Source organism: Methanomassiliicoccaceae archaeon (assembly GCA_034928305.1).
Taxonomy (GTDB): domain Archaea; phylum Thermoplasmatota; class Thermoplasmata; order Methanomassiliicoccales; family Methanomethylophilaceae; genus VadinCA11.
In genome coordinates this window covers 1-57,671 of record JAYFOZ010000001.1, presented here as the reverse complement: position 1 = coordinate 57,671, position 57,671 = coordinate 1, and the positions used below count along the sequence as shown (strand labels likewise).

The 57,671-nt window shown below is 54.8% G+C and carries 58 protein-coding genes, 4 tRNA genes and 1 pseudogene (1 of these 63 running past the window's edge); 41 read left to right on the top strand and 22 right to left on the bottom strand.

Annotated features, from left to right (window positions below):
• From radB to VB016_00280, 8 genes are all read left to right on the top strand, one after another.
• Window positions 1-621: the 3' portion of a DNA repair and recombination protein RadB gene (radB, locus tag VB016_00315; GenBank protein ID MEA4976990.1), read on the top strand. 39 nt of this gene lie to the left of the window's left edge; the window shows 621 of its 660 coding nt (coding positions 40-660); its start codon lies off the left edge, out of view; the stop codon is at window positions 619-621.
• Window positions 622-723: 102 nt separating this feature from the next.
• Complete coding sequence (locus VB016_00310; protein MEA4976989.1) at window positions 724-1,146, top strand: Lrp/AsnC family transcriptional regulator; 423 nt, start codon at window positions 724-726, stop codon at window positions 1,144-1,146.
• A complete protein-coding gene (gene dapA, locus VB016_00305) occupies window positions 1,147-2,016 on the top strand; it encodes a 4-hydroxy-tetrahydrodipicolinate synthase (GenBank protein ID MEA4976988.1) in 870 nt (289 codons plus the stop codon).
• A gap of 4 nt (window positions 2,017-2,020) precedes the next feature.
• Window positions 2,021-2,800, top strand: a complete 780-nt coding sequence (gene dapB / locus VB016_00300; GenBank protein ID MEA4976987.1) for a 4-hydroxy-tetrahydrodipicolinate reductase — start codon at window positions 2,021-2,023, stop codon at window positions 2,798-2,800.
• Complete coding sequence (locus tag VB016_00295) at window positions 2,794-4,158, top strand: aspartate kinase (GenBank protein MEA4976986.1); 1,365 nt, start codon at window positions 2,794-2,796, stop codon at window positions 4,156-4,158. The genes dapB and VB016_00295 overlap by 7 nt, the downstream gene beginning before the upstream one ends.
• The gene (gene lysA, locus VB016_00290; protein ID MEA4976985.1) at window positions 4,145-5,401 is read left to right on the top strand and encodes a diaminopimelate decarboxylase; all 1,257 of its coding nucleotides are present in this window, start codon (window positions 4,145-4,147) and stop codon (window positions 5,399-5,401) included. The genes VB016_00295 and lysA overlap by 14 nt, the downstream gene beginning before the upstream one ends.
• Window positions 5,398-6,231, top strand: coding sequence for a diaminopimelate epimerase (gene dapF / locus VB016_00285; protein MEA4976984.1), 834 nt, complete (start codon window positions 5,398-5,400; stop codon window positions 6,229-6,231). The genes lysA and dapF overlap by 4 nt, the downstream gene beginning before the upstream one ends.
• Entirely contained in the window at window positions 6,228-7,385 is a 1,158-nt protein-coding gene (locus tag VB016_00280) for an aminotransferase class I/II-fold pyridoxal phosphate-dependent enzyme (protein ID MEA4976983.1), read from the top strand. The genes dapF and VB016_00280 overlap by 4 nt, the downstream gene beginning before the upstream one ends.
• Here the strand turns inward: VB016_00280 and VB016_00275 are convergent, their stop codons facing one another.
• Window positions 7,386-8,600, bottom strand: a complete 1,215-nt coding sequence (locus VB016_00275) for a phosphoglycerate kinase (GenBank protein ID MEA4976982.1) — start codon at window positions 8,598-8,600, stop codon at window positions 7,386-7,388. It abuts the gene before it with no gap.
• Between the two features lie 27 nt (window positions 8,601-8,627).
• Window positions 8,628-9,647, bottom strand: coding sequence for a type II glyceraldehyde-3-phosphate dehydrogenase (locus VB016_00270; protein MEA4976981.1), 1,020 nt, complete (start codon window positions 9,645-9,647; stop codon window positions 8,628-8,630).
• Between the two features lie 121 nt (window positions 9,648-9,768).
• Between VB016_00270 and ilvB the strand changes: the two genes are divergently transcribed.
• From ilvB to VB016_00255, 3 genes are all read left to right on the top strand, one after another.
• Complete coding sequence (gene ilvB, locus VB016_00265) at window positions 9,769-11,442, top strand: biosynthetic-type acetolactate synthase large subunit (GenBank protein MEA4976980.1); 1,674 nt, start codon at window positions 9,769-9,771, stop codon at window positions 11,440-11,442.
• Window positions 11,443-11,519: 77 nt separating this feature from the next.
• Window positions 11,520-12,512, top strand: a complete 993-nt coding sequence (ilvC, locus tag VB016_00260; protein MEA4976979.1) for a ketol-acid reductoisomerase — start codon at window positions 11,520-11,522, stop codon at window positions 12,510-12,512.
• A 29-nt stretch (window positions 12,513-12,541) separates the two neighbouring features.
• Window positions 12,542-12,910, top strand: coding sequence for a cyclophilin-like fold protein (locus VB016_00255; protein ID MEA4976978.1), 369 nt, complete (start codon window positions 12,542-12,544; stop codon window positions 12,908-12,910).
• Here VB016_00255 and VB016_00250 read toward each other — a convergent pair whose 3' ends face one another.
• Together VB016_00250 and VB016_00245 are read right to left on the bottom strand one after the other, a co-directional pair.
• Window positions 12,911-13,993, bottom strand: coding sequence for a Xaa-Pro peptidase family protein (locus VB016_00250; GenBank protein ID MEA4976977.1), 1,083 nt, complete (start codon window positions 13,991-13,993; stop codon window positions 12,911-12,913).
• 35 nt (window positions 13,994-14,028) lie between these two features.
• Window positions 14,029-14,835, bottom strand: coding sequence for an aspartate dehydrogenase (locus VB016_00245; GenBank protein MEA4976976.1), 807 nt, complete (start codon window positions 14,833-14,835; stop codon window positions 14,029-14,031).
• A 179-nt stretch (window positions 14,836-15,014) separates the two neighbouring features.
• Here VB016_00245 and VB016_00240 point away from each other — a divergent pair, with 179 nt between their 5' ends.
• The 3 genes from VB016_00240 to VB016_00230 are packed head-to-tail and all read left to right on the top strand — an operon-like array spanning window position 15,015 to window position 17,412.
• Window positions 15,015-15,422, top strand: a complete 408-nt coding sequence (locus tag VB016_00240) for an archease (protein MEA4976975.1) — start codon at window positions 15,015-15,017, stop codon at window positions 15,420-15,422.
• 30 nt (window positions 15,423-15,452) lie between these two features.
• Window positions 15,453-16,274: a formyltransferase family protein gene (locus tag VB016_00235; GenBank protein MEA4976974.1), complete on the top strand. Its 822-nt coding sequence runs from the start codon at window positions 15,453-15,455 to the stop codon at window positions 16,272-16,274.
• 4 nt (window positions 16,275-16,278) lie between these two features.
• Window positions 16,279-17,412, top strand: a complete 1,134-nt coding sequence (locus tag VB016_00230; protein MEA4976973.1) for a hypothetical protein — start codon at window positions 16,279-16,281, stop codon at window positions 17,410-17,412.
• 23 nt (window positions 17,413-17,435) lie between these two features.
• Here VB016_00230 and VB016_00225 read toward each other — a convergent pair.
• Window positions 17,436-17,511 (bottom strand) — tRNA-Glu (locus VB016_00225).
• A 119-nt stretch (window positions 17,512-17,630) separates the two neighbouring features.
• Between VB016_00225 and eif1A the strand changes: the two genes are divergently transcribed.
• The 10 genes from eif1A to VB016_00175 are packed head-to-tail and all read left to right on the top strand — an operon-like array spanning window position 17,631 to window position 26,197.
• Window positions 17,631-17,963 carry a translation initiation factor eIF-1A gene (gene eif1A / locus VB016_00220; GenBank protein MEA4976972.1) on the top strand — a complete coding sequence of 111 codons (333 nt, stop codon included), beginning with the start codon at window positions 17,631-17,633 and terminating at the stop codon, window positions 17,961-17,963.
• Between the two features lie 13 nt (window positions 17,964-17,976).
• Entirely contained in the window at window positions 17,977-18,777 is an 801-nt protein-coding gene (locus VB016_00215) for a serine protein kinase RIO (GenBank protein ID MEA4976971.1), read from the top strand.
• Window positions 18,774-19,316 (top strand): KH domain-containing protein, encoded by a 543-nt coding sequence (locus VB016_00210; GenBank protein ID MEA4976970.1) that lies wholly within the window; start codon window positions 18,774-18,776, stop codon window positions 19,314-19,316. The genes VB016_00215 and VB016_00210 overlap by 4 nt, the downstream gene beginning before the upstream one ends.
• 9 nt (window positions 19,317-19,325) lie before the next feature.
• Window positions 19,326-20,561: a tRNA pseudouridine(54/55) synthase Pus10 gene (locus tag VB016_00205; protein MEA4976969.1), complete on the top strand. Its 1,236-nt coding sequence runs from the start codon at window positions 19,326-19,328 to the stop codon at window positions 20,559-20,561.
• Between the two features lies 1 nt (window position 20,562).
• Window positions 20,563-20,856, top strand: a complete 294-nt coding sequence (locus VB016_00200; GenBank protein ID MEA4976968.1) for a 50S ribosomal protein L21e — start codon at window positions 20,563-20,565, stop codon at window positions 20,854-20,856.
• Between the two features lie 25 nt (window positions 20,857-20,881).
• On the top strand, window positions 20,882-21,199 hold the full coding sequence (locus VB016_00195; protein MEA4976967.1) for an RNA polymerase Rpb4 family protein: 318 nt from the start codon (window positions 20,882-20,884) through the stop codon (window positions 21,197-21,199).
• A gap of 24 nt (window positions 21,200-21,223) precedes the next feature.
• Window positions 21,224-21,772, top strand: coding sequence for a DUF655 domain-containing protein (locus VB016_00190; GenBank protein ID MEA4976966.1), 549 nt, complete (start codon window positions 21,224-21,226; stop codon window positions 21,770-21,772).
• The gene (rsmA, locus tag VB016_00185) at window positions 21,769-22,557 is read left to right on the top strand and encodes a 16S rRNA (adenine(1518)-N(6)/adenine(1519)-N(6))-dimethyltransferase RsmA (GenBank protein ID MEA4976965.1); all 789 of its coding nucleotides are present in this window, start codon (window positions 21,769-21,771) and stop codon (window positions 22,555-22,557) included. Before VB016_00190 ends, rsmA begins: the two co-directional genes overlap by 4 nt.
• Window positions 22,558-22,593: 36 nt before the next feature.
• Window positions 22,594-23,781: a redox-regulated ATPase YchF gene (locus VB016_00180; GenBank protein MEA4976964.1), complete on the top strand. Its 1,188-nt coding sequence runs from the start codon at window positions 22,594-22,596 to the stop codon at window positions 23,779-23,781.
• Between the two features lie 4 nt (window positions 23,782-23,785).
• Window positions 23,786-26,197: a DNA polymerase domain-containing protein gene (locus tag VB016_00175; GenBank protein MEA4976963.1), complete on the top strand. Its 2,412-nt coding sequence runs from the start codon at window positions 23,786-23,788 to the stop codon at window positions 26,195-26,197.
• 25 nt (window positions 26,198-26,222) lie between these two features.
• Here VB016_00175 and VB016_00170 read toward each other — a convergent pair whose 3' ends face one another.
• Window positions 26,223-26,543, bottom strand: a complete 321-nt coding sequence (locus VB016_00170) for a zinc-ribbon domain-containing protein (protein MEA4976962.1) — start codon at window positions 26,541-26,543, stop codon at window positions 26,223-26,225.
• 148 nt (window positions 26,544-26,691) lie between these two features.
• Here VB016_00170 and VB016_00165 point away from each other — a divergent pair, with 148 nt between their 5' ends.
• Window positions 26,692-27,351: a 50S ribosomal protein L15e gene (locus tag VB016_00165; protein ID MEA4976961.1), complete on the top strand. Its 660-nt coding sequence runs from the start codon at window positions 26,692-26,694 to the stop codon at window positions 27,349-27,351.
• Window positions 27,352-27,382: 31 nt separating this feature from the next.
• Here VB016_00165 and VB016_00160 read toward each other — a convergent pair whose 3' ends face one another.
• Window positions 27,383-28,234, bottom strand: coding sequence for a THUMP domain-containing protein (locus tag VB016_00160; protein MEA4976960.1), 852 nt, complete (start codon window positions 28,232-28,234; stop codon window positions 27,383-27,385).
• 72 nt (window positions 28,235-28,306) lie between these two features.
• On the opposite strand from VB016_00160, the gene VB016_00155 reads away from it, so the two are divergent.
• Window positions 28,307-29,128, top strand: coding sequence for a sulfite exporter TauE/SafE family protein (locus tag VB016_00155; protein ID MEA4976959.1), 822 nt, complete (start codon window positions 28,307-28,309; stop codon window positions 29,126-29,128).
• A complete protein-coding gene (locus VB016_00150; GenBank protein MEA4976958.1) occupies window positions 29,125-29,394 on the top strand; it encodes a DUF1634 domain-containing protein in 270 nt (89 codons plus the stop codon). Before VB016_00155 ends, VB016_00150 begins: the two co-directional genes overlap by 4 nt.
• A gap of 659 nt (window positions 29,395-30,053) precedes the next feature.
• On the opposite strand, the gene VB016_00145 is transcribed toward VB016_00150, so the two are convergent.
• Window positions 30,054-30,141: transfer RNA gene (locus VB016_00145), tRNA-Leu, on the bottom strand.
• A 68-nt stretch (window positions 30,142-30,209) separates the two neighbouring features.
• The gene (locus VB016_00140) at window positions 30,210-30,428 is read right to left on the bottom strand and encodes a hypothetical protein (protein ID MEA4976957.1); all 219 of its coding nucleotides are present in this window, start codon (window positions 30,426-30,428) and stop codon (window positions 30,210-30,212) included.
• Window positions 30,429-30,600: 172 nt separating this feature from the next.
• Between VB016_00140 and VB016_00135 the strand changes: the two genes are divergently transcribed.
• Window positions 30,601-31,929 (top strand): hypothetical protein, encoded by a 1,329-nt coding sequence (locus tag VB016_00135; GenBank protein MEA4976956.1) that lies wholly within the window; start codon window positions 30,601-30,603, stop codon window positions 31,927-31,929.
• On the opposite strand, the gene VB016_00130 is transcribed toward VB016_00135, so the two are convergent.
• On the bottom strand, window positions 31,916-32,296 hold the full coding sequence (locus VB016_00130) for a Mov34/MPN/PAD-1 family protein (GenBank protein ID MEA4976955.1): 381 nt from the start codon (window positions 32,294-32,296) through the stop codon (window positions 31,916-31,918). The two genes, VB016_00135 and VB016_00130, sit on opposite strands and share 14 nt — an antisense overlap.
• Window positions 32,293-33,900, bottom strand: a complete 1,608-nt coding sequence (locus VB016_00125; GenBank protein MEA4976954.1) for an inositol monophosphatase family protein — start codon at window positions 33,898-33,900, stop codon at window positions 32,293-32,295. The genes VB016_00130 and VB016_00125 overlap by 4 nt, the downstream gene beginning before the upstream one ends.
• Window positions 33,901-33,983: 83 nt before the next feature.
• On the opposite strand from VB016_00125, the gene VB016_00120 reads away from it, so the two are divergent.
• The 4 genes from VB016_00120 to VB016_00105 all read left to right on the top strand — a co-directional run bounded on the left by VB016_00120 (window position 33,984) and on the right by VB016_00105 (window position 36,904).
• The gene (locus tag VB016_00120) at window positions 33,984-34,643 is read left to right on the top strand and encodes a fibrillarin-like rRNA/tRNA 2'-O-methyltransferase (protein ID MEA4976953.1); all 660 of its coding nucleotides are present in this window, start codon (window positions 33,984-33,986) and stop codon (window positions 34,641-34,643) included.
• Window positions 34,640-35,002: an NUDIX hydrolase gene (locus VB016_00115; protein ID MEA4976952.1), complete on the top strand. Its 363-nt coding sequence runs from the start codon at window positions 34,640-34,642 to the stop codon at window positions 35,000-35,002. Before VB016_00120 ends, VB016_00115 begins: the two co-directional genes overlap by 4 nt.
• Window positions 35,003-35,106: 104 nt before the next feature.
• Window positions 35,107-35,562 (top strand): 30S ribosomal protein S15, encoded by a 456-nt coding sequence (locus VB016_00110; protein MEA4976951.1) that lies wholly within the window; start codon window positions 35,107-35,109, stop codon window positions 35,560-35,562.
• A gap of 7 nt (window positions 35,563-35,569) precedes the next feature.
• Window positions 35,570-36,904, top strand: coding sequence for a DHH family phosphoesterase (locus VB016_00105; GenBank protein MEA4976950.1), 1,335 nt, complete (start codon window positions 35,570-35,572; stop codon window positions 36,902-36,904).
• Here VB016_00105 and VB016_00100 read toward each other — a convergent pair.
• Both VB016_00100 and VB016_00095 read right to left on the bottom strand, forming a co-directional pair.
• Complete coding sequence (locus VB016_00100) at window positions 36,891-37,877, bottom strand: bifunctional N(6)-L-threonylcarbamoyladenine synthase/serine/threonine protein kinase (protein ID MEA4976949.1); 987 nt, start codon at window positions 37,875-37,877, stop codon at window positions 36,891-36,893. The genes VB016_00105 and VB016_00100 overlap by 14 nt on opposite strands.
• Window positions 37,874-38,116: a hypothetical protein gene (locus VB016_00095; GenBank protein ID MEA4976948.1), complete on the bottom strand. Its 243-nt coding sequence runs from the start codon at window positions 38,114-38,116 to the stop codon at window positions 37,874-37,876. Before VB016_00095 ends, VB016_00100 begins: the two co-directional genes overlap by 4 nt.
• 125 nt (window positions 38,117-38,241) lie before the next feature.
• On the opposite strand from VB016_00095, the gene VB016_00090 reads away from it, so the two are divergent.
• Window positions 38,242-38,317, top strand: a tRNA-Val gene (locus tag VB016_00090).
• Between the two features lie 55 nt (window positions 38,318-38,372).
• A complete protein-coding gene (locus VB016_00085) occupies window positions 38,373-39,809 on the top strand; it encodes an alanine/glycine:cation symporter family protein (GenBank protein ID MEA4976947.1) in 1,437 nt (478 codons plus the stop codon).
• Here VB016_00085 and proB read toward each other — a convergent pair whose 3' ends face one another.
• Window positions 39,810-40,928, bottom strand: coding sequence for a glutamate 5-kinase (proB, locus tag VB016_00080; protein ID MEA4976946.1), 1,119 nt, complete (start codon window positions 40,926-40,928; stop codon window positions 39,810-39,812). It lies immediately after the preceding gene.
• Window positions 40,925-42,247, bottom strand: a complete 1,323-nt coding sequence (locus tag VB016_00075) for a glutamate-5-semialdehyde dehydrogenase (GenBank protein ID MEA4976945.1) — start codon at window positions 42,245-42,247, stop codon at window positions 40,925-40,927. The genes proB and VB016_00075 overlap by 4 nt, the downstream gene beginning before the upstream one ends.
• 103 nt (window positions 42,248-42,350) lie before the next feature.
• Here VB016_00075 and VB016_00070 point away from each other — a divergent pair.
• Window positions 42,351-42,437 (top strand) — tRNA-Ser (locus VB016_00070).
• 7 nt (window positions 42,438-42,444) lie between these two features.
• On the opposite strand, the gene dnaJ is transcribed toward VB016_00070, so the two are convergent.
• The 5 genes from dnaJ to VB016_00045 form a co-directional block, all read right to left on the bottom strand.
• Entirely contained in the window at window positions 42,445-43,581 is a 1,137-nt protein-coding gene (dnaJ, locus tag VB016_00065) for a molecular chaperone DnaJ (protein MEA4976944.1), read from the bottom strand.
• Between the two features lie 14 nt (window positions 43,582-43,595).
• Window positions 43,596-45,458, bottom strand: coding sequence for a molecular chaperone DnaK (dnaK, locus tag VB016_00060; protein ID MEA4976943.1), 1,863 nt, complete (start codon window positions 45,456-45,458; stop codon window positions 43,596-43,598).
• A gap of 5 nt (window positions 45,459-45,463) precedes the next feature.
• The gene (locus VB016_00055; protein ID MEA4976942.1) at window positions 45,464-46,039 is read right to left on the bottom strand and encodes a nucleotide exchange factor GrpE; all 576 of its coding nucleotides are present in this window, start codon (window positions 46,037-46,039) and stop codon (window positions 45,464-45,466) included.
• A gap of 65 nt (window positions 46,040-46,104) precedes the next feature.
• Window positions 46,105-47,736, bottom strand: coding sequence for a thermosome subunit beta (gene thsB / locus VB016_00050; GenBank protein ID MEA4976941.1), 1,632 nt, complete (start codon window positions 47,734-47,736; stop codon window positions 46,105-46,107).
• 116 nt (window positions 47,737-47,852) lie between these two features.
• Window positions 47,853-50,036, bottom strand: coding sequence for a glutamine synthetase III (locus VB016_00045; GenBank protein MEA4976940.1), 2,184 nt, complete (start codon window positions 50,034-50,036; stop codon window positions 47,853-47,855).
• A 252-nt stretch (window positions 50,037-50,288) separates the two neighbouring features.
• On the opposite strand from VB016_00045, the gene VB016_00040 reads away from it, so the two are divergent.
• The 6 genes from VB016_00040 (at window position 50,289) to VB016_00015 (ending at window position 55,814) form a co-directional block, all read left to right on the top strand.
• Window positions 50,289-51,212 (top strand): hypothetical protein, encoded by a 924-nt coding sequence (locus VB016_00040; protein ID MEA4976939.1) that lies wholly within the window; start codon window positions 50,289-50,291, stop codon window positions 51,210-51,212.
• A 4-nt stretch (window positions 51,213-51,216) separates the two neighbouring features.
• Window positions 51,217-52,755, top strand: coding sequence for a hypothetical protein (locus VB016_00035; GenBank protein ID MEA4976938.1), 1,539 nt, complete (start codon window positions 51,217-51,219; stop codon window positions 52,753-52,755).
• Window positions 52,756-52,778: 23 nt separating this feature from the next.
• The gene (locus VB016_00030; protein ID MEA4976937.1) at window positions 52,779-53,150 is read left to right on the top strand and encodes a hypothetical protein; all 372 of its coding nucleotides are present in this window, start codon (window positions 52,779-52,781) and stop codon (window positions 53,148-53,150) included.
• A gap of 6 nt (window positions 53,151-53,156) precedes the next feature.
• The gene (locus VB016_00025) at window positions 53,157-53,699 is read left to right on the top strand and encodes a hypothetical protein (GenBank protein ID MEA4976936.1); all 543 of its coding nucleotides are present in this window, start codon (window positions 53,157-53,159) and stop codon (window positions 53,697-53,699) included.
• Between the two features lie 5 nt (window positions 53,700-53,704).
• Entirely contained in the window at window positions 53,705-54,823 is a 1,119-nt protein-coding gene (locus VB016_00020; GenBank protein MEA4976935.1) for an SPFH domain-containing protein, read from the top strand.
• Between the two features lie 466 nt (window positions 54,824-55,289).
• Window positions 55,290-55,814 carry an adenine phosphoribosyltransferase gene (locus VB016_00015; protein MEA4976934.1) on the top strand — a complete coding sequence of 175 codons (525 nt, stop codon included), beginning with the start codon at window positions 55,290-55,292 and terminating at the stop codon, window positions 55,812-55,814.
• A gap of 86 nt (window positions 55,815-55,900) precedes the next feature.
• Here the strand turns inward: VB016_00015 and mtbB are convergent.
• Window positions 55,901-57,313: pseudogene (gene mtbB, locus VB016_00010) on the bottom strand ([dimethylamine--corrinoid protein] Co-methyltransferase).
• A 6-nt stretch (window positions 57,314-57,319) separates the two neighbouring features.
• Window positions 57,320-57,671 (bottom strand): cobalamin-dependent protein (locus VB016_00005; GenBank protein MEA4976933.1); only part of this gene is annotated, 352 nt, incomplete at its 5' end.

Sequence of the window (57,671 nt, the reverse complement as noted above, 5' to 3'; positions counted from 1 at the left end):
CTTCTGGGAGGCGGAATAGAATCCGGCAGCCTGACGCTCGTCTACGGCGTGGCAGGCACGGGTAAGACCAATATCTGCCTGCAGATGGCCTACAACGTCCTCAAGGAAGGCAAGAAAGTAGCGCTGATCGATACCGAAGGGATATCTTACGACCGCGTATCCCAGATATTCGGCGGCGAGGAGCTCCTGAAGGGCCTGCTGGTCTTCCAGGTCCACAGCTTCGATGAGCAGAGCGACAGAGTGACCAAGATATCGCGCATGGCCGAGGCCCGCGGGGCGCTGGGACTTATCATAGTCGACTCGCTCACCGGCTTCTACCGTCTGAACCACGACGACCCTCTGGTTAGGAACGACTTCATCAGACAGACCGAGCTTCTCACGGAGACGGCACGGAAATCGGATGTGCCTGTGATCGTGACGTCCCAGGTGTATTCCAACATGATGAACGGGGGGATCGAGTTCCTGGGAGGCCACACGCTGCGGCACAACGCGAAAACCATAATCAGATTGGAGCCCCGGGGGAGCGGGGTCAGGTCCGCGGTCATCGTTAAACACCGCAGTCTTCCCGAGGGCCGTTGCGCTACGTACCGCATCGGCGAGAACGGCATCACCGACATCTGAGATTCTTATGATTTTCGTTATATTATCGGCGGATTCCGACTATTTAAATAGTTAAATTATGCTTAGCGCAATACCGTTACGAAATCAGTAAGGTGTAGCTTTATGGTAGATAATCTTGACAAGCGCATAATCGAAATGCTCAAGAAGGACTCGAGATGTCCTTTCGTGGAAATCGCCAGTCAGCTCGGCGTATCAGAGGGGACCATCAGAAGCAGGGTCCACAGAATGACCGAGGAGGGGCTGATCCGCGGATTCACGATCAAGACCAGCTCAAGGAACGTGAAGGCACTTGTCGAGATACGCATAAGTGTGAACACGGACACCGAGAAGATCGCGAGGGAGCTTGCGGGATACGAGGGCGTCACCGAAGTTTTCGAGGTGACCGGGGACCAGGACATCATCGCTATCGTGGACGTCGAATCTTCTTCGCAGCTTAACGATATAATCGAGAGGGTACGCCGCTATGACAACACCCTCAGCACGAGGACCAGGCTCATTCTGAGAGAGCACTTCGGAGGCACCTGAATGTTTGCCGGAATTTCGACAGCCCTTGTCACCCCGTTCAAGAACGACGGCACCATCGACGAGGAGGCCTTCAGGAGGCTGATCGATTTCCAGGAGGAGAACGGGATCGATGTTATCGTCCCTTGCGGCTCCACGGGAGAATCGGCGACGCTGAGCTCCGACGAGCACATAAGGGTTATCGAGATCGCGGTCGACCAGGCGAAGAAGGCAAAGGTCCTGGCCGGGGCGGGAAGCAACTCCACTGCCGAAGCGATAACATTAAGCCGGCACGCGGAGGACATCGGGGCGGACGGCATTCTTTCCATCTCTCCATATTACAACAAGCCGACCCAGGAAGGCATTTATCTTCATTACAGGGCGATAGCGGAGTCCGTCGACATACCTATCGTCGTCTACAACGTGCCCGGAAGGACGGGTTCCAACATAACTTCCGAAACCATGCTCCGCATGGCTGAGATCCCGGGGATCGATGCCGTGAAGGAGGCCAGCGGAAACATGGCGCAGGTCCAGAGGATCCTCGCCGGCAGACCTAAGGGATTCGAGGTCCTGAGCGGGGACGACGGCCTCACCATGCCTTTCATGAGCTTGGGTGCGGACGGCGTCATTTCGGTGGCGGCGAACTGCTGCCCCGGCCTGATGGGCAAGATGGTACATTACATGGAATCGCACCTCACAGCCGAAGCACTGGGCATAAACAACGTGCTTCTGCCGCTGTTCGGTGCCCTTTTCGTCGAGTCCAACCCCATACCCATTAAATTCGCTATGAAGAGATTGGGATTCGGGAACGGGATACCCCGTTTGCCCCTGACGCCCCTGAGCGGGAACGGCCAGGCCGTCCTGGTCCCCGTCCTCGAAGAACTTGGATTGTGATCTTATGACGGACGTAGTCGTTGGCGGGGCCACCGGAAGGATAGGAAGCATCGTGTGCAGACTTATATCCGAGTCCGACGACATGAAGCTGGTCGGCGCGGTCGTGTCGGCCGGAGGCGAGAATGTCGGCAGAGATGTCTTCGGCATCGATGCCGTCGGTCCCGACGGGCTTGCGGAGCTGCTTCGCGACGCCGACGTGTATGTGGACCTTACCTCTCCCGAGGTCGCGGAGAAGGTGGTCGCCGGTATCCCGGAAACTAACACAAATCTGATATTGGGCACCACGGCGGTATCCAAGGCCACGTTGGAACTTTTGGCCTTGAACACCGAAAAATTCGGGACGTCATCGCTTGTCACAGCTAACTTCGCCACAGGCGTTAACGTGTTCTGGAAGGCCTGCGAGATGCTCGCCGGACACCTTCCGGACTATGATATAGAAGTCATCGAGGCGCACCACGACAAAAAGAAGGACGCCCCGTCTGGCACCGCGGCAGAGGCCGTGAGAAGGCTCCGGGCCGCTTCCGGAGTCACCGATACGGTATACGGGAGAGAGGGCATGACCGGCCCCCGCGGAAGGGAGATCGGCGTGCATTCTATACGCGCCGGAGATATAGTGGGGGACCATACGGTCCTCTTCGCGAAGAACTCGGAGGTGATCGAGCTTACGCACAGGGCAGGTTCCCGCGATGTGTTCGCCCTCGGTTGCATCGAGTCTATAAGATGGATAGCAGGAAAGAAGGACGGAAGGGTTCACAGTATGGATGAGGTGCTGGGAATATGTTGACTGTAATGAAGTTCGGGGGCACCAGCGTTGGATCGCCCGAGTCGTTGAAGAGGGTAGCTGAAATAATAGTGTCCACCGAGGGGCAGAAAGTCGTCGTGGTGTCCGCGATGTCGGGAGTGACCAACTTCCTTGTGGACGCGGCGGGAAGCGATCGCTTCGACTGCGCAGATGTGGTCAGTACATTCTCCGAGAAGCACCTGTTGGTCGCCGAGAAGCTTTTCGAGGGCGAGCACATGAAAGAATTCATGAAGGAGTACAACGTCAAAATCGCCTCCTTCGAGAAAACGCTGCGCGACGATAGGAAGGACCCGTTCTACATGGACGCCGTCACTTCCTCGGGAGAACGGTTCTCTTCTCTGATACTGTCGCATGTCCTGAAGTCCATGGGACAGAAGTCTGTGGCGCTCACGTCCGCGGCCGCCGGCATACATTCCGCAGGGGTGCCGCTGAGCGGTTACGCGGACCTGAAGCGCACGGATGCGGACATCAATATGAAGGTCAGGCCCTTGTTGGAACGGGGGATCATCCCGATCATAACCGGATTCTACGGGATGAACGACATGGGCAAGCCTCTTACTTTCGGGCGTGGCGGCTCCGATTATTCGGGAGCGGTCGTAGCCAACGCGCTCACGGCCGACGAACTTCAGATATGGACGGACGTGGACGGATTCATGTCCGCAGACCCCAGGATCGTGCCGGACACCCTGCGCATAGAGGAGATGAATTACGGCGAGGCCGCGGAGCTGGCATATTTCGGCGCGAAGGTGTTGCACCCCAGGACGATCGAGCCTGCGAGACAGAGGCACATACCCGTCAGGGTGAAGAACACTTTCAAGCCCGAAAGCCCGGGAACCTTGATCCACCACCTAAGGGGGCCGAAGAACGGTCTGCTGATGAGCGTGGCCGCCAAGACGGACCTTTCCATAATCACGATAAGCTCGGCCGAGATAGCCTACCGGCCCGCCATGGTCGCGAGGATAATCGAGAAGATCGCAGAAAAGAACGTCATAATCTACTCTATATCGACATCCCTTTCGACTGTAGCGTTCCTGTTGCACAACAACGATGTTCAGCAAACGCTCAACCAACTGAACACGCTTGTCGAGACCGATATCGAAAAGATAAATGTTAAGAGCGACGTGGCGCTTGTGTGCTGCGTAGGCGACGACCTGTTGGACAAGTGCGGGGTCTCCGGCGACATCTTCGGTGCCGTGAAGGATGTTGGCACCAATGTGGAGATGATCTCCGAGGGGGCGTCCGATTCGTCCCTGAACTTCGTAGTGCCTATGGAGATGGTCGTAAGCACCATCAGGGCGCTCCACGCCAAGTTCGTGAGGGGAAAAGATGGAAAACTATGAATCTAAAGGCGGCAGAATGCTGTTCGCCGGAATGTACGTTTCAGATATTGCGAGGGAGTTCGGCACTCCCGTTTACGTCACGGACGAGCAGAAGCTAAGAAAGAACTACAGGAACATCCACGGAGCATTCTCCAAAGAGATGGACGCCCGCATACACTACGCCTGCAAGGCCAACAGCAACCTTGCGATCCTGAGAATACTGGAACAGGAAGGTTCCGGCATAGACGCGGTATCGGCGGGAGAGGTCCTGACATGCCTTAAGGCCGGTTTCACGGCCGATCGCATAATGTTCACCGGGGTCAACGTCAGCAACGAGGAGCTGAAGACCATATCCGATCTGGGCGTGATGATAAACATAGACTCGGAATCGGAGCTCGAAAGACTGGCGGACATACACCCCGGGGCAAAGATATCAGTAAGGGTCAATCCTAACGTGGGGTCCGGCCACAGCGACAAGGTCATAACCGGAAAGAAGGGGACGAAGTTCGGCATCCCGGCGGACAGAGCTCTCAACGTATACTCGCGGGCCAACGACCTCGGGTTCGACATCCGCGGGATACACGCCCATATCGGCTCCGGCGGACAGGACATCGCGCCGTTCTTGGACGAGACCGAAATACTGGCCAATATCACAAACTCGCTGAGCGAGATCGGCATCGAACTCGAGTTCATAGACATCGGGGGCGGCATAGGCGTGCCCTACAGGATGAACGAGGAACCTATGAACCTGGAGGAGCTGGCCGCCGAGGTCACCGACATGATCAAGATGGAGACCGATGTAAAGACGATAATACTGGAGCCTGGAAGGTACATAGTTGCGGATACCACGCTCCTGCTGACCAAGTGCGTCGACATCAAGGACCTGGGCTTCAAGAAATACATGGGCGTTGACGCGGGAATGAACACGCTGGTCCGCCCCGCCATGTACGACTCCTACCACCATGTCGCAGTAGCGGACAAGTTCGGCAAGGCCTGCACCGCAAAGTACGACGTGGTCGGCCCCATATGCGAGTCCGGGGACTATCTGGCACATGAACGCGTGCTTCCCGACCCGCAAGAGGGGGACATCCTTGCAGTCTACGATGCGGGAGCTTACGGATTCTCCATGTCCAGCAATTACAACTCGAGGCCTCTCTGCAGAGAGGTCCTTGTGAACGATGGGAAGGCGGAGCTTATACGTGAAGCGGAGACAGTCGACGACCTTTGGAGGCTTCAAAGAATCCCTGCGAGGCTCAAAAAATGATATTCTGGAAGTATCACGGCCTCGGTAACGACTTCGTGCTCGTGGACGGGACCGACGGAAGCATCGAGATAGACAGAGAATGGTGCAAGAAGGTATGCAGACGGAATTTCAGCATCGGCGCTGACGGCGTGCTTTACGTGCTTCCGGGAGAAGATACCGACATCACTATGCGTATCATAAACGCCGACGGTAGTGAAGCCGAGATGTGCGGAAACGGGATAAGATGCGTTGCCAAATACGCATATGACTACGGCCTCGTAAAGAGCCAGATGTTCTGCATCCACACCCTTGCGGGCGACAAGGAGGCCCATGTGACCCTGGGCGAAGATGGAAAGGTCTCCACGGTCGCCATAGATATGGGCGCGCCCATACTCAACGGCAGATCGATACCCATCAACCATGACGGCAGGTTCATAGACGAGCCATTCATGATCGGAAGCGTCAGGATCAGAGGAACGGCCGTTTCTATGGGCAATCCCCATTTTGTGACATTTACCGATCTTCCCGACGAGACCATCAACAGGCTCGGCCCCGAGCTGGAAAAGAACGAATTCTTCCCCAAGAAGACCAACGTCGAGTTCTGCAGCATGAAGGAGGGCAAGATACATGTTCGCGTCTACGAACGCGGTGCCGCGTGGACATTGGCCTGCGGCACGGGCGCCTGCGCTTCGGCGGTCGCCGCGGCCCTCATCGGCCTCGTGCCGTTCGATTCCCCGGTGGAAGTGCGTCTGCCCGGCGGATGGCTCAAGGTCACTGTCGCAAGGGACATGGACTGCGTAATGATGGAAGGGCCGGCAGAGTTTGTTTTCAAAGGCGAGATGATGATATGAACAGGTACGATCAAGCAGAAAGGCTCCAGAAGCTCCCGCCCTACCTCTTTGTGAGGTTGGAAGAGCTGACCGCCAAGAAGAAAGAAGAAGGGATGGACCTGATCGATTTCGGTATCGGAGACCCGGACCTTCCCACCCCGGAGCCGATAGTGAAGGCGATTCAGGAAGCCGTTCCCGTCAACAAGAATCAAAAATATTCCTCCTCGCAGGGCGAAAAAGACCTTCGCGCCGCGATCGCAGAATGGTACAAACGCAGATACAATGTGGACGTGGACCCGAAGACCCAGGTATGCGTCACCATCGGTTCCAAAGAGGCCATCTTCAACATCTCGCAGGCGTTCGTCAACGCAGGCGAGAAAATAATCGCGCCCAGCCCGGGGTATCCCGTTTATTCGGGGGCATCGACCCTTTTCAACGAGGCCGTGTGCGCAGACGTGGACCTTAAACCGGAGAACGACTGGCTTCTGGACGTCGACGACTGTCCCGACGATGCCAGGATGCTGTACCTCAACTATCCCAACAATCCGACCGGGGCGACCTGCGACCTGAACTACCTGAAGGGAGTCGCGGAATGGTGCTCTGAAAGGGGAACGATATTTTCCTACGACAACGCTTACTGCGAGATGTGCTACGACGGATACAGGGCGCCGTCGGTGCTCCAGGCGACCGACGATGCGATAGAGTTCGGCTCTTTCTCCAAAACGTTCAATATGACCGGCTACAGGCTGGGATATGCCGTAGGGCACCCTGACCTCATCGCCGGACTGAAAAAGTGCAAAGGTCAGATCGATTCGGGAGCGCCCATATTCATCCAGAAGGGAGGGATAAAGGCCCTCAGCATGTACGGCGAGGACGGTTCCGCGCCCAAAGCGGTCGACGACAACATGAAGATCTACGCCGAAAGGCGTAAAGCTATCGTGGACGGCCTGAGAAACCTCGGTTTCGATGTAAAGATGCCGAAAGGAACTTTCTACGTATGGTTCGACTGCGGGATGCCTTCGATGAAGTTCACCGAGAAGCTCATAGACTGCGGAGTCGTAGTGACCCCGGGCTCCGGCTTCGGAAAGTCCGTCGACAGCTACACGAGGATAGCCACCACCCAGCCTCTGAACCGCATCAGGGAAGCGTTCGAGAGGATCGAAAAAGTCCTCTGATCACTTCTGGGGGAACTTGTCCCTGGAGTATTTTAGGGCCTCCACCACAGGCAGCGGCTGGCCCATCAGGAACGACTCCAGAGCTCCCCCGCCTGTGCTCGTGTATGAGAAACTGTCAGATAGATCGAACTTGTCCGCCGCACCTCCGGTGTGTCCGCCGCCGATGACCGACTGTCCTTTGCTGTCGACCATCGCCTTCATGAGCACATGGGTGCCGATCGCAAAGTCGTCCTTCTCTATCATACCGGCAGGCCCGGACATGAACGATGTCCTGGACGACAGTATGACCTTTCTGAATTTATCCGCGCTTTCGTCGCCGATATCCAGGGCGGGCTCCCGGGTTGGCAGGTCGCCGATGTTGACGCATACCCTCCTGCCGCCTCTCTCGACCGCGACGTCTACCGGCAACAGTATACGCTGGCCGTATTTTTTCATGGCCCCCCTTGCCGCCGAGATGTTCTCCGGGGTAAGCTCGTCCTTCAGGATCGCGAGGCTGGATTCTCCGATGTCCACTCCGCGGGCGTACAGGAACGCATTGCCTGCAAGACCTGTGAGTATGACCGTGTCCGCCACGTCTGTTCCCAGCACATGTTCGATCATCGCCGAGATATCTCCGAACTTCGCCCCTCCCAGAATGAACACGGAGGGACGGCGCGGCTCGTCGAATATCGCCCTCAGGGCGAATATCTCCTTCATCATCAGCCTGCCGGATGCGGACGGGACTTTGGCCTCGAATCCTACCAGCGAGCACTGGGAGCGGTGGGCGGCGCCGAATGCGTCGCACACATAGTAGTCGAAAAGGGGCGCAAGGGCGTTGACGAGCTCGGAATCGGCGTGCTCCTGGATGCTCGCCTCTACAGATTCTGAATCGATCTCCCTGACGTTGCCGAGCATGAGCGCCTCACCGGACTTCAGGCACCTGATCGCCTTCTTAGCATCCTCGCCCATGATGTCGTCTACATACTTGACCGGAGCATTGAGGTTCTTCGACAGACGCTCTGCGTGCTGCTCGAGAGAGGTATAATCCCATTTGCCCTTCCTGCCCTGATGGGCCATTATCACCAATTTGGCCTTCTTCCCCATCAGCTCCCTGACCGTGGGGACTATCCTCCGTATCCTCGAGTCGTTGAGTATTTTCAGCGTGTCCTTGTCCAGCGGACAGTTGACATCGACCCTCAGCAGTACCGTCTTGTCCTTGAAGTTGAAATCTCCCAGCGTGTAGAAATCGCGCGTGCTCTCACCTCAACACTTGTACGCAATACCGAGTGCCTGGTTGGTCAGTTTCACAGAGTCGGCCGCATCGCAAACCTTGCACATGGACCTTATGCAGTCCACGTTCTCAGGTACAACGTCCGACTCCTGGTGGACCGCCTGGTAATAGTATAGCGTGTTGCCCGCGGCCTTGACCCCGTCCTCCCACACGACGATCTCGTACATGTCGGACCTGTCTCTTGCCAGGTCTCTTGCAAGTTCCATTATCTCCGCGGTCGATTTGATGCCGGATGCGGCGTCTACCATCCTGACACGGGATGAATTCCTTATCACTTCGGTGGCCGCCTCCGTCGAGGCGGAGTTCTTCAGCTCCAACGCGACCGTGTGCATGTGCATTATGGTCGTGGAGGCTTTTATCGCCATCGTGTTGATGTTGACCCAGGGCATGATGCTCTGGACGTCGGGTCCGTGGTGGGTCGGCAGCTTTACCGTGGGCTCCAGTCCGTTGATCGGCCCGCTCTTGCTGTCGCCCGGGTCCGCCGCCCTTCTGACCAGCGTGACGTATGCCTTTTCGATACCGAACTCACGGTCGATCGGATACAATGTCCTCAGCAGACCGGTCGTGTTACAGGAGACGACGCGCGAGAACTGGGCGCCCCAGGACTCCTTATAGTTGGCGGTGGAGTTGAATGATATGCCTGTAAGGCTGTGGTCCTCCCCTCCCTGGAAAATGGCTTTTATGCCGGCCTTGGCGTAGAGGGACTTGTACTCGGGACCTACATTCCCGGGAGTGCAGTCGACCATGATGTCTACCTTTCCGCAAAGGTCTTCGACCGTCCCTTCCACGGGCACGTTCGCTTTGTCGAACACTTCGATGCTCTTCTGAGGGGCGTACAGATCGAATCCCCTGTACCTTGCGACCTCGGACTCGAACGACGGGCGGGTCTTGGTTACGCCGACGACCTCCATGTCGTCCTGTGCGTCCACTGCGGACGCGACCCTTTTCCCTATGGTTCCGAACCCGTTGATACCGACCTTAACTACAGCCATGAAACACCTGTATCAAGCGTATGGCTCCCGTATAGATAAACTTCTTCCGTACCTGTGTTTACCTGGATTTTCGAAATAGCATTATAAAAAATAAGCGCGATACGTCGGGCGGAGACAAATCATGAAAGGAAACAGAGCATTGCTCCAAATGCTGGAGGACAGAGGTGTTGAGACTATGTTCGGGTACCCCGGAGGAAGCGTAATCTCAATCTACGACGAGATAATGAACTCATCGATCAACCATGTCCTAGTACGCCACGAGCAGTGCGCCGCGCACATGGCCGACGGATATGCCCGCGCCAGCGGGAAGCCGGGGGTTTGCATGGCTACGAGCGGTCCGGGGGCCACGAACATGATTACGGGAATAGGCACGGCCTATGCAGATTCCACGCCTATGCTGGCACTTACCGGACAGGTCGGAACCGGGTCTCTGGGACTCGGCGCTTTCCAGGAGGTCGACGCATACAGCCTCCTCATGGCTATAACGAAACACAATTTCAGGGTCCTCGACGTCAACAGGCTTCCCCACGCGGTCGACGAGGCGTGGAAAATCTGCCAGATAGGGCGACCGGGACCGGTCCATATCGACCTTCCCTCAGACCAGATGAACTCCGAGATCGACGAGGGCCTCCTCAAAGTCTCTTACGGGATAAAAGAGCCCAGGGAAGATATGTCCGGCATAGGCACGGCGATACAGTGGATAAAGGAAGCGAAAAGACCCGTCCTGCTGGTGGGCGGCGGAGCCATCGGCGCTAACGCCTCGGCAGAGGTTACGAGACTTGCCGAAATTCTCGGCGCGCCCGCGGTCTTCACTCTCATGGGGATCGGCGCAATGTCGACCGAACACCCTCTGAACCTCGGACCGTTGGGCATGCACGGGAGGATGTGCGCCCTGGACACCTTCCGGAACGCCGACCTTGTCATAGCGATAGGGACGAAGTTCTCGGACAGGACCTTTAGCCCCCATACCCGGTTCGACAGCTCCTGCAGGGTCGTCCAGATCGATATCGACGCGACGGAGTTCGACAAGCACAGGAACGAGGACGTGAACCTCCTCTGCGATGCGAAAAAGGGCACTGCGGCACTCATTGACCGGCTCTCCGGCTACAAGGACGGACACACCGACTGGAACACCGCCTACTCAGAATACAGGAGACGCTGCCAGTGCAAGATCGACATCGACCTTAAGCCGATAGTTCCACAGAAGATCATATTCGAGATAAACAAGCTCGTCGACGAGGACAACGACATCATCATAACGACGGACGTCGGGCAGAACCAGATGTGGGCGATGCACTATCTGCACATCCACAAACCGAGGAAATTCCTTTCGTCGGGAAGCTTCGGCACCATGGGCTTCGGGCTCCCCTCCGCCATCGGCGCCAAGGCCGCCAAACCGGACAGCCCCGTCATCACCATAACGGGAGACGGAGGGTTCCAAATGGTGCAGCAGGAGCTGGCCACCTCGGTCGCCGAGGACCTGCCCGTCATAATTGTCCTTCTGAACAACGGATGGCTCGGCATGGTCAAGCAGTGGCAGAAGCTTTTCTGGAACAAGAGGTACAGCGAGACGGAGCTGGGTGCGGACCCGGACTTCTCCAAGATCGCCGAGGCTTACGGTGCCAGAGGAATGCTGATAGAAAGGCCTGGAGAGATTGCCGATGCCCTTAGGGCAGCCATAGACAGCGGGGAGACGTGTCTGCTCGACATACACATCGACCCAGAGGAGGATGTACTCCCCATGTTGCCGGCAAATCCGAAGCAGTCGCTTATCAAAGGACGCTGCCAGTATTGAATCGCCGAGATGCCTTACGGGCGGGAACGATACCTTTTAGTCTATAAAGCGGTTGAACCCCTCAATAGGTGGATAAAATGAAGATTTACCACGATGCAGATGTGGACATTGATGTCCTTAAAGGAAAAACGGTCGCCGTTATGGGCTACGGATCCCAGGGGAGGGCTCAGGCCCTGTGCTTCAGGGACTCCGGCCTCAATGTCGTGATCGGACTCAGGAAGGACGGAAAATCATGGAACAAAGCGAAAGAGGACGGCTTCAAGGTCGTCGAATTCGCCGAGGCCGCCAAGACCGCGGACGTCGTCATGATGCTCTTGCCGGACGAAGTTCAGCCCAAGGTGTACAAGCAGTTCGTCGAACCCAACATCAGAGAAGGATGTGCACTGGAGTTCGCCCACGGTTTCGCCATAATCTATAAAACGATCGTTCCCCCGAAGAACGTCGACGTCATAATGATGGCTCCGAAGGCTCCCGGGGACAAAGAGAGGGACGTCTTCGTAGAAGGATTCGGAGTTCCCGCCCTTGTCTGCGTCCACCAGGACTACACGGGCAATGCGAAGAAAATCGCGCTGGCACTTGCGAAGGGACTCGGATCTACCCGCGCAGGCGTCTTCGAGACGACTTTTGAATACGAGACCCTTACCGACCTGTTCGGAGAGCAGGCAGTGCTCTGCGGAGGAACGACCGGTCTGATCAAGTCCGGATTCAAGACCCTGGTAGATGCAGGATATCCTCCCGAGATGGCATATTTCGAGGTCTGCCATGAGTCAAAGCTCATCGTCGACCTGATCAACGAGGGCGGTTTCGAGAAAATGTGGCACGTTGTTTCCAACACGGCCGAGTACGGAGGCCTCACAAAGAGGGACCTCGTCATAACCAAGGAATCCGAGAATGGAATGAAGAAGATCCTGGACGACATCGAGTCCGGGAAGTTCAAGGACGACTGGACGGCAGAGTGGGCGAACGACCTGAAGAACCTCAAGGCGATGGAAGAGAAGGAGAAGAACCTCCAGATCGAGATCACCGGCAGAGAGATCAGAAAGCTCTTCGAAAAGAAAAAGAAAAACTGAATTAAGGGCCGGGTGGCGCTGTGAGCAGAATGAAGGTTGTCACAAGGAGCGGCGAGTACTATGCCGAACTGGATGACTCCGACGTCTCCAACGCCATCTGGCTTTCTTTACCTTTTAAGGCCGACATCAATATGATGGGCGGCGAGATCTACTTCGAGATGCCCATCGATGCCAGGAACTCCGGCTCGGAAAGGATCACCGTTCTCGAGAAGGGAGATGTGGCCTGGTGGCCCGCGCCCGGAGCGCTCTGCATTTTCTACGGTCCGACGCCGCTGAGCGGCGAGGACGGCAGACCTGTCTCCCCATTCCCGGTGATCAAAATAGGTCATATCGAGGACTGCGATGGGATCGAGGACTCGGGCGACAGGCAGCGTGTCCTTTTAGAATACGCGTTCTGATCACACTATGGTGAGCTCGCGGTCGAACGACGTCAGCCGCTCGGCCCCGCCTGCCTTGACGAGACATGTATCCTCTATGCGTATGCCTCCGACCCCCGGAAGATAAATTCCGGGCTCCGCGGATACCACGTTCCCGGACTTCAGGACCTGCTCCGATTTGCAGTAGATGGATATCGCCTCGTGGACGTCCATCCCTATGCCGTGCCCGAACGTATGGATCATCCTGCCCTTGAACTCTCCGGCATCGATGACCTTTCTGGCCTCGATGTCGGCCTCGGCAGCCCTAGCTCCGTCGCGGTAGCATTGGAATCCTGCCTCCTGGGCCTCCTTGACGGTCGTGTATGCCCTCTTCAGCACGTCCTTCGGCTCGCCGAAGAAAACGGTACGGGTCATATCCGAGCAGTACCTGTTGAACTTGGTGCCGAAATCGAACAGTGCCACATCTCCCTTTTTGAGCTTTTGTTCCGTTGGCGAGTGATGCGGCATCGATGCGTTGCGCCCGAACGCTGCGATAGTCTCGAAGGCATTGCCCTCTCCGCCGAGCTCCCTCATCCTTCTGTCCATCATGGCCGCGACATCCTTCTCGGTGATGTCGGCCTTCAGCATGCTGGGTATTTCCCCGGCCACCTTGGACGATATCTTACATGCTCTACGGATGGCCTCGATCTCCTTTTCATCTTTAACGGAAACCGTATCGTTTATGCTCCTGGTAGCATCGACCACCTTTGCCTCCGTGAGCTTTCTGACATATTCTACGGACGAGTACGGCGCGCTGTGCACGTTGAAACCTACGTTTCCACAACCATCGAGGAGCCCCTTCAGAATGTTATTGCGGTCTTCCCGGTCCCTGTACTCATGTATCTCTCCCTTTCCTTCCTTGGCGCACTCGGCCTCCAGGGAGCTTACGATGACGTCCAGTCTGCCGTCCCTTACTACAGCGATACCTCCCTCGAAGGTGCCGGAAAGCTGTTCTGTCAGATACCAGAAAGTAGAGTCGAGGAACGGATCCTGCCCGTTGAGAATGACTATGGCATCAACATCGGGCGCATTGCCTGTAAGCCTCTCGGCCCTGGAAGAAAACATACCACCCGCATCGAAGTGGTTTTATGAATATGTTTTCAGAGAGCTATCCATACGTTCTTGACCAAACTCCTCAGTGCGTGGGCCGCCGAAAGTGCGGCCAGATGAGAGGTCCTTGGATTCTCCGGGGACGGCACGTTGTATGTGTGGCACACCGTCTCGCCGAAAACCCCCTTATATCTGAGCTCGTGGGAGTTGCTTGTGATCTTGGGGTCTGCGACGATCGTGACCTTCGTCTTGTCGAAACCGATCCCGAACAGGCTGACGGTCGCCGCGACGTTGATGTTCTTCGGGAAGAGCTTGACGGCCTCTCTGGCGGTACCGGTGTAGATCACCGTCTTCTCTTTCAGGTCGTCCACGACTATGCCCTTCTCAAGAACGTACGGGATGTCCTCCAGGCTCTTCGGCGCCTTCGTGGTTATAAGTTCCACGTATTCCATGTCGGCCTCCCTGGCGGCCCTAAGCCCGTCCACGCCGCATACGGCCCCGGAGGGGATGTATATGCAGGACTCCGTCTTAGACGCTTTTTGGAACACCATGTTCCTGAAATCGTCGTCCACGAGCGCCCCTACGGACATGAGCATCACGCTCACTCCCCTTTCGACCACTATGGGTGCGAAGGCTTTGGCGGCGGCCTGCGATGCCGCCTCGATCACCAGGTCGCAATGGTATAGCTCTTCTTCGACAGAGTCCGTTACTATTCCTTTCTTGGTCATGGATGCAACATGTTCGGCGGCCTGGCGGTTCGTATCGTAAAGGTAGATGCGCTTGACCTCGCTCATGCTGTCCGCGGTTCTCGCGAGAAAGGACCCGATGAAACCGCAGCCTATTATTGTAATACGCATAATTCCAGCAAATAAACCGACATATTAAGAACTTACGCAGACAACCGCTTTTGTCTTCGTATGTCGGATATCATATGCACTTTTTTTACGTTTTGAGTATTTATTTTTCGAATATCGAAAACAAATCTATTTTGCGAACGTTCCGATGGTTCCTTTAACGTGTAGACATATCACGCCCCATGCATTCCTATGAGAGGCTGGAACATACCGCGGACGCATTCGTAAGGTGCACCGGGAGCACGCTCGAGGAGTGTTTTGCCAACGCGGCGTACGCGATGTTCGATCAGACCCTCGACCTGAGGGGCGTGTCCCCCAAGAGGACCGTCCACACAGAGACCGAGGGAGATACCTCCGAGGAACGGCTCTACAACTTCCTTTCAGAACTCCTTTTCATACAGGAAACGGAACGGATCTTCCTATGCAGGTTCTCGGTGCGGTTCAGCGGGGACAGCGTCATATGCGATGCAGAGGGAGAGGACCTCGACCTTGGCAGGCATAAGGCCAGGACCGAGGTTAAGGCCGTGACGTACCATATGCTCGATGTGGATGCGAAGACGCCTAGCGTCACCGTTCTGTTCGACATATAATAAAATACACTGATGAGGGTTAGGAAGACGATGCTAAGAATAGGCTGGTTCTCAACGGGGAGGGGGCCGGGCTCCAGGAATCTCCTGAAGGCCGTGATGGACGAGAAGGCAAAGGGCAAGCTCGACATAGAGATAGCCTTCGTTTTCTGCAACTGGGACAATACAGAAGACAACAACCCCCGCAAAGATCAGAGACAGATGTTCTTTGACATGGTCCGCGGATACGGGATACCGCTTGTTCTGAGTTCGTGGAAAAAATTCAAACCCGAACTTAGGCGAGAGAACGAGGACAAATGGAGGGCCGAATACGGGAAATCCCTCAGAGAGAAGACCCGGACCTTCAAATTCGACCTCGGCGTCCTTGCCGGATATATGCTTTGGGTGGACGACGAGACCTGCAAAACATATGATCTGCTTAACCTCCATCCTGCCCTGCCCGATGGCCCCAAAGGAACCTGGGAAGACGTGATCTGGGAGCTCATATCCCAAAAAGCGGTAAGACAGGGCGCCATGATGCACATGTGCACGGAAGAATGGGACCGCGGGGCGGCGGTAACTTACTGCGGATTCTCGATAAAGGGCCACGGATACGACGACCTTTGGGATAAATTTACTAAAAAGCTCAAGGGCAGGACCTTCGACCAGATAAAAGACGACGAGGGCACGGAAGAACCGCTTTTCAAGAAGATCCGGGACGAAGGCGCGATGCGCGAGCTGCCGTTGATCGTGTCGACGATAAAGGCCTTCGCCGACGGAAGGGTCTCGATCAGGGACAAGACCCTGTATTCGGGAGCATCGGAACTAGAGCATCCATACGACCTTACGAAGGAAGTAGATGCCTCGCTGAGATGATCCAATGGGCGAATTCGATACTCTGGACGACCTCGGGTTCATAAACGACAAGCAGTTCGTCTGCAGCTGCTGGGGATTCCTTACGAGGAACAACGGCACAAGGGACATCTGCGAACGGTTCATAAGGAACGGGGGGCACTTCTACGACGTCGTTTCGAGATACGATTCCCTATGCGCATATGTCCTGAACCGCGATGACAGCCGCTCCGGAAACACTATGAAAATGATTGCTCCGTTCCTGAAGGCGTTCGGAGCCACGGATTTGCAGATATACGGCGCCAGCGCGGACTCCCTGGACCTTATGCCCGGTGCCGGACAGGTCATGCGTTATGCCCTCAACGTGATGCCTACGTTCATCACCACCAGCCTTTACGAGCATGACGTCATGAACGTATGCGAGGGGCTCGACATCCCGATGGGGAACATCAGCTACACCGAGCTCAGCCTGGACGGCCATGAGATAACGAGGCAGGAAGGCAGGTCGCTAAGAGAGGCCGCGTCGGACATCGCCTCCCTCAAGATACCGAAGATGGAATACAAGCTCAACGTCCCGATGGAGCTGGCCGCGGACGACGTGAAGATACTGAAAAAGCTGGACGAGGTCGTAGCGGACATGGTTCCGATGCAGTCCTCCGGCTCGATAATGCGCTCGATGAACTCCATCGGTTCGAACGAGAAGGCCTATACTTTGCTGGAGATAAGGCGCAAGACGTCGGTGGATCTCGACGGCACCGCGTATATCGGCAGCGACACCTCCGACTACCAGGCGATGGAACTTGTGAACGAGAGCGGGGGGCTGGCACTTTCATTCAACGGCGAGGACTTCGCTGTCCGCGGGAGCAACGTGGCCGTGCTTTCCAACGACTGTACGGTCGCCGCGGTGCTGCTTCAGGCATTCTACAACGAGGGGATCGAGGCCGTGATGGACCTGGCGGACAACTGGAACAGGAAATCGCTTAAAAGCTGGGATTTCCCGGACCGCTACCTGATGGACGCCATGCTTGCGGCCAACCCCAAAAAGCTGCCTGATGTATATGTTGTGAACCGGAAGAACGTCGACGAGATATCGAAAAAGAGCGTCGACTACCGCAAACGGATATTGGGGTTCAAAACAAGAACGCCGACGAAAACATATTGAACACACAGTTCGAAAGGTGAAAATGGTGCTCCGGTCGGGATTCGAACCCGAGTGTCGGCCTCGAAAGGGCCGAATGATTGGCCACTACACTACCGGAGCGTAAGGCGTCCATATTTGGATAGGATTAAAATAGTTTGTGTAAAGGACAGGCCGAATTCCGGCCTTTTGAAGCGTTCGACAAGAAATTATTAATATAAGACAGCGGACATGGCAAGGCTATGGTAGTAGATAAGGGACCGCTAGAGAGTGATGAGGAGGATGTATCGAGGATACGCCTACCCAACATCAAAGAAGGAGAGATATTCGGAATTGCGGACCAGCTGCTGGGGGCCTCCAAGATCAAGGTCATGTGCGAGGACGGCGTATCCCGGATGGGGCGCATTCCCGGAAGGATCAAGAAGCGCATGTGGATCAGAGAAGGCGACCTCCTGATAGTTTCCATCTGGGACTTTCAACCTGACAAATGTGACATAAGGTTCAGGTACACAAGGACCCAGGCAGTCAACCTCAGCAAGAGGCACAAGATCCCCAAGACCATCGACATCTACTGAGGCTTGAACCGGCATGACCTCCTATGACGAGATCTACTCCTACATGGAGAGGCATGTCGACAACCTTAAGACCAATAGGACCGGCGACGAGAGGCAGACAGAGGGCGAGGTCTTCGACAGAAGGACGTTGATGACGCTCTATGATTTCATGACCTCCGGAGTAATTGACGCCGTGCGCTACCCCATATCTACCGGAAAGGAAGGGAACGTCTTCTACGCCGAGGACCCTGAAAATGGACCTTTGGCACTTAAGATATTCAGAACTACCACTTCGACTTTCAAAAGACTTTCCAGATATATCGAAGGGGACCCGAGGTTCAGAGGGGTCTCGGGCAACCGCGTGAAAATGATATATGCGTGGGCGCAGAAAGAGTTCAAGAACCTGCAACGTTACTATGAGGCCGGCATACCTGTCCCCGAACCGATCGCCTACGACAAGAACTGCCTTGTAGAGGAGTTCATAGGAGATGAGACCGGGCCTTCGCCGCAACTCAAGGACGTCATTCTCGAGGATCCCACAGAAACTTACGACGAAGTCGTTTCGTTCATAATCGACGGATGGAAGGACGCGCACCTGGTGCACGGCGACCTCAGCGAGTACAACGTGCTGATGACGTCTGACGGTCCTGTATTGATCGACTGCGGTCAGGCGATGACGAACGACTATCCGGGAGCGAAGGAGCTCCTGGAGAGAGATATAAGAAACGTAAACCGGTTTTTCAAATTCCGCGGAGCGGAAATTATCGAACCCGGCGTGATTATGGAAGAAACGCTTAACACATCAAGCGAAGAAGAGGAGGAAGAAGATACATGAGGACCGTCAGGGTCACGGCCGACAGGGTCGGGGCGCTCATCGGAAAATCCGGTGAGACAAAGAGAATGTTGCAAGAGGCGTCGGGGATACCCATAGACATCAGAGAGGACGGGCTGGTGATCATCCACGAGGAAAAAACGGAGGATGCCCTGATGCCGCTCAAACTGGCCGACGTCATAAAGGCCATCGGAAGGGGATACAACCCGGAAAAAGCGTTGCGCCTCATGGAAGACGACGAGTATCTGGAGATCATCGATCTGAAGGAATTCGTCGGCGACAGGACCAATCAGCTCAACAGGATACGCGGCAGGCTTATCGGCAAGGACGGCAAAACACGTCGTATAATAGAAGACCTGACCCGCTGCGACATGATAATCTACGGCAACACGGTGGGGCTGATAGGCAACTCGGTAAGCCTCCCTATAGCCAAACAGGCCATTGAAATGATACTCAACGGAAGCGAGCACTCAAGCGTATACCACTATCTGGAAAGTCAGAGGCCGCGTCTGAGGATCGCCGAGATGGGATTCGACATCTAAGGTATTGCTATGGAAGACTGGATATCCGATAACATGGACAAGGCCGAGGGACTCGCCAAGCTGGGTCTTTGCGACCGCTGCCTCGGACGCATGTTCGGCAAAGAGGGCACCGGAATGACCAACGACGTGCGCGGGACGATGCTCCGCGGAGCACTGTGTTCGCAGGGGAGGAACACGCCGCCCCTCGAATCCTGTCCGTTGTGCGGAAACATGTTCGATCTCCTTCCGCGCTTCGCTGAAGCCGTTTCCGACGCCATAAGGGCCGTCGAGTCCGATAATTTCCTGGTGGGCAGCAAGGTCGACCCCGCCATAACTGCCAAGGAGAAGGAGATCGTAGAGAGTTTCGGTCTTGAGAAGAGCGAACAAATAAAAACCGAGCTCAACAGAGAGATCGGTAAGCTGTCGATCCCGCTTATCGACAGGGAAGTCGAATTCACCAATCCCCAGGTCGTCGCATGCGTGGACACCCGATTCGCCGATGTGGAACTCGACGTGAAACCGATATTCATAGCTGGCCGCTACAATAAGCTCAGCAGGGAGATCCCTCAGACCATATGGCCTTGCAGGATGTGCAAAGGCAAGGGCTGCCCCAGATGCAACGGTACAGGCAAGATGTACCAGATTTCCGTGCAGGAGATAATCGGGGACATCGCCCTCGTTATGAGCGGCGGGCACGAACATTTCTTCCACGGGATGGGGAGGGAGGACATAGATGCCCTAATGCTCGGGGAAGGCAGACCTTTCGTATTGGAGATAAGCAGCCCCAAGATCAGGGAAATAGACCTGAAAATCCTGGCAGAGGAGGCGAACAGGTCCGATCTGGCACAATTCAGGGACTTGCATTTGGTGAACCGCGAGGCAGTACAGAGGTACAAGGGTGCGGATCCCGATAAAATTTACCGTGCACGCGTCAAATCCGAGGGTAAAGTTAATAAAGAGAAACTAAATGGGGTAGCCTTAGCGTTCAAGGATGTTCGCATCGACCAGAGGACTCCAACCCGTGTCGAGCACAGACGTGCCGACCTCGTTCGTAACAGAGGAATCCGCTGGGTCGAGGCTGAACCGGTCGACGATTATGTCTTCGACCTTACGCTGGAGACAGAGTCCGGGACTTACATAAAAGAGTTCGTTTCCGGAGACGGGGGGAGAAGCAGGCCAAACTTCTCGGAATACCTCGGTGTCCCCTGCGTCGTCCTGGAGTTGGACGTGTTGGCGATCAAATACAAAGAACCAGAGTGTGAATGAGATGCAGGCATCCAAAGGAACAAGGACAAAGACGCGCAAATTGCTCAGTAAGAAACCCAGAGCAAGCGGTCTTTCGCCTATCACAAAAGGCCTCCAGATTTTCGAGTCCGGAGAGAGAGTCAATATAGTGATAGACTCCAGTGTACACAAGGGAATGCCGTTCTCCAGGTTCCACGGCCTCACCGGAGTCATAATTGGCCCCAGGGGAGCCGCCTACGAGGTAAGCGTGAAATCCGGCAACAAGACCAAGATGGTCGTTGCAAGGCCCGAGCACCTCGTAAGGAACGTGCAGTGAACGGATAAAAAAACAGGTGGATAAAATGGCTGAAAGGTATGTTAGTCTGGCAGAAGTGAACAGCCTATTGGCTGCTGAAAAAGAGAACAGAGGACTCCTAACACTTCAGAATGCTTCAATGGAGCATGCCAAGGTCATGAGCCGCCTCTCAGCAGAAGACGCGAAAAAGCTCATCGCAGAGCTTAAAGCGATTCCGCCTGTTACTGATTTTGCCGCCGTTAAAATAGCAGACATATTGCCCTTATTCCCGGTCGATCTGCGTGCGATCTTCTCCAAAGAGAGGGTCAATCTGGAACCCGAGGCCATTGAAAAGATTTTAGCGACAGTCGCTAAATACCTGTAAGCTGGTACTCAGGAGGGGACTACCGTGGAAGAGTATGTACGCATTATCGATTATTTGCCACAGGGCATGCCTGGTGGCAGTTTTTCAAGGAAAGAGCCTATATGTTACGCAGTCGGCGAAGAAGAGTTCAAGGTCTTCGAGCTGACGCCCAAGGCGGGTGCGAAGATATCCATGGGCGACCGCGTATACGTCGGAGAGAACAGAAATCTCCGCACACAGATAGACCACATCAAAAAACGTGTCGGCTATAAAGATCTCACAAGCACCGCCCAGTCGGAGCTTGAATATGCCATTAACGAGATAGTGGCCGCACATCCCCAGAGGTTCGTACGCTTCTACAACGAGGCAGGTCCGATCTCGATGCGCAAGCACCTCCTCGAGGAGCTCCCCGGACTCGGGAAGAAGAGCATGGAAGCGATCATCAAAGAGCGTGAGAAGGGCAACTTCAAGGATTTTCAAGATCTCACCGCCAGAGTCTCCCTCGTAAAGAACCCTGACAAGCTGATCGCCTCGCGCATAGTCCAAGAGATATCGGACAGCGACATGAAGCGCTATATCTTCGTCTCCAAATGAGCGAAACCGGCCGCCTCATCGAAGAGACTGGACTTGTTCCTAAAAAGAGCAAGGGCCAGAATTTTTTGACCGACAGGGCGACGGCCGACAGACAGATTGCATACGCGGGCATATCCAAGGACGACAGAGTACTTGAGGTGGGTCCGGGCTTCGGCGCTCTGACCGAACGCCTTATCCGCGAGAGCGACCGCGTCACATGCATAGAGCTGGACGAGAAACTGGCAGATTATGTTTCCGATAAATTCTGTAATGACATCACCCTGATCAGGGGAGATGCGCTTAAGGTCGAATGGCCGGAGTTCGATGTTTTCGTGAGCAACCTGCCGTACAGCGTGTCGACACCTATAATCTTCAAACTTCTGGAGCAGAACTTCAGACACGCTGTCATCATGGTACAGAAGGAATTCGCCGAACGGATGACCGCCAAGCCCGGAACGGACCAATATTCACGACTGACTGTGGGCGTATACTATAGATCGGCATGTAAAATGCTGGAAACGGTTCCTGCTTCACGCTTCAACCCGCGCCCCAAGGTCGACTCTGCCGTGGTCAGCCTGACCTCCCGCCCTACGCCTTTCCGAGTGGACGATGAAAAGCTGTACTTCAGAATAACGGAGACGTGCTTTACGCACCGCCGCAAGAAAATCGGAACCGCTCTGAAAAACGCCCGCATTATAGAAAGGGATGCCGATCTGCCTCACCTGGACGACCGCATAGAGGTATTGTCGCCAGAAGAGATAGCCGAGCTGTCCAATCTCATAGGTGCGCTCCGCTCTTCGCCATAAGTGTAAATGTTAGCTTGGCGATACAGGGTCGATTGAATGCTTATCGGAATAGTAGGAAAGCCCAATGTGGGCAAATCGACGTTCTTCAGCGCTGCCACCATGGCACCCGTTGAGATAGCCAACTACCCATTCACTACGATCGAACCCAACAAAGGCGTCGGCCACGTCAGGTCGCCCTGCCCCTGCAAAGAGCTCGGCGTCACGTGCACACCGCATAATTCTGCCTGCATAAACGGTACCAGGATGATACCCGTAGATCTCCTGGACGTTGCCGGGCTTGTGCCAGACGCATGGGACGGCAAGGGACTGGGCAACAGGTTCCTCGATGACCTCAGACAGGCGGACGCCCTCATAAACGTGATAGATGTCAGCGGTTCAACAGACATAGAAGGGAATGTTTTAGAGCCCGGGTCCCACGACCCAATAGAAGACATAACGTTCCTGCAGAAAGAGATCGACCGCTGGATGCTCGAAATCATAAAGAACGGTTTCGGGAAGATAGCCCGGCAGGCCAAGATGCAGGGCACTAAACCCGAGGTGATATTGACCGAGAGGCTGGCAGGACTTAAAGTGAGCGAGGGGCACATAAAAGACGCCGTCAGAACGGTTGGGCTTCCCGATGACCCTCTTCTCTGGGACGACAATATCCTCCTTTCGCTTTGCGCCAGGATACGCGAGAACAGCCGCCCGGTGATGGTCGCCATGAACAAGGCCGATATAGCCTCCGATAGCAACATCAAAAAAGTACGTGAATTCGCTGAAAACAGCACGCCCACCATGGCAGAAACAGAACTGGCTCTCAGAAAAGCGGCGACCGCCAACATGATAGAATATGTCCCAGGAGACAGTTCTTTCAAAATCAAGGAAGGGGCGAAGTTCAACGACGCGCAGAAGAAAGCACTTGGATACATGAATGAAAAACTGGCACATTTCGGGGGAACGGGCGTTCAGACATGCCTGGAAGAGGCCACCTTCAAAATGCTGGACCTTATAACCGTATATCCCGTAGAGGATGAAAACAAGTACACCGACCACTTCGGCAGAGTCCTTCCGGATGCCTTCCTGTTACCGCGCGGTTCGACCGCCAAGGACATGGCATACAGAGTGCACTCGGACCTCGGGGATAAATTCATAAGAGCGGTGAATGCGAAGACGAAACGCACCGTCGGAGCAGACTATGTACTCCAGGACGGGGACATACTGAGGATCGTTGCAAACAGGTGATGGCGTGGGAAACTGGGATGTCAGACTGCTAACCGCCTCGTATTCTCAGCAAGACGACGAAATCGTCGTAGAGCTGTTCGGCAAGACCCGCGAGGGGAAGTCCATCACCGTTCTGGCACATGGTTTCCGTCCGTATTATTTCATTGTCAGGCCGACCCCGGCCATCGAAGAGAAGCTCAGGAAGGACAAGGATGTGCTGCAGATCGAGCACGACAGCCTCCTTTTCCGCGGAGAGTTCCAGGAAGTCCTGAGGGTGACGATAAAGTACCCATGGAAGGTGCCGGAATACCGTAATGAAGCCCAAAAGGAAGGTTTCAGAGTCCTTGCGGCCGACATACCTTTCCATCACAGGTACATTTACGACATGGACATGGGAGCCTGCGTAAGAATAGCTGGCAAAGAGAGGGCCGGCCCGTACGTGACGGACCTTATTGTCGATCTGGAGTCGTACGAAGACCTGGCCCCTTTCACTCCGCCTCTGAAGATCATGTCCTTCGACCTGGAAAACAGCGTGGAGCATGATTTTATCTATTGCATATGCGCAGTGATCTCGGAGGGCGATTCCAAGCGTGAATGCGAGCCGATAACCGGCTCCGAGAAGGAGATCATCGAGAAGTTCGGCGAGCTTATCAGAAACGAGGACCCGGACATCCTGACCGGTTACAACATCGATAACTACGATATCAAGAAGATAAGGGACCGGGCAGAGGTCAACAAAATGTCCGACGCCATGCCCTGGGGACGCGACGGGGGACAGCCGAGGGTCGTGAGCGACAGGTTCTGGCGCGTCAAAGGAAGACTTATCTCCGATGCTTGGTGGGCCGCCAAGAGGGAGATTAGGCCTAAGCAGGAGACGCTGAACGCCGTTTCTATGCTTCTTCTCGGTGAGGGCAAGATGGATGTAGACCCGTCCCGTATGGACTCGGAATGGAAGAACAATCGCGAGAAGGTGCTGGAATATTGTACAAAGGATGCGGATCTGGCACTTCGTATTCTGAATAACGTTGGCACGATCAGGAAGGGAATGGACCTGGCCGCAGTGTCCAGGCTCCCGGCCGAGGATGTCCTTACTTCGGGCTCCTCACAGCTTGCGGATTCGTTGCTGATACGCGCGGCCGACCGCCATAAGGTGGCGGTCCCGATGATGGGGGGCAGGAACGCGGACGGAGACCAGATCGAGGGAGGATATGTCCACACTATGAAACCCGGGCTTTACCATTGGGTAGTGGTGCTGGACTTCAAGTCTATGTACCCCTCTCTCATCATTGCGAAGAACATATGTTTCACGACCCTTTCGGAAGACGGGGAGATCGTCAGCCCATCCGGCGCCCGGTTCATGTCCAAGGAACGCAGGGAGGGGCTTCTTCCCACAATACTGTTTGATCTGATGAAGTACAGGGACAGTATCAAGGCCTCCATGAAACTGACGAAGGACCAGACGGAGTACCATTACCTGGACGGCCTGCAGTCGGCAGTTAAGATCCTTATGAACACGTTCTACGGAGTGTTCGCATCCTCGTTCTATAGATTCACTAACAAGAACATCGGCTCCGCGATCACGTCATTTGCAAGAGGGAACGTCAAGGGCATAATCGGCGAGCTCGAATCCGAGAAGATCGGAGTGATATACTCTGACACGGACTCGGTGTTCGTCCAGTCGCCGCATGCCGACCTCGAAGGTTCCGTGAAGTTCGGCAAATCGCTGTCGGAGAGATTTTCAAGGGAGGGCGGCACACTTGAGTTTGAAAAGCTGGTTGAACCGCTCTTCACCCACGGAAAAAAGAAGAGGTATGTGGGAAGGGTCCTGTGGCCGGAGAAAAAGGACGAGCTCCTCGTACGCGGCTATGAAATCCGCCGCTCGGACTCCTTCGACCTCCAAAGCAGACTTCTCGAGGAGTTGTTCGAAAAGATACTGGACGAAGACAACGAAGGTGCTGTCGCTTTCGTCAGGAAGATCGTACAGGATACCTTGTCAGGGGCGATCCCGGCCGAGGAGCTTGTAATATCCAGGACCTGCAAGGGCGTGAACGCCTATGCCAATCCGGACAGCATGACGAATGTGCAGGCGGCACGCAAGCTCATCGCCATGGGCTACGAGTTCATTCCCGGCATGAAAGTATCGTGGATAGTAACCGACGGCAAGGCCGTACCTCAGCTTGTCGAGCCGTTCGTAAGCGGAAAGGTGTTCGAGCACGTTCCCGACTACCGCTACTACGCAGAACGCCTGGCACAGACGGCGTCCAGGATAACCGAGGTATTCGGATGGTCCGAACGCGACCTCATGCTCGGAAGCCAGCAGGCTACACTGTTCGATATGAACTTCGAGACCAAATCGGCCGATAAACCAAAAACCGCTCCGAAGGCAGTCGCGGCTGACGCCAAAAAGAGATCCTCAAGTCTGGACGATTTCTTCTGACTTCGTATTTACGACCTCTTGTACCTTACAGCGCTATCAGGAAAATAAAGTTCAACACCCATACTGCCAGCGAAACGATGATGGCAATGATGCACACCGACAGGTATGTGTTGTTGCGTTTGTTCTTATCCTTATGTGCAAATGCGGCCCCCAGGCCGCCCAGGACCAACCCTATGATCGGAACCATGATCCCCAAAATGATACCGGATATCCCCAATATCAGGGGCACGATGGACTGGGTCCCTTTCACCTCATGTGGCGGAACGGTTACCTGATCGGAACCGCAGCTCGGACAGAATCGGGTGCCCGACGGCACATCGAATCCGCAATCGGTACAGTACGGCATGCATGGAAATAACCGTCGGCCGATAAATAGTTATTATTTCTTTCTGCCGTCAAATATTAAATACTGCCTGGTAATCACTGCCTCACAGAGCATTATTCGCTCTGCGGAAATGTGCCCCTAAAAAGGTGAATCCGAAAAGGTGATACAAATGAGCAACGAATCTCAGGGAGAGGTACGCCCCGTCAACGGTAAGAGCATGTACAGCTATATCGGGGACGCATGGGATGTACCGGAAAAATCATACGTTAAAGCGTTGAACTACGAGAGAAAGATCCTTTGGAGAAGGGAAGAGAACTTCCTCAGGATCGAGAGACCTACCCGCCTCGACAGGGCAAGAGCCCTTGGTTACAAGGCCAAGCAGGGCTACACGATTGTTAGGGCCCGCGTTAGGAAGGGTAACTTCAACAAGAGAGCCATCACCGCAGGAAGAAGGGCTAAAAGAAAGGGTATCAACAGAATGACCGTCGGAAAGAGCATCCAAAGCATTGCTGAGGAGAGGACGGCAAAGAGATACCCCAACATGGAGGTCCTTAACTCCTATTGGGTTGGAGCCGACGGGCAGCACGAGTGGTACGAGGTAATACTTGTAGACCCTGCACACCCGGTCATCAAAGCTGACAACAAGATCAACTGGATCTGCAAGAAGAGCAGCACCAACCGCGTCTACCGCGGAAAGACCTCTGCAGGACAGAAGGGACGTGGAATGAGGCACACCGGAAAGGGCGCCGAGAACGCGAGACCGTCTGTCAGAGTCAACAAGCGCAGCAACAGCAAGAAGAAGCAGCTTTCTCGCCAGTACAACCACTAAGCGGGGGGAGTCCCCCCGCTTATTAAACATTTTAATTTATTTTACACTCTTCTTTCAAAAAAGATATCTTTTCTACGACCTTTGCATCCGACATTCCTACTGTCGGGAAGTATACAGGAAGCGCATATTTTGAAACGTCGACTTGCTGTACCCCTTCGAGCGATGTTCCAAGTACATATCCGAGGGCGGTGCGCGGGTCCTCCTGGTCCTCGGTCAGGAACTTCATGTCCGGATCGTAATGTATCAGAATACCGGTGGAGTCTGTTCCCCTGACCATAATTCTGCATCCGCGCTTCATCATCAGCCATGCGGAAAGCGTCGAACGGTCGTCCCCGAGATACGCGATAACACGCCCCTGAGTTCCAACGGGAAGCCCCGCGTGACACCGTATGTACTCGTCGAAAATATACGTCTTGTTCTCCCTGACCTCCACATAGAACACCTTGTCGGGCGAGGTCAGGTCGACACGTATTCCAAGGTGCTCGTTCTCAAGGAATATCGCGGAGCCGGCCTCCCTGCCGACGTCGGTGCTCTTGTATTGGTGGTTGCCTTCCCTTCTCGGCTTGACGGCGAACGATTGACCTTCGGAAATACGGCCTTTGGAATAATTTGCGGCCATACTGCATATGTCCTCCATTGATGCCGTAGTGACCTCCGCGATCGACATGGAACCGATTCCGAAAACCTTTCTGAGGGATTTTATTGCTTTATCATTATCAGAAGCATAAACGTAAAAGCGGGCATCGCCCTTTTCGACGATCGCTTCGACGCCATCGAATGCCAGCATCGAGAGCATGGCGTCCTTCATCTGATTCTCAAACCTCAGTCTCACCGGCGTGCTCTTGAGGCCGATTTCCGAGTACCTGACCATTATTACGGACACGATGGACGCTACACGCACAGCGCTAATAATCCTTTTGCCACATTCTTAATACGAAACGGCCAATCGGGTAACGTGGGCCCGGAACTCCTTTTCTCACTCATTCTCGTAGGTGCTTTAGCGGGAGTTATGGGCGCGCTGTTCGGCATCGGCGGTGGAATGATAATCGTCCCGATACTCATGATATTTTACGGCCTGGCGGCGAAGGATGCGGCCGCGATAAGCTTGGTGGGCATAGTCGCCACTTCCGTCGGAGCTTCGGCGGTCTATGTGGACAAACGGATATCCAACATACGCCTGGGCCTTTATCTGGAGATCACTACTGTGATTGGTGCCATCGCCGGAGTCGTGGCCGCGACCTACATCAGCAACACCGCGCTTACCGTCATATTCTCGATTGTACTGATATACAGCGGAGCCAGGATGATATTCAATCCGGAGCTGGTCGTGGAACCGGGAGAGTGCTCCGGGAAGTACTGCTTCACCTATTATGACGAGGTACAGAAAAAAGACCTCGGCTACGAGATCCAGAATGTGAAGACGGGTGCGGCCATGTGCACTGTCGCCGGGCTGGTGGCCTCTATGACGGGACTTGGCGGGGGGGCCATCAAGGTTCCGATCATGAATCTGCATATGCATATCCCGATGAAGGCCGCCACTGCCACAAGCAACTATATGATCGGAATTACCGCGTTCGCCGGGGCCGTGCTGTATTTCGTGATGGGCGACATTTCTCTCGTATTCGCCGGGGCCGTGGCCGTCGGAGGGTTTCTGGGTTCCATTGCCGGAACGAAGATCGCCTCCTACGTGGACGGAAGGTCCCTGAGAAGATATTTCTCGGTGCTGATATTCTTCATCGCCGCAATCATGATCATGGATGCGGGGGGATTGTTTTGAGCCTGAACCGCTCCACTTCGAAGGCCCTGTGGTGGGGGGCCGCTGTAGGAATATTAGTCATCGCCCTGGGCCTGGCCTTAGAATCTGTGGGCATGGGCGAGCGGGTCCTTTGGACAGGGATATTGATTCTGATAATCTCTCCGATGCTGGGCGTGGCGGTATCAATGATCTCCCTGATCAAGGAAAAAGACAGCAAATGGGCAGGTGTCGCTTTGCTCCTTATAATCATGACAGCGGTAGCGACATTGGTTTCTTCATTGATATAATATCATAATACTGGCACTTTTCCGCAAAGTCTTTTTCGAAAAAGCCGGTGAAGAAGTTTAGAAAAATATTTTTTAAATCACCAGGGCGGGTTGCCTGTCTTGCGTACATGCTCATTGTATTGATTGATCGATTTGTTGGTATCATAGATTGCCCATATCCAAATTACAATCGCAATTATTGCCGTAATGAAAAACGTAAAAAACATGAGAACCCACAAAACAGTGTAAACTACGATCAACAGCAGACCTTTGGTTATCAGGCCTGCATAGAGGTGTCCCAGGCCCACGCATATCACTGAAAGGATAATTCCCAGGCCTGTGCTTTTCTGTGGCGCTATATATACAGTGTTACTTTGAGAGTAACCGGGATTGGCCCCGGGAACGCCTATATTGTAACCGCACGACCCGCAATATGTCGTGCCTTCTTGATTTTCTTTACCGCATTGTGGACAGAACAAAAATTCACCCTTCTCAAAACCTATTTACAATTATATAACGACAGGTGCGAATGGCCCTTATGTAAAGACGCATTTAAACCGATGCCGCGCTTAATCTCAGTAAATAAATTACTGATGAAAACTTGGCGAATAATATCGATTGAATCGGGTAACGCACCCGAAAACAGAATGAAAACCGAAATTACGGGCAATCGATTACAGTGGTGCAGGGGATGGGATTTGAACCCACGAACGCCTGCACGAATAGACCCTGAATCTATCGCCTTTGACCAAGCTCGGCAACCCCTGCGTTTCAGCACGGTGATTACTTAGTTCTATAAAAAGAATGATGCGCCGGAGTTTTTCCGGCAGAGAAGTTTAGGCCTTCATTATCTTCATCCAGCCACCGGACTCATATATTGCCAGACCCCTCTTTTTAAGGGCCTGCTCGAACTCGCCCCATGAAATAACCGTCAGACGGTCGTTGGAACCCTTTGTGAATTGAACGCCTTGGGTGCCCTTGACCCTTCCCGGCTGGAGACCCTTGGACTTGGCGATCGTCTGTGCCTTCCCAAAATCGATTTTTTCCATAACCATATTTTCCCTTCCGTTGAGCTGGCCAGCTCTGGCCATCCTTTTGATAAATCTACATTTGTAGTATTTAAACATTATTTGAATTTAGGACCAAATAAGAGTGTCTGGGACATTAGATTCAAAACATACAATAGGACTATGGCAAGAAATATGAACAACCAAAGACCATTGCTACATGATGCCTGCCACTAAATTGGAGCTCATGTCGACCGTCGACACGGCCATGACCCCGGAGAAAGCCCTGCATGCCGGAAGGGCCGTAGGAACAACATACAGCAAGGTAACGGTAGGAATGGACCTCAGCCGCAGCAGCAGAATGATACGGGATGCTTTTGTTTCAGGAGTTCTTTCTGTTGGTTCGGGTGTTTTCAACGCCGGATATGTACCGTCGCCGGCAGGGGTGCTCGCCGGCCGCGATTCGGGCTGCTGTGCAATGATCGGAGAGCCGAACAACTATGGGATGATCAGCGGCATCACTCTGCGTAATCCTGACGGGTCCAGATTCAACGATCAGCAGATAAGGCAGTTGGAGAAATACATCGGAAGTTCGACCCCTCTGCCGGAATATCACTCCATAAATACAATAAGGAGATGCGACACGGTCGCCAGCGACTATATCAAGAAACTGGTCGATGTTTGCGGGGAGATCGACTGCCCCGTGGTCATAGATTGCGGATGCGGCAGCGCGTCTACGGTAGCCCCGCAGGCATTGGCTGCTGCGGGAGCGGATGTGACAAGCATCAACTCCCACCCGGACCGCAACTATGCCCCGAGGTTCCCTGGTATCGAGGCTTCGGAGGCCAAGGACGCGCAGGCTACCGTGAAATCCATACCGGGAAGCATCGGCATTATCTTGAACGGCGACGGAACCCGTGTAGCGCTGATCGATGAGGAAGCAAGGTATGTTACGGGCAGCAAACTTCTGGCACTTTTGGTCAAATTCATGAGGCCGGATAAAATGGTCGTTCCGGTAGATATTTCATCGAACGTCGACAACGCGTTCTGGGGGGAAGAGGAAGAAAATGACAGGCGCAGAGTTGTAAAATGCGAACCGACCCCTATCTCCCTAAGCGATGCAATGAGGGCAGAGAAGGCCGACTTCGGAGCTCTGGCCAACGGCTCGATAATCCTTCCTGGAATGACAAAGTGCCCCGACGGAATATTCGCGGCGGCAAAAATCGCCCAGTTCGCGGGAACCCGCAGCCTCAGCGGCATCTTGGACGAGATGCCTAATTATGTGACAGACTCCGCCAGGATACACTGCACCGGAAGCTACGAAGCCCTCGGCAGAAAGATAAACGATGCCATCGACGACCTGGATTACAAGAACTACCTGCATACGAAGGGATGGCGCGTAGACATGAAGGAAGGATGGTTCCTCCTCAACTATCCCGACCAGGAAGGGATAATGGACATCAAGGTCGAAGCCAGCGACAAAGCTTACGCCGTAGGGCTGCTGGAAATGGCCAAAGAGATAGTAAACAACAGCCTCAGGAGTCAGTGAACAGCTCAAGGTCCAGCTGCTCGCCTCTGGAATTGTATGCTTTCCAGCTGTTGCGGTCGAACGGCATGCACGTGATTATGTGCACACCTCCGTAATTTGCGAAATACTGGAGATCGTCGTCGGAAGGTTCGTTCGAATAGCCGGGATGGGAATGCACCGTACCTACGAGGCTGAAATCCACGGGAGCCATCCAATCGTTCAGAAAGCTGTGCGAATCGCCATAAACGGTGCCGGGTATCAGTATCAGTTCTGAGATTATCCCGTCGTCCTCCCTCATCATGCTGAGGAATTCTTCCGGGTACGTCGAGCTCGCCGCATCGTTGAATGCATCGACGAGCTCTATGTAAATTCCCCGGATCTTCTTCATATGGCATTCACCAGCTTCTCTCTGACACGGGAATAGAAGTCCTTGTCCAGCTTTATGAATTTGGCGAGGTTGTCCGAAAGCGAGAATTCAACACGGGTGCCTCCCCTCATCGGATACTCGTGCTGGCCGTCCACGACGATGAGACAACCCTTGTCCATGACCTCCTCTATCGTTATTTTGGATGTATCGGGGACGACGAACGGACGCGATGCGAACTTGAACGCCGCCATCGGCACTATTAGGAACGCTCCGACCCCGGGATCGGTTATCGGTGCTCCCAGGCTCATGGCGTAGCACGTGGAGCCCGTCGGCGTCGACACTATGACCCCGTCGGCGCGCACCTCCGTGGCCAGGTGGTCGTTGACATATATCTTGTACTGCCTGATCTTGGCCACGGAATCCGTGTGGACCACCGCCTCGTTCACTGCCTCTGCGAGATATTCTCCGTTATACCACGTTCTGAGCTTGGACCTCTTCTCAACGGTATATTCTCCGCGCCTGATACGCGAGATGCTTTCCTCTATCTCGGATGGCTCGACCTCCGCAAGGAATCCCACGCCTCCTGCGTTGATTCCTATCACGGCCGCTTCGGTTTTCTTCAGCGCCCTGAGTATGGTTCCGTCACCGCCGACGACTATCACGATGTCCGCATCCATTTCAGTGAGCGGAATACCTTCCATCCCGATGAGTTTGGCGGCCGATGTGTCCAAGGTTACCTTCTCTCCCTTCAGTGCGTTGTACGCCCTCTGCACGTATTCACCCGCTTTGGGAACGGTCTCGTTGGCATATATTCCGTAACGTGTGGTGCCATGCTCCCCGATGTGCGGCCTCATGACGTGGTCGAATACCTCTTTGCACGAACATGCCACGAAACTTGCGTGATGTGCGTTGTCCAGGGGCATGTCGAGCTTGTTGCCGCCCGTATCGAATACCTCGCCTCCCGCCTCCCTCAGTATCAGCGCGCTGGCGGCTATGTCGACCGTCCTGACGGCGCGGTTGTAGCGGTAGGTATTCATGTAATACACATCCGCATGCCCGAGAGCCAGAAGGGTCATTTCCAGGGATGCGCATCCCATCGAGCGTGACGTCTTGACGTTCTTCGCAAGTGCGAAGGCCTCGTCCACGGCGGCATTACCCATGTATATCATCGCGAACAGATTGGAGAAGTCGGGCTTTCTGACCCTTAACCTCCTTCCATTATAGTATGCGCCCTCGCCCTTGGACGCCCAGAACTCGTCCCCTGTTGCCAGGTTCCGGATGAAGGCCGTATGCATACCGCAAAGAGACCCTGTTCCGACAGCCATGGAAATAGTGTAAAATGGTATCTCGGCGACCGAGTTGCTGGTTCCGTCGATAGGGTCTAGGACCAGAATTTCGGAGGCGCCGTTGTCGACAAAACCGATCTCCTCGCTGAGGACGTTGAGAGCCAGATGATTAGATTCAATGTATCCGAGCACTGCGTTCTCGGCTACCTTGTCGATCTCCGAGGTTGGCGTACCGTCATCGCCCATGCATATCTCGTTGCCCCTGCTGCAGGGATCGGGAATGAGCGAAATGGCAGTCTGGACCGCGTCGGCGATCTCGCGAAGGGTCTTAATATCCATGGGGCCGCATTGATGTTCTCCCGTATTTAGGGTTTGCAACGGTTGGCACAGGTTATTTCTAAAACCATGGCATCTGCACGGGCATGGAGCTTTTGGACCGTGTGCCTGGGGTTTTTTCAGAACGGGGACGCCTGTACACTCTTTCGACCTTTCCGGGCAAACGCATCTACGGTGAACGCCTTGTCACCGAAGGAGAAAATGAATATCGCGAGTGGTCGCCGAGGCGGAGCAAACTCTCCGCGTATCTTACAAACGGAGGAAGGTCCTTTCCGTTCACCGAAAACAGCCAGGTCCTCTATCTGGGTGCTTCCAGCGGTACCACCGCCTCCCATGTGGCCGACATCTGCAGTCACGGTTCGGTGGTATGTGTGGAAATATCGACCAGAATGTTCAGGGACCTTGTCACGGCCTGTGAGACGCGCCCGAACATGATGCCCATACTTGGTGATGCGACCCGCCCCGACGAATATAGATTCGCCGCTGACAGGATCGATATCGTCTATCAAGACGTGGCACAGAAGCAACAGGCCGGAATAGCGGCCGACAACGTCGAAGCATTCAATGCGAAATACGGGATGGTCGCCATAAAAGCGAGGTCGGAAGACGTCACGGCCCCGCCGGGCCGCATTTTCAGAGAAGCCAAAGATCTGCTGAAAAGCAGGGGATTCGAGATATTCGACTCCCGCGAACTGGGACCATACGAAATAGATCATGCGATGATAATCTTCGGGGCGAGAAGTTGACAACCGTCTACACGGTGGCGGTATCCGAGGGCATGTTCCTTATGGTTTTCAACACTAAACGCAACGGGTGGGAGATGCCGGGCGGAAAAGTGGAAGAGGGGGAGAGCCTGGTGGATGCGGCGAGAAGGGAGTTTGCCGAGGAAGCGGGATACGACATAGACGTGGTTTCCGTCCGTGATCTCGGTTACTGCTACGTCTGCGCAGCGAATCTTGGAGACAGGATATGCGTATGCGAGATGGAGAGCATGCTTTTCAATTCCATCCCGGAAGAGCTGTCCTTCGACCGCGGCGAATACGAGGATGTGGTCCCCTGGGCCATCCGGGAGCTGGAAAATAAGAGAGTGCCGGACCTCCCCTGACCTTCGCGCGTATAATAACGGGGGCATTAAAGTGGTGAACCTTTTAATAGTGGTTCTAGAATGGAGTGTAGCCTAGCCGCCAAACATATTCGGAGCATCATATCATGGCAAGAATGCACACTAGAAGAAAGGGAAAATCCAGCTCTCAGCGCCCGATGATTTCCGAGAACCCGGCATGGGTTCCGATCGGAGCGGCGGAGATCGAAGACCTCATCGTAAAATACGTCAAGAACGGAGTCGTTTCCGCGAAGATAGGGCTCATTCTGAGGGACCAGTACGGCGTCCCCAATGTAAAGCTCGCAACCGGAAAGACCATCACCCAGATCATGGAAGAGAAGAATGTCTACCCGTCCATGCCCGAAGATCTGTCTAATCTCATGGCACGCGCCATCTCCCTCAACGTCCACGTGAAGGAGCACAGGGGCGACGTTGCGAACAAGAGGGGACTTAATCTCATCGAAGCTAAGATCAGAAGGCTCGAGCGCTACTATAAGAGCAGGGGAATTCTCCCCAAGGAGTGGAAGTACTCTCTGAGCAACGCTGAGCTTATGCTCAAGTGAGACTCACATGGACCGAAGCGTCCCAAATAAACTACTTGACGATCTTTCAAAAGCCGCGGAAATAATCCGCGGCCATAGTTTTATTCATATTTTCTCGCATTACGACGCCGACGGCATAGCTTCGGCAGGAATCATTACCAAGGCCCTCCTGCGCGAGGGAAAGGAATTCTCCGCCACCCTTTTCACAACTCTGGACGATGTCACTTTCGCTCAAATCAGGGACTGCGACGCCGAATGCGTGATCATCTCGGACCTGGGCGCCTCCTACATCGAAGAACTGGATGCTATGACGTGCGACGTGGTAGTTCTCGACCATCACGCCGTATGCGCAGAGGCCACCAGGATATGCTATATCAATCCGCACCTTCACGGAATAGACGGTATGAAGTTCGGATGCGGATCCACGATGGCCTGTCTTTTCGCCATCAGGATGGACCATAGGAACTGGGACCTTGTTCAGGTAGCGTTCGCCGGGATGTACGGTGACAGGCAGGAAATGGAGGGACTTAACGGCTTCTTGTTGGATGGGGCCGTTAAAAGAGGCTTTATAAAAGCTGAAGGCGGATCTATCATACCCCGCGGAAAACTGACCGACGAACTTTACCTTACGACCGAACCATATATCAGAGGTGTAAGCGGAAACGCCGATGGCGTTGCCACGCTCCTCAAGGATGCGGGAATTTCCCGTGATGCAACAGGTTCCGGACTTTCTGACGGCGAGAGAAGACGCCTCTCTTCCCTGATAATACTCAAATTGGCGGAGCAGGGCGTTGCCGCCGAGACGATGGAAAGCACATCCGGGACGCGTTATACTCTGAAAGACTGGGGCCTTGACTCTGCAGGCCTAGCGTCCCTTTTCGACGGTTGCGGCCGCAACGGCCAGATGGGGCTTGGCGTGGCCGTTGCATGCGGCGACAGGAAAAGCATCGAAACCGCCGGCGAAATAGAGAAGGAATACAAACGCGAAGTTGTACAGAGCGCGGCCGCGCTGGACGAACGTGGACTTACCCAGATGTCCAATGTCCAATGGTTCGACAGTACCCGGTCCGGATACACCGGAGTGCTGTGCGGAATAGCTATGAGCTACTTCGGGGACCAGTCCAAACCGACCTTCGGGATCAATTCATCGGAAGACATCGCAAAGGTCTCCGGAAGGGCTACGGGCAAGCTCCTCACCAGGGGGGCGGACCTATCGTCGGCCCTCCGCGAAGCCTGCTCGTCGGCAGGGGGAACCGGCGGAGGACATCGCATAGCCAGCGGAGGTTCGTTCCCTTCAGATAGAACGCATGATTTTGTAGAGAAGCTGAATGGGATAATAAAGTCCCAGGTCAGCGCCAGGTGACTTCGACCTCATCGGTCCGGAACCTCTGCCTGACGGCCGTGGAAGGTATGTCCATGCGCACGCCGGAATCGTACATCAGGTAACCCAACCATGCTATCATAGCGCCGTTGTCCATACAATATCTCCTGTCCGGTACGAACATTTCGGCACCGCGCGCCTCCGCCATCTCTCCGACCATCTCTCTCAGTCGCATGTTCTGTGCCACCCCTCCTCCGAGCAGCACTTCTTCTTTGCCCGTGTGGGCCATCGCCCTTTCCGTTACCTCGGTCAGCATCGCGAACGCCGTCTCCTGTACCGACATGGCTATATCTTCGATCCTATGCCCCTTTTTGTAAAGTGCCAGAGCAGCAGTCATGATCCCTGAGAACGAAACGTCCATCCCCTTTACGGAATAGGGGATGTCCAAAAACCGAGTGCCTTCCAGTGCCATTTTCTCAATCTTCGGTCCGGCGTAGAAACCGAGGCCCAGTTCTCTCCCCAGTTTATCGAACATATTGCCGATTCCTATGTCCTCCGTCTCTCCGAATATCCTGTACCTTCCCTCGGAGAAGGCTATCACTTGGGTGTTACCACCGGACGCATAAAGCAGTGCCGGGTCGTCGCATCCTTCCATCGCACGCCCGATCTCAATGTGCGCGATGCAGTGGTTTGTCCCGATTATCGGAATACCCAGGCGATGGGATAGCGCCCTCGCGGCAGTCGCAGAGGTTTTCAGGCACGGCCCGAGCCCGGGCCCCATAGAGAACGAAATAAGGTCGACGTCCCTTATCGAAATTCCAGCTTCCTCCAACGCTTTTCCGATATCCCCGGCGACGTTCTCGGCGTGATGGTTGGCCGCCTCCCTCGGATGGAGACCTCCCTGCGGAGGCCTGTACATGTCGATAACGTTGGCCAGTACCTTCCGTCCGTCTTCGGGATCGATGATTCCCACTCCGAGAGTGTGGGCTGTGCTCTCTATGCCTATCGTCTTCATCTTCCGCCGGCGATCTCCTTTAATTTTTTAAGGACGTTGATTGACCCTTCGGCAACAAACTCATCATCGACCACAAGAACGGGAAATCCTTTGCCCAATATACCATAGAATGCTCCTTCGGCGAGCCCGCCGGCCGTATCTACATTCTGGATGTCCACATCGATGCCTGAGGGAATCCTTTCCTTGACATACTCGCATTTGTTGCAGTTATTCTTTGTGAAGAGTATGATCTCCGCCATGGAATGGACAGATGCATACCATGATTAAAGCTTGTCGAGGCCATGTGCCAGCATATCAGGCGAATATCTGGCCGATGTTCTTTGTAGGAAAGATATAATTACTATGATTGTATCAAGGCCATGCTGGGCTCGTGGTCTAGGGGTTATGACGTCGCCTTGACATGGCGGAGGTCGCCGGTTCAAATCCGGCCGGGCCCACCAGCTTTTGCCCCTATTTGTCATAACTACGATATATCGAACGGTTGATTTGATAGTCATGAGTGTGTTGAACGATTTCCATGACACTGTCCTCTTCGTTGATGAGTATGTCTGGTATCTGGGACTTCTGTTGATAATCGGCATAGGTCTCATTCTCACTTTAAAACTAAAATGCGTCCAGCTCACGCATTTTACCGATTCCGTAAAAATAGCGGTATCCGGGGCCGAAAAAGGAAGAAGCAAGAAGACGATCACTTCTTTAGAAGCCTTCTGGGTAAGCATGGGTGCCCGAATCGGTGTGGGCAACATTGCCGGCGTAGCGCTGGCAATAATAATGGGCGGCGCGGGCGCAATTTTTTGGATGTGGGTTTTCGCCCTGATCGGCGCTGCAAGCAGTTTTGCGGAATGTACTTTGGGGCAGATCTTCAAGGAGAAGAAATCAGACGGCCATTATCACGGCGGCCCCGCATATTACATCAAGAACGGCCTTAAGAACCCTAAATTCGCCATCTTCATCGCTTTGCTCATTGTCGCCACATACGGCATAGGGTTTATCGGAGTGCAGTCCGCCAATGCTACCGATTCGTTCGTCAACGCGTTCGATTTTGAAAACAACCAGTTATTCTTTGCCCTTTTGCTTGCCCTGATAGCCGGCATTGTAGTGTTCGGGGGCATCAAGAGGGTTGCAAGGGCATCTGCAAAAGTCGTTCCGATAATGGCCATATGCTGGATTGCCCTGGCCCTGATCACTGTTATCGTCAACTGGAGAATGATAGATGATGCGTTCGCCATGATCTTCAATGGCGCATTCGGATACGACAGTGTGCTGGGCGGGGCTCTGGGCGCTGCCGTCATGTGGGGCCTTAAGAGGGGCGTATTCTCGAACGAAGCGGGAATCGGTTCCGTGCCAAACATAGCGTCGTCAGCAGAAGTTTCGCACCCTGTCAAACAGGGGCTCATGCAATCTTTAGGCGTTGTTTTTGACACGATGGTAATCTGCAGCGGGTCTGCCTTCATCGTTCTCACCTATACGGACCTTGCTTCTCTCGGACATATCGTCGACGGCGCGCCTCTGGTCTCGGCCGCCCTCAGCGGAGGCCCGCTCGGCTCGGCCGCCCCTGCGGTACTATCCGTGTTTCTGATACTGTTCGCATTCACGAGCATAATCAGTTATTATTCGATGTGCGAATCGAATGTGAAATTTGTTTCTGAAAAGGGCATTTTTTCTATTGCTCTCAAAATCCTGATCGTAATCGTGGTCTTCTTTTCATGTCTTGCACCAGTGCAGCTGATATGGGACCTGTGCGACGTATTCATGGCCGTGATGGGCATAAGTAACATGATCGCGGTGCTGCTCCTGAGCGGTTACGTTGTAGCCGCCCTGAAAGACTACAGGCGCCAGAAGGATGCGGGGCTCGACCCGGTATTTGATAAGAGCCGGATAGACCTAGACACGTCCGGAATATCCCTATGGAGCGGAAAGTCCGGCAACTGATCAAAGAAGTACCATTTTTTCACTGTATATTACATCTGCCGGACGGTCCTTGCCAAGAACTTCGTCCGCTTGGGACTTCCTGAGGCCTATCATCGAACGTACGTCGTCGGAACAGTAGTTTGATATCCCGCGTGCGATTTCTTCGCCGTCGCTGACTATTGCAACCATATCTCCAGAATCAAATGTGCCAGATACGTCTTTTATGCCTACCGGTAACAGAGAACTGTGTTTTCTCAGCGCCTTGGCGGCACCCTCGTCCACACTTATGCACCCGCGGGGATTGGCCGACTTGAGCCACAGCCTCTTCTTCGGAATTACGGAATTGGATATGAATATGGTCCCCGCATCTTTTCCGGACACTGCATCAAGTATCACGTTCTCATCGAAACCGGATGCGATTATCATCTTGCAACCGGCATCCGCGCATATACGTGCGGCCTCGAGCTTGGTCTTCATGCCTCCGACGCCCATGCGGGTCGTGGGGTCTCCTGCCATGTGCTCGACGGAATCTATGTCCTTTACCGTACGGATGATCTCGGCGTCCTCGTAGAGTTTGGGGTTCTTGTTGTACAGGCCATCGACGTCGGACAATATTATCAGCAGATCGGAATCCGAATTGCTGGCTATTACCGCGGACAGAGTATCGTTGTCGCCGAAGACGGCATCTATCTCCTTAGTGCAGACGGCATCGTTCTCATTGAAGACCGGAACTGCACCGTTGGCGAGGAGAGTCTTTATGGTGTTGCTTATGTTGTTGGCGGTCTCCCTGACCGAATATGCATCCATGGTCAGAAGAATCTGTGCCCCGATGAGCCCGTACTTCTCGAATGCGGTGTTCCATCTGTGCATCAATGTCGATTGTCCCACGGATGCGGCGGCCTGTCTCATTGGTATGTCCTTGGGGTGTGCTGCGACTCCAAGGACGCTGAGCCCCAGCCCTATGGCCCCTGAAGATACTATCAGGACTTCTATCCCCATTCCTTTGAGGACCTTAACCTGATACGCAATGCTTTCGAGGAACTTCATCGACTCTTCGGGCGAATTCCTTGCTATCGACGACGTTCCGACCTTCACCACTACGCGCTCGACTTCGCCCAGAAGATCTTTTCTTTCGCTCAAAGCGGGCACTCCCTCTTCACGTGTGTGTGCTTGAACTTTTTGGAGCCGTCGGCATATCCGCGGACCTCCTGGCCTTTTCCGATCAGGATGTACTTGTAGATCATCAGGCCTTCCATTCCCACCGGCCCTCTTGCATGGATCTTGCTCGTGCTGATCCCGACTTCGGCACCTTTGCCGAACCTGTATCCATCGGCAAACCTTGTGGACGCATTGATGAACACATCGGCAGAATCCACCATTTTTGCAAAATATTTCATACTGGCACTGTTCTCGGTAATGATTGCATCGGTATGATTCGATCCGTATTTCTCTATAAATTCGACTGCTTCCTGTATCGAATCCACGATTTTTACTGAAACGATCGGTGCACCGTATTCGGTTTTCCAGTCATCTTCGGATACCGGAACCGTTCCTTTTACCCCTTTGATACGTGAAATATCGGAGCTGGCTCTGATCTCCACCCCATTCTCTGCGAAAAGGTCGCACATCTTCGGAAGGAACTTTTCAGCGACCGCCCTGTGGACCAGTAAGTTCTCGGTCGCATTGCAGGCGGCCGGATACTGGATCTTGGAGTCGAGGGTTACGCGGAGGGCCTTTTCCAGGTCCGCGTCGGAATCGATGTACATTGTGCATATTCCGGCCGCGTGGCCGAGCACCGGGATCTTTGTGTTCTCCTGAATGTACTGCACGAAAGAATTCGATCCTCTCGGAATCAGAAGGTCGATATACTCGTCCATCCCCAGTATCGCGCTGATATCGTGACGGGTCTCCATGAGAACGAACACGTCCTTCGGCACTCCGGCCGAATACGCCGCTTCGACCAATATCTCGAACAGTGCCTTGTTGGACCTGACCGCCTCGGAACCGCCTTTGAATGCTACGGCGTTACCGCTCTTAAGGCAAAGGGACATTATCTGCGGGACAACATCGGGACGGGATTCGAATATAACTCCGATCATCCCTATCGGGCAACGGACCTGATAGAGCGCCAGGTCGTCGTCCAGATCGATCGTGGATATCGTTTCCCAGACCGGGTCGTCGAAGGATGCCACGTCCCTGACGCCTTCGATCATGCCTGTTATCTTGGCTTCGTCGACCTGCAGCCTTTTCACCATCGGCCCGGCGAGCTTTCCTTCTTCGACCAGCTTCCTGGCCGCGGACATATCTTCTGCGTTGGCTTTGAGGATCTTGGCCCTGTTCCTGTCCAGAGCGTCCGCCATCGCATTAAGGGCCTTGTTCTTGATCCCCGCGTCCAATGCCGAAAGCTTTACGGCTGCGGATTTTGCCTTGATTATCTGTTCGGTGATGTCTTCCGGCATTTTACTTCCCACACGATATTGTCCAAGAGTGATATTTACATTGGGCTGTAGCCCCGCATGTCATAGGAAATTTAAAAATACGCGGAGAGGATTGTCACGCCGAGCCGAGGTAATCTAGTCCGGTAAGGTGGCGGTCTCGAAAACCGCTGGCCGCAAGGCCTCGGGAGTTCGAATCTCTCCCTCGGCGCCATTTCCTTTCAGATCTTGTCCGACAGGTCGTCGATCTTCTTGCGGAGCTTGGATTTCTTCGCCCCGGCCTTGTCATCCAGTTTCTGGAGCATCTCGGCCTCTTCCTTTGTCACCTTGGTGGGGACGTCTATCTTGACGCGCACGAACAGGTCGCCGCGCGTCAACGAATTGGTGGACCTTGGCATACCCTTTCCGTTTATCCTCAGCACGGACCCCACCTGGGTCCCCTTGGGGACGGTAAGTATGATCTTCTCTCCTTCGAGCGTCCGGACCTCCTCCTGACCGCCCAGCACCAGCTTCGGATACGTTGTGGTTATGCCGGTCCAAAGGTTCGCACCGTCGCGGTCGAACGCCTTGTCGTGCCTTACATGAATGATCACATAGAGGTCTCCCGCCGACCCTCCGTTGTAGCTTGCGTCTCCCATTCCTCTCAGCGTAAGGGTGGAGCCTTCGTCTACTCCCTTGGGGATGCTGACCTCGACCTTCGAGGTCTTCTGCGTGTAGCCGCTGCCACGGCATTCCGGGCAGCGTTCGTCGTACGACTTACCGCTCCCGCGGCATTTGGAACAGTCTGAGACCGATACCATGTTACCGAACATGGTCTGACGGACCGAGCGCACCTGTCCCGTACCGTTGCACTGGTTGCAGTTGGTTACTTTGCCGTCCTTACCACCGGTGCCTTTGCACGGGCCGCACATCACCGTATGGGGGATCTGTACTTCCTTCTTGACGCCGTTGAGGGCATCGAGAAGGGAGATCTCGATGTCCATCCTGAGCGAGTTGCCCTGTTTGGGCCCTCTGCTCTGCGAACCCGATCTCCCTCCTCCGAAGATGTTTCCGAAGAAATCCCCGAAGATGTCGCTGATGTCTTCCGCATGGGTGAAATCGTCCCATGAGAAACCGCCGCCGGAGAACTGGCTGTTCACCGCGTCGCTGCCGTACGTATCGTACGTCGTCCTCTTTTCGGGGTCCGACAGGACCTCGTATGCCTCAGATATCTCCTTGAACTTGGCTTCGGCGACCTCTTTGGGCTCCTCGGACACGTCCGGATGATATTTCTTGGCGAGCTTGCGGTAAGCGCTCTTTATCTCGTCCTGCGTGGCGGTCTTGCTCACGCCGAGCGTCTCATAGTAATCTTTTCCCATTCCCTATTCCCAGCTCAGTTCTTCTTGTCGTCATCGTCGACTATCTTGTAGTCGGCGTCGACGACGTTGTCGTCCGTCTTAGATTCTTGGGATTCCTGTGCCCCCGACTTTCCGGCGGCATCGGCCTGGGAGGCCTCCTGGTATATCCTCTGCGAGATCGGCTCCATGGCCTTCATCAGGCTGTCCATCTTCTTCTTTATGTCATCGACCTTGTCCGACTTGTTGGCCGTCTCGAGGTCCGTTATCGCGGCCTCGACGGAAGACCTCTCGGTCTGGTTGACCTTCTCTCCGAGCTCCTCGAGAGCCTTGCGGACGGTGTAGACTGCCGTCTCCGCCTGATTGTGGACCTCGATGAGCTCCACCTTCTTCTTATCGGCGTCCGCGTAAGTGTCGGCCTCCTTGACCATCTGCTCGATCTCTTCCTTGTTAAGCTTGTTGGACGAGGCTATCGTTATCTTCTGCTCCTTGCCCGTGCCCTTGTCCTTGGCGGTCACGGTGACGATACCGTTGGCGTCTATGTCGAACGTCACCTCGATCTGGGGTATCCCGCGGCGTGCAGGCGGTATCCCGTCGAGTATGAAGCGGCCGAGGGACGTGTTGTCCGTAGCCATCTTCCTCTCTCCCTGGATGACGTTGATCTCGACCGAGGGCTGGTTGTCCGCCGCCGTAGAGAACACCTGGGACTTCTTGGCCGGGATCGTGGTGTTCCTCTCGATGAGCGGCGTAGCCACTCCTCCGAGGGTCTCGATACCGAGCGTGAGGGGAGTGACATCCAACAGGAGGACGTTCTTCACGTCTCCCGACAGTACGGCTCCCTGGATCGCCGCTCCCATCGAAACGCACTCCATCGGGTCTATCCCGCGCTGGATCTTGGGGCCGATAATGTTCTCCACATAGCTTTGTACTATGGGCATCCTTGTCGGACCTCCGACCATGATGATCTTGTCGATCTTGTCCTTGTTCAGCTTGGCGTCGGCAATTGCTCCCTCGATACAGGGCTTGCACCTTGAGATGATCGGTTCCACGAGCTCTTCGAGCTTGGCGCGGGTGAGCGTCTGGGTAAGGTGCTTCGGACCTGTGGCGTCTGACGCGATGAACGGCAGGTTGACTTCGGTCTGCATAGTGGTGGAAAGCTCGATCTTCGCCTTCTCGCATGCTTCCCTGACCCTCCAGAATGCCATCTTGTCGGCCATCAGGTCGATCCCGGTCTGCTTCTTGAACTCGCCTGTCACGTACTTTGTGAGGACCTCGTCCATATCGGACCCGCCGAGCTGCGTGTCTCCCTTTGTGGAGAGAACCTCGAACACTCCGTCGCTGAGGTCCATTATCGTAACGTCCAGGGTTCCGCCCCCGAGGTCGAAGACCATGATCTTCTGCTCGGTCCCGCTCTTGTCGAGGCCGAACGCGAGAGCTGCCGCGGTGGGTTCGTTTATCATACGGACGACTTCGAGCCCGGCGATCGCGCCGGCGTCCTTTGTCGCCTGCCTCTGGTTATCATCGAAGTACGCCGGGACCGTTATCACGGCCTTGTCGATGGTCTCCCCGAGGAACGACTCCGCGTCCCTCTTTATCTTCTGAAGTATGAATGCGGAGATCTGCTGCGGGGTGTATTCCTTCCCGTATATCCTGATCTTCTCGTTGGTCCCCATCTTCCTCTTGACGTTCTTTACCGTCCCCTCGGGGTTGGTGACCGCCTGCCTCCTCGCGGGCTCTCCGACGAGCAGCTCGCCTTCCTTTGTTAATGCGACGTATGACGGGAAAGACTTCCCGCCGACGCTGGTACCCTCAGCGCTGGGGATCATGGACGGCCTTCCGCCCTCCATGGCCGATGCTGCCGAGTTGCTTGTTCCAAGATCTATTCCTATTATTCTTGACATATCGCTCACTCCTTGTATTCTTCTGCCGTATCGACGGCTTCATGGCACCCGGACTGGTCCGGGGCCTTGGTAACTTTCACTTTCGAATATCTCAGGACACGGTCGCCGCTGACGTATCCTTTCTGGAATACTTCGGCGACCCTGCCGTCATCTTTTGCATCCACGGTGCACAGGGCCTCGTGGAACTTCGGGTCGAACATCCCGTCCGTCTTTATCTCCTCTATGCCGTATCCGGCCAGGACCTTCATCAGATTCTGGCGGACTTTCTTTATGCCGCGGATGAACTCGTTGTCCTCATCGGTGCTGTCCAGTGCCCTGTCCAGGTCGTCCAGCGTTGCGAGCAGGTCGATGGCCAGACCGTCGGCCGCGTGTTTCTTGAACTCCTCGACGTCCCTCAGGGACCTCTTGCGATAGTTGTCGAAGTCCGCCTGTATCCTCTTGGCTGCGTTGAGATACTGGTCTGCAAGCTCCTTTGCTTCTGTCAGCTCGTCCTTGGCCGGCGATTCCTCGCATTGCGCGTCCTCTGCCGCAGGTCCTTTCTCTTCCTCTGCTTTCATTTTTTCTCTAGACCTACCAGTCATCTGCGATCATCTCAAGGGGATAATAATGTTAAAGGGGGCCGGTGGCCCCCTGTTTATTTGCAGTTTTAATCGTCGTCCATTCCGGGAGGCATTCCGCCTTCTCCGACACCCAGGTCCCTGGAGGAGCCCGAGGAGGCGATGACGTCGTCGATCCTGAGGATCATGACCGCCGCATCGGTTGCGGAGTTGATGGCATGCTTTCCCACTCTGTAGGGTTCGATGACATTGAGCTTCGCCATGTCTTCGACCTTTCCGCTGAAGGGATTGATGCCTGCGGTTATGTTGCCTGCCTTGTGCTGCTTCCTCATCTCGATGATCATGTTGATCGGGTCGAGTCCTGCGTTCTCGGCGAGGGTTGTCGGAATGACCTCCATCGCGGATGCGAACGCCTCGAGGGCTATCTGCTCCCTTCCGCCTATGGTCGACGCGAACTCTCTGAGCCTCATGGTGATCTCCATCTCTTTGGAGCCGCCTCCGCACTCGATAAGTCCGTCCTCGACCGCGACCCTTACTGCCGACCAGGCGTCCACGAGGGACCTTTCGACCTCGTCTGCGACGTGGTTGGTTCCGCCCCTTACCAGGACGGAAACGGTCTTCGGATCTTTGACATCGGTGATGAACGTCATCTCCTCGTCCTCGACCTTCCTGAGCTCGACGAGTCCGGCGGACCCGAGGTCTATGTCGGCGATGTCAGATATCTTGTTCACGATGGATGCGCCGGTGGACCTGGCAAGCCTGTCCATGTCGCTCTTCTTGACACGCCTGCAGGCGTAGATCCCTTCCTTTGCGAAAAGGTGCTGGGCGAGGTCGTCGATGCCCTTCTGGCAGAACACGACGTTCGCTCCTGCGCTCTTTACGCTCTGGACCATCTTCTTCAGCATGTTCTCCTCTTCTGCGACGAAGAGGGCGATCTGGCTGGGGTCTGTGATCTGGATCTTTGCGTCGACCTCGGTCTTCTTGACCTCGAAGGCCGCATCGATCAGCGCGATCTTGGCGCCCTTTACCACTTTAGGCATGTTGGGCTGGACGGGCTCCTTGTCTATGATCAGGCCCTTGTACAGCTTGGACTCTTCCATCCTCGCTCCGGCCTTCTTGACCGTCTGTATGTTCTTCAGGTCGACGGTGTAGCTTCCGTCCTTTTCCTTCTCGGCCACTGTCTTTATCGCCTCTACGACGAGCTCGGAGAAGTGCTCTTTGGAGCCGCTGACCTGTTTGCTTATCATTGCGACCTCGGCGATCTGCCTGAGGGTCTTCTCGTCTTTCAGAGAGACCTTCTTCGCGATCTCCCTGAGGATCTCCTGGGCCTTTTCGTTGGCAAGCCTGTAACCGGCCGTGATTATGGTCGGGTGGACGTTCGCATCGATGAGGTCGACGGCCTTCTTCAAAAGCTCGCCGGTGATGATGACGGAGGTTGTGGTTCCGTCCCCTACCTCTGTGTCCTGTGCTTTGGCGACTTCGACCAGCATCTTAGCGGCAGGGTGCTGTACGTCCATCTCTTTGAGGATCGTCACACCGTCGTTGGTGATGACTACGTCCCCGATGGAGTCCACGAGCATCTTGTCCATGCCTCTGGGGCCCAGACTGCTCTTCACGGAGTCCGCGATGGCCCTGGCGGCAGTGATGTTGTTGTTCTGAGCTTCTTTTCCTTTGCTTCTCTTTGTTCCTTCTCTGAGAATCAGAATAGGCGCGTTACCCATACCCATGTTTTTTAGCCTCCAATTTATTCCATTTTGTGGATTCTGGTTGGATAAAGTTTGTTCTTCTATATAAACATATCAACTGAATCTCACACGATCCGAAACGCGAATCCCATTCAGTGTATGAACAGCATCTCGCGATATTTGGGGAGCGGCCACATCTGGTCGTCAATTATCATTTCCAGCGCGTCCACGTGCTCCCTGGTGCTCTCCATCAGAGGGACCACCTCGTCGTGGAACCTGATCGAGCGCTCGCGCTCCTCCCCGATGCGTGCCAGCTCGTCGCACAGTACGTCCATCTTCCTGGCCATGCTGCGAGCTTCCGATATATGGGAGGATATGTCCCTTATGAGGTCGATCTCGTTCGAAGCGAGCGTCCTGAACTCTGCCGCCGGGAACGATTCTTTGATCTTCGATACGTTGTCCAGCAGGACGGACTGATACCTGGTCGCCACCGGCAGTATATGGTTGAGCGTCATGTCGCTTAGGACTCTGGATTCGATCTCTATCTTCCTGCCGTACTGCTCCCAGAGCACTTCCGCCCTCGACTCCTTCTCGGTCTCCGTCAGAACGCCTGTGTCCGCATAGAGCTCTTTCGCCCTGGGCGACAGCAGCGCATCGTATACCAAAGGCACGGACGTCTCGCAGTCCAGTCCCCTGCGTGCGGCCTCGGCCCTCCATTCGTCGGAATAACCGTTGCCCTCGAAGCATATGTCGCGACAGCTCTTGTACGTCAGGCATATCTCGTCCAGTATGGCCCTTTCGGTCTGCGCCCCGTCGGCGATCCTGGCGTCGACCCTCATCTTGAACTCTTTCAGCTGTTCCGCGACGACCGAGTTTATGATCGTGATGGCGGAAGAGCAGTTCGCCGAAGAGCCTACGGCCCTGAACTCGAACCTGTTGCCGGTGAACGCGAACGGGGACGTCCTGTTCCTGTCCGTGTTGTCGACCAGTATCTCCGGTATATGGGGGATTCCGAGGCTGTACCCCGACTTCTTGCCTATCTTCACCATGTTCTTGGACTCGAGCAGCTGCTCGAACGCCGATGTTATCTGGGTGCCCAGGAACACCGACATGATCGCCGGGGGGGCCTCGTCCGCTCCAAGCCTGTGGGCGTTGGTGGCGGTCATGATCGCGGCCTTGAGAAGCTGGTTGTTCTTGTAGACGGCCATGAGGACGTTCACCGTAAGGGTCAGGAACCTCAGGTTCTCCCCGTCGGTCTTCCCGGGGGACATCAAGGGTATCCCGTCCCCGGTGCCCAGGGACCAGTTGCAGTGTTTGCCCGAACCGTTGACGCCTTTGTAGGGCTTCTCGTGGAGCAGTACCCTGAAACCGTGTCGCTTCGCCGTGGGCTTCATTATCGACATCAGCATTAGGTTGTGGTCGATCGCCAAGTTCGCTTCCTCGTACACGGGGGCCATCTCGAACTGGTTGGGAGCCACCTCGTTATGCCTGGTCTTTATCGGTATGCCGAGCTTGTAGCATTCGATCTCGAGGTCCTTTAAGAACTCCAGGACCCTCTGGGGGATCGAACCGAAATAATGATCGTCGAGCTGCTGGCTCTTGGCGCTCTCGTGCCCCACGAGGGTACGTCCGGTCAGCATCAGGTCGGGGCGCTGCGAGAACAGGGCCGAATCGACCAGGAAGAACTCCTGCTCCCATCCGAGGTAAGATTCGACGTTCGCTCCGCGGAACCCGAAGTACTCTAGTATCTCGGATGCCGCCTTGGATACCGCCGCCTTGGACCTGAGCAACGGCGTCTTGTAGTCGAGGGCCTCCCCGGTATATGATATGAAAACTGTGGGAACGCACAGCACGTCCCCGATGATGAAGGCCGGCGAGGAGGGGTCCCATGCCGTGTATCCGCGGGCCTCGAACGTGTTGCGGAGGCCGCCGTTGGGGAACGACGACGCATCCGGCTCCTGCTGGCATAGCAATGCGCCGGAGAAGGTCTCCAGCGATTCGTCGCGGCCGTACGGTGTCGCGAAGGAATCGTGCTTCTCGGCCGTCCCGCCTGTCAGCGGCTGGAACCAGTGAGTGTAGTGGGTAGCTCCCATGTCCATCGCCCAGCGCTTCATACCCTCGGCGACGTGCTCGGCAACGGAGATATCAAGGGTCTTGCCGCTTTCTATTGATTCATAGATGGACCTCCTTGTTTCCTGGGACAGGTACTTCCTCATGTTCTTCCTGTTGAACACGTTGCACCCGTAATAATCGGAAACGTTGGCACCGGGCGGCACCGCTTTTACAGGTTCTCTTCCGAACGCCCTCTCCACAGCCGCAAACCTGCTGTTGTCCATGCTGGGGCGAGCAATTTATTTCATATAAAGTTTTCCGAACACTTCTGACAAATGTATCTATTATTAAAATTGAATTAGACAAACATCTAATAATATTTGAAATAATCGATATTTACTTTATTCAACGAAGAACGACCGAGACAAAGTTTCGATTCTGGTGGCGGTTGGGCGCCCAGCGTGCCCGATGCTCATACCAAGATCGTTCAAATAGTATTTTACCCTGAACATGCAATTCTCCACAGAAGGAAAAATATGGCCCTCTCACTTTTCAAAGATGCAGATGCCCTGTACGAACAAGCCCTAGATCTGATAAAACAGGGAGAATTCGATAAAGCCCGCGCCAGACTGATGAAGTCGATAGAGAAGGACGGCGGGCCCGATGACATATCGGCGGTCCTTGTAGGGATGATAGACCTGCGCGGACGGCTGGGCGACGTTAATGCTTACAGGGCCCTGCTCAATGCCATGAAGGCCACCAAGGCAAAGGAGTTCACGTTCGGCCTGACCACCGTCAACATAGCCATGATGATCGTGCAGTGCGAACTGGCGATCGAAGAGATTCAGATCTTCAACATGAACGGACCTTCGGCCGTTTTGCTGGACAAAGGAAATAAACTCCTGAAGCTGGCGCAGAGGTACCAGGCCGAGGTGGGCAACGAGAACCTTAAGACGAACGAGATCTTCCTCAACGACACGACGAGGACCGGCATCAGAGAAGGGCTTGTCCTGTTCGCGACGGGATACGAGTTCCTGGCCCTGGGAACGGTCTGGGACGACCCGAGGAAGGCCGCGGAGTACCAGCAGATAGCCTACGGGTACAGGAAGCAGGTCGGGGACACCGGAGAGGCCAACCTCAAACTGGTCAACGATTATTCCAGGACATGCAAATGCTGGTTCTGCGGAAGGACCGCTTCCGGCCTGGGAATCCACTTCTTCCCGATATCCAGCGAGATCTCGCCGATGCTCAGGAAGGCCGATGGCGAACCCCTTAGGTCCGAGACCGACGATTACGGTGCGATATATGCCTGCAGAGCGTGCTACAAGGGTATCTCCACAAGGGCGGACGATATCGCCAAAGCGTACCATGCCCAGGCCATGAGCGAGATGAGGGCCATGGAGGCCAGGCTGCAGGCGGAGATAGTTGCCCTGTGGGCCGCCGTCAGATCAGTAAGGTGATTATTTGGACGACATGGTAATGCTCAGGTGCAAATACTGCGGTGCGCCGTTCGAAGCGAAGGACGTCGAGGCCAACACACCGTACATAACATGCCGCAGCTGCGGCACCACACAGCAGCGCATAGACGCCAAAGCGTATCTGGACCAGGTCATGGACCAGGTCCGGTCCTGGGTAAGCAGCGCTATGCCGGGCGGCTTCTCGATGTCCCAGGCCGAGAACGTGGACTCGATAGCCAGGCACAACATATACGTCACCAACGTAAGGCCCAGGATATCTGCCGAGATAACCGAATACAGGTTTGCTGCGAACACCTTGATGACCAATCCGCTGTTCGTGATGCCTTTCACCACCGACAACACGGCCAAACCTGTGCATACTTCCGCGTCCGCCTTCGAGTTCGACGCAAAGATCAAGGGGCTTTCGCCTCTGGCCGTCGACAGTAACGACCGCAAGGAGCTCGCGAACGCCGAGAGCATCGTGAAGTCGTATGCTCTTATAATCAATAACGTGAAACTGTTGCTGGAGGACAAACCGGGAAGATATCTGCTTATGAGCAACAACTTCACACAGGCTTCGGAGATGCTGTCGAAATCCAACGATTATGCACCCGTATCCAAGCGCTTCTCGGCACTTGCCGAGGCGTGCACGGGATGCGAGAAACTTCTGAACGGGGACTCGCTGGGAAGCATCGGCTACCTCGAAAAGGGCGCCAAAGGCCTGAAGGACGTGAAGGACAATCTGTTCTCCGTGCCCTCGCTGGCCATAATGTATCAGGGCGTCGAGCGCGAACTGTCGCAGGTAAGTGCGGTCGCCGACCTGGTCAAAAGCTCGTCGTCGACAGGCGGGGACGCCGTGAAAACGCTCGCGGCGCTGGCCAAGATCTCTAAAATACAGTATCCTAATGTCAGCAACTGGACCATATTGAGGACGAAGGACAGGAACAGCGAGCTGTTCCAGCACCTTTCCCAGGCATTGGGCGCGAGGAGCGGTTCCGGAACGATGATGATAACATCGGGGGACGGAGACTATCTGTTCCCGTTCTGGGACGTAGACCTCAGATACAGCTTCGTGACCGGCGCCCTCTGGTCCAAGAAGAGCGTCGAAGTTGCGGAAGACATCCTGATCCCCGGAGATTTCACCGTCGACGCGGGATGTCTTACCAATCCCGCCTCGGGGGTCACCGACATATTCGCGCTCTGCCCGGAGACGAGCATACTTGCGGGCCTCCGCGGATCGGAGGTCAGCATCAGCGGCGGCGAGGGGATAGGGTCCCTGTCCGACACCGCGAGGCCCGGCAGCCCCGGCGCCAGGAAGATAATAGTCCCGCTCAGCACCAAGAAGGAGGCCGAGCATCTAACCGAGAACTATCTGGTTCAGCGCATGCAGAGCAACAGCAAACTAAGACTGAGCAAACCGTACGTGAAGAACCTGATATACGTCCCGTGCAAGGTATCCGGGAACACCGTTGTTGTCAACGGGTTCGGAAAGCTGCTGCCCGAGAGGATGAAGAGGACAGACATCAATCAACTGATAGTACTATAATAGATACAAAGGAGAAAGAGGAAATGACAAACAAGGACAAGTTGGCCAACAGGACCCTGTCCGCAGTGATCGGCTCGATGTTCCTGATCGCGGTGGTCATCGGTCTGGTAGCCTACAGCGTAATGAACGAAGGGATCAGCATCATCCTCTGGGTCGTGCTCATCGTAATGGGAATAACATTCGCCGTAATGTCCCCCATGCAGAGGGACGGAGGGACGAACTTCGGCCCGAGCAACAGCGACTATAACCTGGTATTGGGAGTGCTCATGCTGGTCGTCGGCCTCGCAGGCTACATGTGGTTCTACACCGGCCTCGGTTGGCTGGCCCCCGTGGCTTTGATACTCCTGGCCGCGGCAGCGATCGGAATTATTATTACATTTAAGAACAGGAAGTGAATGAAAATGCCTTTAGACGACACAGTTGGAAGCCATATGAGGGGCAACACATCTCTGGTGGAGCGTATCGGACTTTACATCCCCATATACAGGGGGTACAAGGAAAAGAACCTCCGCAGGGACGAGGACAGAGCGATAAGGCAAGAGGTTGCCCGCACGCTCGAAGGCACGAAGAACGACCTCGCAACCATCCAGAGGGCGGCGATAAAGGACCTCGAGCTCATGAGGGACACCGAAAGGATCCGCACGAAGGTCGACAAGTATCATATATCCGTGCAGAAAGCGGTAAACGGTTACAGCGGATGGCACGCATCCGTCAAAATCCTGGAGGGCGAGCTGGACGATCTGGTCTCCTGGGACGCCAAACTGGTGGACGGAACGGTGCTCCTGAGAAAAGAGGTCGCCGATCTTGTGAAGAAGATAGACGAGGGCGAATACGCCATAAAAGGTATCCTGCGCGAGATCGAGAAGACCGCCGACAGGATGATCGAGGATTACAACCACAGGGAGACCGTGATGAAAGGATTCATGGAAGGGGTCAAGGAGTGATTTGAATGGCAGAAAAGAAAACCAATGTGGTAAACTGGGAAAGCCAGGGCCCTGACGATATCATCTATACATACGAGTACAACGACCTCAGGACCCTTACGTCCGTGACCGTCCCGGAACACGCGGTCGCGCTGTTCATCAGGGACGGCCAGCTCACCGGCGTCCTGGAACCGGGAAGGCACTCGGTGATGTCGTCGAACATCCCGTGGCTCACAAAGCTCTACCAGCTCGCGCTGGGCTTCAAGGAGACGCCGTTCAAGGTCCAGATCATATACGTCTCGCTGAAGATGTTCAACGGGAAGTGGGGCATCAGAGGAATGATAAAAGCGGCGCAGGAATACAATGTGCCGATCACCCTCATGGCGAACGGCGACTACCAGTTCCGCGTCAAGAAGGAGGACATCGCCGTGTTCTTCACCCAGGTCATCGGAGGCATGAGCGCCTACAGCACCGGTGACGTGAACGCGTTCATGAAGAGCTTCATCAACGAGCAGATAACGCAGCAGCTCACCGAGCAGTACTATATGGACGTGTACACGAACCTCGAGAGGGCGTCCACTTCCACCAAGGCGCTGATCGAGCCGTACTTCACGCAGAGGGGCATAGAGCTGCTGGCGCTGAAGATCTCGGAGCTCAGGACCACGGATGAGGACATGGAGAAGGTCTTCCAGTACCTGCAGTTCAGCTCCAAGAACGGAGAGGCCTTCAAGAAGTATGCTGTAATGGACCGCATGGCCGACGCCATAGGCAATTCCGAAGGAGGTGCCGCCGTCGGTACGGGAATGCTCCTGTTCCCACAGATGTACCAGCAGCTCCAGCAGCAGCAGATGTCCCAGCAGCAGCCCGGGCAGACCCCCAAGGTCCTGTGCCCTTACTGCGGAACGCCCAACGAGTATCCGTACAGATTCTGCGGAAACTGCGGAAAGCCGTCTCCACAACAGCAGGCCAGGGACGATATCGGGAGCCCTCCCGCGGTCCAGCAGCAGGCCGCCCGTTCCGCCGCCGCTCCGGCCTCGGCGGGAGGGCAGAAGAAGTTCAACGTCTGTCCGTACTGCGGAGAGGACCTCAAGGGACTTGCCAAGGTCCCGAAGTTCTGTCCTTACTGCTCCGAACAGCTGAACTGAAACCGATTAGCCGGCCCCGGCCGGCCACCCTTTCTTTTTAATCCGCCATGTGGAATATTTTTATTCGGATCCCTCGCACATGATCATATTTCGCATTTCGTCGTTTTTATAATATTATTCTACGAAATTCGTATTAATTAATCGTTTATTGACGTAAATCGTTAAACGATTGATATAAATAGTAGTAATGAATTGTATAATCCGGAGGTAAGTGGCTATCGGCAAACGAAATAACACAAGGATCTGCGGCGAAGATTGTTCAATATGGTACTGCGGTAACAAAGAGCAGAAGACTGGCCTGATGGCTCTTTACTCTGATTGACCCTCTACAGAACGGTCTGCAAGACTCGACTGATGACCGCAATAATCCCGGCAGGGCCGGGCCCTTACCCCACTCGGGGATTTCTCCGGATTTTGTCCCATGATTGGCTTTTTATACTGACCTGCCAGTCCATACTGTACTCACATGAAAACAGTCGAAGACTACATCCAGACGATACCGGATTTTCCAACCAAAGGAATAATGTTCAGGGACATCACGACGGTCCTGCAAGACAGCGAGGGATTCTCTCTTTCGATCGACGGCATCGTCGACATGTTGGAGGGCGTGGACTTCGACCTTGTGGCGGGATCCGAGTCAAGGGGCTTCATATTCGGCGCCCCCGTCGCATACGCGTTGAAAAAGGGCTTCGTTATCGTAAGAAAGAAAGGAAAACTCCCCAGAGCGACCATATGCCAGGAATACGACCTTGAATACGGCACCGCCACGCTGGAGATGCACAAAGACTGCATCAGGCCCGGGCAGAAGGTAGTGATCGTTGACGACCTGATAGCCACAGGGGGAACCACCGAGGCCATGATCAAAATGATCGAGAAGCTCGGCGGAGAGGTTGTCAAGATATGCTTCGTCATCGAGCTTGCGGGACTCGAGGGCAGGAAGAAGCTGGAAGGATACGACGTCGAATCGCTTGTCGTGTACCCGGGCCACTGACCGGGACGGTTTTCAGATATCGGGCCTGAAAAACACATAGTCGGCTTTGAAAAAAATAAAAATGCGGGCGATGCCCGCTAAATTATTTACCTCTTGGAGGTCATCTTGCGGAAGTTCTCGCAGCAGTTGATCTTGATGTCGAGAAGCTTCTCGATGTTCATCTTTGCTGCGATACCCCTGGGAGCTCCGGGGAGCCCCACGGTCACTCCGATGCCGAGCGCTTCGCGGAGGTCCCTCATCACATATACATCGGTCAGATCGAGCACGGAAATTCCGAGCTTCTTGGCGACGTACTCCTTGGCGGCGGGGGTCTTCATCTTCTTGCCGAACTGCATCCTGGCGACAAGGTCTCCGGAAGTTCTGATCCCTCCGAGCCCGGAAGCCATCATGTGTGCGATCGACATACCGGCGGGGTCGCCGACACCGATCTAAATACCGTCCACTTTGGCAACTTCGACCATGGCTTTGCTGCAACGCGTGACCGCCTCTGCGGGAGGTGTCTCCAGCATGGGTATTCCGCCGACTCCCATTCCCAGGTTCACATGGCAGGGCAGGTTGGACTTCTTCTCGCACTCTTTGATGATAGCTACGGAGTAGGCCATGTTCCAGGCGAGGGATTTTCCGGACTTGGTGTTGGTGACCGGTCCAAAAACGTCGACGCCGGCCATCTCGGCAAGCTTGGCCTGATCGTGGGGATATATCCCCGCAACTTCATGTCCCTTGTAGTCGAGCATCCCGTGAATTCCGATGACGTTCTCGCTGGACATTCCCACCATGGTCTGTGCCTCAGGGCGGGCCTTCTTAAGAAGCTCCACTCCCCTGAGCACCGACAGAAAATCTCCGTCGCCGGCGGACGCGGTCGTGTCGAAGTTGAATCCGTCGGACCCGGCCTCCTGCATCCTAACGCCCATGAACTCTATGTCCCTGGTCATCGAGTCCATCGCCTTCTCCATCTCGGATTGGGCTTCCTCTATCTTTCCCTCTCTCATCAGGTCGGGCGGGTTTCCGTAAGGTCCATCCGGCTCATAGTACAGACCCATGTTGGGCATAGCTCCGTAGAAAAAGGGCACAATCATGCTGTTCTGCATGTCTTCCATCTTCTGCATCTGCATCGCTATGACCGCTTTCAGCGGCTTGACGCTGTAATTGTTGTCGAGGCTTCCGAATTCGAAGGTGTCCATCGACATGGCGCGCTCGTGCACCTGGGCGGCTACCAGCGCAGACATCTCGATTCCACATCCGCTGCTCCCGCTGTCACCGGTGAACTTGTTCTGGGCTCCGTCGTTCGAAAGAACGACTTCGTTTCCGGGCTCAACGCTGACTATCCTGTTACGGTCGCATACGATGTCGCAGAGCATTGCCAGCTCTTCAGAGGAGAGGTCCGGGACGTTTCCGACCTCTGCGGCCTCCGCCATTCCCGCCTGCAGGTCGTCGATGACCTTCTCGCGAGTGGACCATATCCTCTTTCCGTCACCCATGTATGTAAGATATTCTGCCATTTCCGTTCACCCCAGAAGCGCCTTCGCCTTCCCGACCTGCTCGGACGCCGACTCGCTGTAGCAGTCGGCCCCGATCTTGTCGGCCCACGTCTGCGTGACCGGCGCCCCGCCGACCATCACTTTCACGTTGTCCCTTATGCCCGCGTCCTTGAGCATGCCGATGACGTCCCTCTGGACCGTCATCGTTGTCGTCATGAGTGCGGACATCCCGAGCATGGTGCATCCGTTGTCCCTTACCTGGGCGACGAAATCCTTGGACGGGACGTCCCTGCCGAGGTCGACTACGTCGAAGCCTCCGCACTGGAGCATCGTCGAGCAGATCGATTTGCCTATGTCGTGCACGTCGCCTTCGACGGTC

Coding starts and splice junctions, on each gene's coding strand:
- VB016_00310 (MEA4976989.1), top strand. CDS start 724: ATGGTAGATAATCTTGACAAGCGCATAATCGAAATGCTCAAGAAGGAC.
- dapA (MEA4976988.1), top strand. CDS start 1,147: ATGTTTGCCGGAATTTCGACAGCCCTTGTCACCCCGTTCAAGAACGAC.
- dapB (MEA4976987.1), top strand. CDS start 2,021: ATGACGGACGTAGTCGTTGGCGGGGCCACCGGAAGGATAGGAAGCATC.
- VB016_00295 (MEA4976986.1), top strand. CDS start 2,794: ATGTTGACTGTAATGAAGTTCGGGGGCACCAGCGTTGGATCGCCCGAG.
- lysA (MEA4976985.1), top strand. CDS start 4,145: ATGGAAAACTATGAATCTAAAGGCGGCAGAATGCTGTTCGCCGGAATG.
- dapF (MEA4976984.1), top strand. CDS start 5,398: ATGATATTCTGGAAGTATCACGGCCTCGGTAACGACTTCGTGCTCGTG.
- VB016_00280 (MEA4976983.1), top strand. CDS start 6,228: ATGAACAGGTACGATCAAGCAGAAAGGCTCCAGAAGCTCCCGCCCTAC.
- VB016_00270 (MEA4976981.1), bottom strand. CDS start 9,647: ATGGCTGTAGTTAAGGTCGGTATCAACGGGTTCGGAACCATAGGGAAA.
- ilvB (MEA4976980.1), top strand. CDS start 9,769: ATGAAAGGAAACAGAGCATTGCTCCAAATGCTGGAGGACAGAGGTGTT.
- ilvC (MEA4976979.1), top strand. CDS start 11,520: ATGAAGATTTACCACGATGCAGATGTGGACATTGATGTCCTTAAAGGA.
- VB016_00255 (MEA4976978.1), top strand. CDS start 12,542: ATGAAGGTTGTCACAAGGAGCGGCGAGTACTATGCCGAACTGGATGAC.
- VB016_00250 (MEA4976977.1), bottom strand. CDS start 13,993: ATGTTTTCTTCCAGGGCCGAGAGGCTTACAGGCAATGCGCCCGATGTT.
- VB016_00245 (MEA4976976.1), bottom strand. CDS start 14,835: ATGCGTATTACAATAATAGGCTGCGGTTTCATCGGGTCCTTTCTCGCG.
- VB016_00240 (MEA4976975.1), top strand. CDS start 15,015: ATGCATTCCTATGAGAGGCTGGAACATACCGCGGACGCATTCGTAAGG.
- VB016_00235 (MEA4976974.1), top strand. CDS start 15,453: ATGCTAAGAATAGGCTGGTTCTCAACGGGGAGGGGGCCGGGCTCCAGG.
- VB016_00230 (MEA4976973.1), top strand. CDS start 16,279: ATGGGCGAATTCGATACTCTGGACGACCTCGGGTTCATAAACGACAAG.
- eif1A (MEA4976972.1), top strand. CDS start 17,631: ATGGTAGTAGATAAGGGACCGCTAGAGAGTGATGAGGAGGATGTATCG.
- VB016_00215 (MEA4976971.1), top strand. CDS start 17,977: ATGACCTCCTATGACGAGATCTACTCCTACATGGAGAGGCATGTCGAC.
- VB016_00210 (MEA4976970.1), top strand. CDS start 18,774: ATGAGGACCGTCAGGGTCACGGCCGACAGGGTCGGGGCGCTCATCGGA.
- VB016_00205 (MEA4976969.1), top strand. CDS start 19,326: ATGGAAGACTGGATATCCGATAACATGGACAAGGCCGAGGGACTCGCC.
- VB016_00200 (MEA4976968.1), top strand. CDS start 20,563: ATGCAGGCATCCAAAGGAACAAGGACAAAGACGCGCAAATTGCTCAGT.
- VB016_00195 (MEA4976967.1), top strand. CDS start 20,882: ATGGCTGAAAGGTATGTTAGTCTGGCAGAAGTGAACAGCCTATTGGCT.
- rsmA (MEA4976965.1), top strand. CDS start 21,769: ATGAGCGAAACCGGCCGCCTCATCGAAGAGACTGGACTTGTTCCTAAA.
- VB016_00180 (MEA4976964.1), top strand. CDS start 22,594: ATGCTTATCGGAATAGTAGGAAAGCCCAATGTGGGCAAATCGACGTTC.
- VB016_00170 (MEA4976962.1), bottom strand. CDS start 26,543: ATGCCGTACTGTACCGATTGCGGATTCGATGTGCCGTCGGGCACCCGA.
- VB016_00165 (MEA4976961.1), top strand. CDS start 26,692: ATGAGCAACGAATCTCAGGGAGAGGTACGCCCCGTCAACGGTAAGAGC.
- VB016_00140 (MEA4976957.1), bottom strand. CDS start 30,428: ATGGTTATGGAAAAAATCGATTTTGGGAAGGCACAGACGATCGCCAAG.
- VB016_00135 (MEA4976956.1), top strand. CDS start 30,601: ATGATGCCTGCCACTAAATTGGAGCTCATGTCGACCGTCGACACGGCC.
- VB016_00130 (MEA4976955.1), bottom strand. CDS start 32,296: ATGAAGAAGATCCGGGGAATTTACATAGAGCTCGTCGATGCATTCAAC.
- VB016_00125 (MEA4976954.1), bottom strand. CDS start 33,900: ATGGATATTAAGACCCTTCGCGAGATCGCCGACGCGGTCCAGACTGCC.
- VB016_00120 (MEA4976953.1), top strand. CDS start 33,984: ATGGAGCTTTTGGACCGTGTGCCTGGGGTTTTTTCAGAACGGGGACGC.
- VB016_00110 (MEA4976951.1), top strand. CDS start 35,107: ATGGCAAGAATGCACACTAGAAGAAAGGGAAAATCCAGCTCTCAGCGC.
- VB016_00105 (MEA4976950.1), top strand. CDS start 35,570: ATGGACCGAAGCGTCCCAAATAAACTACTTGACGATCTTTCAAAAGCC.
- VB016_00100 (MEA4976949.1), bottom strand. CDS start 37,877: ATGAAGACGATAGGCATAGAGAGCACAGCCCACACTCTCGGAGTGGGA.
- VB016_00095 (MEA4976948.1), bottom strand. CDS start 38,116: ATGGCGGAGATCATACTCTTCACAAAGAATAACTGCAACAAATGCGAG.
- VB016_00085 (MEA4976947.1), top strand. CDS start 38,373: ATGAGTGTGTTGAACGATTTCCATGACACTGTCCTCTTCGTTGATGAG.
- VB016_00075 (MEA4976945.1), bottom strand. CDS start 42,247: ATGCCGGAAGACATCACCGAACAGATAATCAAGGCAAAATCCGCAGCC.
- dnaJ (MEA4976944.1), bottom strand. CDS start 43,581: ATGGGAAAAGATTACTATGAGACGCTCGGCGTGAGCAAGACCGCCACG.
- dnaK (MEA4976943.1), bottom strand. CDS start 45,458: ATGTCAAGAATAATAGGAATAGATCTTGGAACAAGCAACTCGGCAGCA.
- VB016_00055 (MEA4976942.1), bottom strand. CDS start 46,039: ATGACTGGTAGGTCTAGAGAAAAAATGAAAGCAGAGGAAGAGAAAGGA.
- thsB (MEA4976941.1), bottom strand. CDS start 47,736: ATGGGTAACGCGCCTATTCTGATTCTCAGAGAAGGAACAAAGAGAAGC.
- VB016_00045 (MEA4976940.1), bottom strand. CDS start 50,036: ATGGACAACAGCAGGTTTGCGGCTGTGGAGAGGGCGTTCGGAAGAGAA.
- VB016_00040 (MEA4976939.1), top strand. CDS start 50,289: ATGGCCCTCTCACTTTTCAAAGATGCAGATGCCCTGTACGAACAAGCC.
- VB016_00030 (MEA4976937.1), top strand. CDS start 52,779: ATGACAAACAAGGACAAGTTGGCCAACAGGACCCTGTCCGCAGTGATC.
- VB016_00025 (MEA4976936.1), top strand. CDS start 53,157: ATGCCTTTAGACGACACAGTTGGAAGCCATATGAGGGGCAACACATCT.
- VB016_00020 (MEA4976935.1), top strand. CDS start 53,705: ATGGCAGAAAAGAAAACCAATGTGGTAAACTGGGAAAGCCAGGGCCCT.
- VB016_00015 (MEA4976934.1), top strand. CDS start 55,290: ATGAAAACAGTCGAAGACTACATCCAGACGATACCGGATTTTCCAACC.